The organism is Mesorhizobium sp. WSM3224, from assembly GCF_000427725.1.
In the GTDB taxonomy this organism is placed as follows: Bacteria; Pseudomonadota; Alphaproteobacteria; order Rhizobiales; family Rhizobiaceae; genus Mesorhizobium.
In genome coordinates this window covers 1-57671 of the sequence record NZ_ATYO01000030.1, presented here as the reverse complement: position 1 = coordinate 57671, position 57671 = coordinate 1, and the positions used below count along the sequence as shown (strand labels likewise).

Sequence of the window (57671 nt, the reverse complement as noted above, 5' to 3'; positions counted from 1 at the left end):
ACGCCATGCGGGCCGGCATCGCACTGATCCCCGAGGACCGCAGGGGCCATGCGATCGTCCCGATGATGGATGTCGAGCGCAATTTCGGCCTCGGCAATCATGACCGGTTTGCCTCGCTTGGCGTGATCAAGGGCGCGGAAAGGCAACGGGTCGCCAGGCGCTATGTCGATGAGCTGCACATCCGTCCCGCCTCGATCGGCACCGAGATGCGCAACCTTTCCGGCGGCAACCAGCAGAAGGTGGTGATCGCCCGCTGGCTGGCGACGGGCGCGCGCGTGTTCCTGTTCGACGAGCCGACACGCGGCATCGATGTCGGCGCCAAGGCGGAGATCTATGCGCTGCTGCGCCGCCTCGCCGCCGATGGAGCAGCGCTGCTGGTGGTGTCGTCGGAACTGCCGGAGCTCCTGCTGATCTGCCACCGCATCGGCATCGTCAGCGGCGGGCGCCTGCGCAACATCGTCGACAACGACGCGGGCCTGACCGAGGAGCGGCTAATCGCGCTTGCCGCCAGAGAGGACAATTCGTGACCGAACTCAGTTCCCTGCCGCGAACGGAAGCGGCCGACAGAAAGAGCCCCTCGCTTTCGCGGCGTGGCGATGTGCTGCGCAAGGCGAGCGTGGCGATCGGCTGCGTGATGCTCTTCCTGGTTTTCTCGGTGCTCAACAGCACCTTCTACCAGCCGTCGAACCTCATCGACATCATGCTGCAATCCTCGATCAACGCAGTGATTGCGGTCGGCATGACTCTGGTCATCATGACCAAGGGCATCGACCTGTCGGTGGGCTCGATCGTCGGCCTGTCCAGCATGGTGGCCGCCGACATGCTCTCGCACGGGCTGCTCGCCGGCATCGGCGCGGGATTGCTGGTCGGCCTCGTGTGCGGCTTCCTTAACGGCGTGCTCATCGCCAGGCTGAAGCTGCCAGACTTTATCGTCACGCTCGGCACGCTCAGCATCTTCCGGGGCGCTGCCCTGATCTACACCGACGGCCAGCCGATCTATGGCTTGTCTAAGGAGTTTCGCGCCCTCTTCGCCGGTCGCCTGCTCGATATTCCGACCCCCGTGCTGCTGGCGCTGGCGGTGGCAGCCCTGGCCTATCTCCTGGTCCGCTATACGGCGCTAGGCGAGCAGATCATCGCCATCGGCGGCAATGAGGAGGCGGCGAGGCTGTCGGGCATCAACATCGAGCGGGTGAAGGTCACCGTCTATACGATTTCGGGGGTGCTCTCCGGCCTTGCCGGCTTCGTGCTGATTGCACGCATCGGGGCGGCGGAGCCGATCGGCGGCAGCGGTTTCGAATTGCAGGCGATTGGCTCGGCGGTGATTGGCGGGGCGAGCCTGTTCGGTGGCGTCGGCAATCCGCTGGGCTCGCTTATCGGCGCGCTTACGCTGGGCGCCTTGCAGAACGGGCTGACACTGATGAACGTGCCGTCCTTCTGGCAATATGTGGCGTCGGGAGTGGTCGTTATCCTGGCGGTCTTTGCCGACCAGTGGACAAGAAAGCGCGGATGACGCCCGCCGACGAAAGCTGGGCGATCGTCGATACGCATCAGCATTTCCAGAGCCTTTCGGACGCCGCCTATCCGTGGCTCGATCCCGACCGGCCCGAGCCATTGGAGGGCGATCTCTCGCCCATCCGCCGCGACTATATGCCAGCCGACTACCGTCGCGACATGGCGGGGCTTGGCATCGTCAAGACGGTGCATGTCCAGAACGGTCGCAATCCGCACGATCCACTCGATGAGACACGCTGGTTGAGCGCATTGGCCAGGCAGGAAGGCATGCCGGACGCGATCGTCGCCTATGCCGATCTGGCGGCTCCCGATGTCGAGCGTCTTCTGGAAGCCCATGCCGGCTTCCCGCGCGTGCGCGGCATACGTCAGATCCTGAACTGGCACGATGACCCTCGCCTGCGCAGCGCGCCGGCGCCCGATCTGATGGAAAGCGCGCAATGGCGGCGAGGCTTTGCCCGCCTTACGCGGCTTGGGTTGAGCTTCGATCTGCAACTCTACTGGCCGCAGATGGACATGGCGCTGGCACTTGCGAGGGCGTTTCCCGACACGATGATCGTGCTTGAGCATTTCGGTATGGTGGCAGATCGCACCGCAGAGGCTCTTGCGTCGTGGCGAGCGGCGATCAGCCGCCTCGCGCAAGCGCCGAATGTCAGCGTCAAGCTATGCGGATTCGGGCTCGGCGCGCCGGCCTGGACGCCCGAGACGACGCTGCCGCTTCTCCACCACGCACTAAAGGCGTTTGGACCTAAGCGGACGATGGTCGGCACCAACACGCCGGTGGACCTGCTTTTCACCTCGCCGGCGACGATCATCGGCATCATCCACGCCGTCGCAATGGATTTGTCAGACGATGAGCGCGTCGCTGTGCTTCGCTCCAACGCAGAGAGATTCTATCGAATCTAGCGTTCCAATTTCGAGAGCGATGTAGGTGGCGTGGAGTCCGCAGTAGCTCGGCATCCGTTCTGCCGGAACGCCACTGACGTGCGAAGCCAATCCTGTTGTCCGCTCTAGTGTGATGATGAAGTCGACGCCTACGACCGCGATTGGGCGCAAAGCTGCCGTCCGCCAGAAATGGAGATCTGTGTCCAGTCAAAACCCGCCTATTCGCACGTCGTTACCGCCGATCACCGCACTCATCACTCGGAGATCTTTCAGAGTAAGAGCATCTGCACTACGTGTTGCTGGTGTTAACAAGCAGGAGAATTTAGCTCCCGGATGAGGATGAGCGTTTGCCCTTACGCTGCACCGCTTCCGGGAAACGATCAGATGTACGAATAACTAACAACCAGCTCTAGATAGGCCCACTTTTGCGGCGAAATTCGGGTTAACCCGCTGAAATCTAAGAATTTTGGTGGGCCCGGAGGATACATGGAAAGAACTAGAAATCAAACACTTAGATAGCAGTGGGACTATTGAACTCCCAAATCTTTTCTAATGTCTCTCGTTGTTGCTGTCCCACCTACTAATGCCATTTGGGCGCTGTTCGCCCAAAGGTCTTACCCGAGGACAATGTTGCGCAAAACTAACTACGGACGGGTCGGCCTCGAAGTCGCATTGGCAAAAAACGTGTTGCGCCTTCCAGAAGGGACGGAGCATCAAGATTGAAGGCGACACGCGACCCGGCACGGTCGCCGATCTGTTCGAGGCCTACGTCGCGTCGCTGAAGGCAGATGGAAACCGTCCTGGAAGGAGGCTGAAAAAGGGTTGAACAAGATCGCCGATTCGCTTGGTCGCAACCGCCCTGCCCGCGACATCGAGCCTGATGAGATCAGGGACATCATTCGCCCGATTTATCATCGAAGCAAACGCACACTTCGGCCCCGCCTCCAGGCGAAGTCTCGGCGGCCACGTGGCTTGAGATGGCGCTCACGATGGCGGCGTCCAGGCCTAGGATGCAGAAGAAGGGCCTGGAATGGCGGGAATCGGTGGTGTCGCGCAGGCGGCGGGCCGCTATTCGTCCGATAAGATCAAGCGAGGACATGGAGGACTCCAGCAGTAGCGGCTTCGGGGATGTGGAATGGATTAAATTCGAAGGCGCAGTCGTCCGATTTGCGGTCTAGGAAACAATCATCTCCGACACAAGCGCGCCTTGGCACCGTAACCACGCCACGCAGGCCAGGGCCAGCATCTGACGATGATTTTAAGGACTGCAGTCGCACATCGCGGTCTTGAATGTGCGCGCTGTGAACGACGAACTCCACCAACAAGCCGAGCGTGCCGACAACAATATGACGCTTGCGACCTTTGATCTTCTTGCCAATCCCCCGCTGTGAGTAGTTTTGACGAGCTGGCTATCGACTACGCCTGCCGTCGGCGAGGCTTCCTGTCCCTCCAGCTTCGCGTCTCCATAACGAGATGACGGTTGATCTGCTGCCACAAGGTAGTCGCCCGCCACTCGTAGAAGTAACACTGCACGGTTAAATAGGCGCGGAAACTCTTTCGGCAACATCCGCCATTGGCACCCAGTCGATCCGATATAAAGCAATGCGTTCAGTACCTAGCGCAATTCCGTCTTGCGCAGTCGGCCGACCCTGCGTGGCATGGGCATAAACGGAGCAATCAGCGACCATTCCCTGTCTGTCAGATCACTTGCATAACGCCCTGTCCGCCGGCCATATTGCCTCGGGTGAAATCAGTCCAGCCCATTGGGGTCTCCTATCGAATCTTAAGCAAATCCGAAGGAATCACAACTGACTGATTTCGCTCACTCTTTTTCGGTCAGGCTCTAACAGCCTTCAATTAGCATTTTTCCTCGCCCTTCGATTCCCTCTCGAGCGGCCTTGCATCGTGCGGAAGTACGCGAATGAGCTCATTCAACCGCTTAGCATTTATCGGCAATTCACTCCCTCGCCGCTGTGGGATCGCTACCTTTACAACCGACCTTCAGCAAGCGGTGGCGGCATCTCGCACAAGCCTTGAGACGTCGATTGTGGCCATGTCCGATCATGGCCACGACTATAACTTTCCCCCCGCCGTACAACTTCAGATTCATGACGAGAGGTTGGAAGATTATATCGACGGCGCCGATTTCCTAAACACAGGGCATTTCGACGCCGTCTGCCTCCAGCATGAATTCGGCATCTTCGGCGGTGAAGCCGGCAGCCATATTATGGCGCTGCTCTCGCGCCTGACGATGCCGACTATAACGACCCTGCATACGATCCCGGCGGAGCCGACTCCGGCGCAACGCAGTGTTTTAATCAGGATCATCGACGCATCCTCTAAAGTAGTTGTGATGGCCGAAAAGGGCCGCGAACTCCTCCGCACTGTCTACGGGGTCGCAGTTGAAAAGATCGAGGTCATTCCGCATGGAATTCCGGACTTCGCGTTTGTCGAACCGGACGAAGCCAAGACAATGCTTGGCTTTAAAGATAAGTCGGTCATTCTGACTTTTGGCCTACTCTCGCCCAATAAGGGCATCGAAACCATGATCGATGCCATGCCCTCAATAATGAAGAGCCGACCCGACGCCGTCTATGTTGTTCTCGGAGCAACGCATCCAAACCTTGTCCGTGAGCAGGGGGAAGCCTATCGCGAGAGCTTGGTTGATAAAGTTCGCAGTCTCGGGATTGATGAATACGTCATATTCTTGGACCAATTCGTCGACAAGTCTACTCTGCTTTCGTTCATCGCAATGTGCGATGTCTATGTCTCACCTTATCTCAATGAAGAGCAAATCACGTCCGGCACACTGGCCTACAGTTTCGGGCTTGGCAAAGCAGTTGTTTCCACACCCTATTGGCACGCTCAGGAACTGCTCGGCGACGGGCGTGGCATCCTGATCCCCTTCCGTGACACCCGGGCTATCGGAAGCGCGATCGGAGGGCTGCTTAACGATAATGGCCGCCGGCTAGCGATGCGGCAACGCGCCTATGCCACCAGTCGATCAATGACTTGGGAGCGCACCGGCGAACGGTATCTCGCAGTCTTCGAGGAGGCCGTGAATGCCAACGATGTTAAGGGAGCCCGTAAGCAGCGCGTAGAAATGGATCATCGCCTTTTTGCTCGAGATATCGCCGCATCGCCGCCGATGGAACTTGGTCATTTTTTGTCGATGTGCGACGACACCGGGCTCTTCCAGCACGCTACCCACTGCGTTCCGGATCGGAACCACGGATACTGCACCGATGACAATGCTAGGGCATTGCTACTGGCGTGCGCGCTAAACACGCCCGGGGAGCAGCGCCTGGCGGAAGTTCTGACGGCGCGCTTTTCGGCTTTCGTTCAGCACGCGTGGAATCCGACGACAAAACGCTTTCGGAACTTCATGAGTTTTGATCGTCGTTGGCTTGAGGATATCGGTTCTGAAGACAGCCACGCACGAACCCTGTGGGCCCTTGGTAGATTGGCGATCTGCGATGTCAATCCATCGCGCAGGCACTGGGCGACTTCCTTGTTCGACGAAGCTCTGGGAGCGGTGGAAGAATTTACTTCACCTCGAGCTTGGGCATTCACATTGCTCGGCCTCGACGATTACTGCGTTGTTGCGCGGCATGACATGCGGGCGCTCAATCTGCGAGAACTCCTTGCCAACCGACTGATCTCGCTGCTGTACGCGGTCGAGACAGCGGACTGGGTATGGTTTGAAGAGGGACTTTCGTACGACAATGCCCGTTTGTCGCAGGCCTTGATCGTCACGGGTAGCGCAATTCGAAAACCCCTTTACGCTGAGGCCGGACTGCGCTCCCTGCGCTGGCTCACGCAGTTGCAGACAAGTCCGACAGGCTTTTTCAGGCCTGTTGGGACCAAAGGTTTTGGAGAAAAGCGTAGGCCCCCTCATGCTTTCGACCAGCAACCGGTGGAAGCAACAGCTATGATTTCCGCCTGCTTGTCGGCTTGGCGCTCGACAAGTGAGGTGGTCTGGCAGGCCGATGCCACTCGAATCTTCGCATGGTTCTTGGGGAGTAATGATCTGTGCGTGCCGTTAGCCGACACGCGGGATGGGAGCTGTTGTGACGGTTTGCACGCCGATCGTGCTAATCAAAACAAGGGAGGTGAATCTGTTCTTTCTTATTTGAGCAGCCTAGCGGAGATTCGCCAACTTGCTCGGGAAAATAGCGACGCCATGAGGCAGCGGCCCATTCAGGCACTCGACGCCTGATTCCACCTTTTGCTTTTATGAATTCATCCGTTGGACTTTAAGTAATGAAGTTGGGTTAGTCCTATCGTGTCTCTGTACTCCCTGCAGGCTGACACTGTCGAAGCCGCTTCTCAAGGGGCACAATGTCTACTTGCGCCCAAAGCCGGCGAGAATAACCGTGCGCCCGTTCAAGCCGGAAACCGAGCCGCGTGACCTCAGCCCCATCGACAAAACGCGGGCTAATCAGAACTGACAGATGCCAGCTACAACGGAGCGTATGTGAACTCGGAACCGGATGTCGTCATCGTAGGAGCCGGCGCGGCGGGAATAAGTGCAGCAATGGCCCTTGCGGGCCATGGACTTGATATCGTCGTGATCGAGGCGCTGGACCGAACGGGCGGGAGAGGGTGGACGAGGAAGACCCGTGCCGGTCCTCTCGATCTCGGTTGTGGATGGCTCCATTCGGCAGACAGGAATCCATGGGTTGGCATCGCGGAGCGGTCCGGGTTCGAAGTCGTCAGAGGTCCGACAGCGTGGGGGAGCCAGTTCCAAGATCTCGGGTTCTCGCCAGAAGAGCAGCGCTCGGTCCGTGAGGAATCGTCCGCACTCTTCGAAAGGCTATCGCGTTGGCCACCGGCCAGCGACAGGGCCTCGGATGCTCTCGACCCACACGGCAGATGGACTGCTTGGCTTCAGGCGAAAAGCGGCTTCGGGAACGGCGACGAACTCGAGCGTATCTCCGCGAGGGACTATGTCGCCTATGAGAGTTCGTCAACGAACCACAACTGGCGGGTCTCGTCAGGCTATGGCACCCTGATATCCAGCAGCATGCCGCAAGGTGTGGACGTTCATCTCAACACCCCCCTCCAATCCCTGGGGCTGTCATGGCGCAGAATCGAAATAGGGACTCCGGTTGGTGTGCTTTACCCTCGCACCGTGATCATAACCGTGTCGACAGATGCCCTGTCGAGCGATGCAATTGCATGGCCCCAAGAATTCGACCCATGGCGGGAGGCCGCACACAAACTTCCGCTGGGCAACAACGAGAAGCTATTTCTGGAGATCGTCGGACGCAGCGACTTTCAGGCCGAAACCTACGTGGTTGGGAATCCCCGCGATCCGGCCACCGGCTCCTATTACATCCGCCCGCTGGACATGCCTGTGGTCGAATGCTTCCTGGGTGGCGCTGGAGCCAGACGGGCGGAGCAAGAGGGCGCGCAAGCAGCCTTCGATGCAGCATTAGCTCAGCTCCGTTCCCTCTTCGGCCATCGGGCATGCAAATGCCTTAAGCCGCTCGTGTCATCGGACTGGGCTGGCACTGCTCCGATCGGCGGTGGTTACAGTCACGCCCTTCCGACCCATGCTGAAGCGCGGGACAAGCTGGCATCGTCGCTCGATGCAAGGGTATTTTTCGCTGGAGAGGCTACACATGCCACAGACTTCTCTACCGCCCATGGTGCGTTCGAAAGCGGGCGACGGGCGGCCCTGGCAGTGATTGAAAGTCTGCGATGCCCCTGAACGACCGATCGTATCTCAAACCACAGTCCGCAATGTTGCGTATTCTTGCCGGGAAACTCCTCGCCCAAGGTTTTAACGGTTATCGCGATTCTGATGCGGCATCCAATTGCCTACTACTACGGCGGCGAAATGCTACACCTGCACCGTTTGGCGGCCGCTGCATCCGCACAACTAGCGTGCGCGGCCACTTTTCCCGCAATGGCACGTATCGCCGCCGAGATCCGCCCGGTTGATCGGCCTAGGATGGCCTGTCGTAGCGAGGGCTTTGCTTTATCATGATCAATCAGCGTCAACCCCGAGGATGCCGCGATCCAAATACTACGGGCAGTACGGGCTCAGCTGCGTTGGACCGGAGGGCGTTTGAAGCTTCGATTCTTTGCTTTACCGCCGCGAAGTCGCCAGGGAGACCGTAGACATCGCGCCTAAGCGGCGATTGGACTTGGTCGAGCGACGCGGCGTCGGCGATCCCTTTGGCGCGCGAGAGGGCGAAGGCTTGGACGTAAGCCGCGTCAAGTTGCATCTGAAATTCTGGATCGAGCGTTTCGCCGCCAAGGATCTTACTTGTGGCCATTTCGTCGAGGCAAGCGGCATGGCGCAGGACCGCGGCGTATTTTCGCCAATCAGCGGCCCACATGGCCAAGCAGTTTTCAATGTCGCGATAGATTTCAATTTCCAGGTCTCCATGAATCTGGCTGAATTTCAGTTGCGAGCGGCCCTGCAGGTAGGAGCGCCCACAAAAATCTTCGAAACTGATCGCGCGGATCATCGCGGTAGAGGCGGCGGGTTCATAAATGACGTGCAATCCATGCGGACGCAACCGCCAGCCGAGTTCGATATCCTCATGGCCGAATCGAAATATAGGGTTGAAGACTCCGTGCTCAAGAAGAAATTCGCGCTTGCAGGAGCTGCGTCCGCCCCAGAATTTCGCATAGGTGTAAATCCCGCCGGAATGGATCCCTTTGTAAGAGAAAAGCTGGCAGCCGGTTTCGGTAACATGGCGCATCAGCGGTGTGGCCGCATCGGCATGTAGGCACGTATAACCAAGCACAGCGGCGGCAGGCTCTGGATTGGCGAGATGCGTGGCGAGATGCGCGTTAAGCGCTTCGGGTTCGAGAACATCGTCATCATCAAGGAAGACGAGGAGCGGTGTGTCCGCAGCAAAAATTCCAAGGTTCTTCGCCGTTGCGAGGCCGCTGGCGCCTTGATGGAAAATGCGCAGCGGCAACCGATTGGTCCAGCCGGCCAAAATTTCCAGGGTGTCGTCGATCGAGCCATCGTCGATGGCGACGATTTCGAATGCCGATTGGTCTAACGTTTGGTTCTGTAGTCCTCCAAGCACTCGCGGCAGGAGATGCGCGCGGTTGTGGGTGGTCAACAGCGCAGAGACAGCGGGGCTCATGAAAAAGCCTCGAGAATCCGGAAGGCTTCGCCAGCCGTGAGCGAGGGTTCTCCGGCTATGACGCCATCCTGTTCTGCGCGGGCGGCCTCGTGATTGTAGCCAGTGATCGGTGCGCGAACGCGGTGGGCTACCGGAGCGGCGTCGATGATGCCCATTCGCAGGTCGGCGGCTTCTATGCGGGCCGGCCAAACGAAGTCGAGGCCCCATCCCGATTGGCATTCGGGTGGGAACGGCAGTAGCAGTTTCGCCGCGTCGGCCCGCATGCATACAACCGGGCAGATTTCGACGAAGCGGGTGCGCCGGGCCAGCAGGCCGGGAAATTGAACGCCCATGGGATGGACGATAAAACTATCGTGGGTGAGTGCCGGCTGAACCAAGGCGAGATCGGCGTGGTTGGCAACGGCGATCAAGGAATCGGCGAAGCCATAGGCCATCTCGACGCTATCGTCGCAGAGCATGACCCAATCGAATTTGTCAAAATCGCGCAGCATCTCATTGATAAGCATGCTTCTGGGCGCAAAATGGCTGACGACGGCGATAGTGTCGGCAACATCGGCCTTGCTTTCGTCTAGCGTAAGGGCGGTCCAACGCTGTTCGATGGCGACGGTTTCACTGCGCGATAGGACTTCGGCGATGTGGTGGGCGGTGTGCTTCTTGTCGGCGAGGTAGAGGCCCACGCAGAGAAGGCGCGGAAGCTTATACATGAAACAACTCCTCAGACCGAAAATTCCGTTTCGACGAATTCAAGGGCCTTGACCGCATTTTTAAGCAGATCTGGTCGTTCTTCAATAGGTCGACAACGCCGCCGGCGAAAGTGTCGATTCCTCGGCGATGAGCAGGCGCTGACCGTTCTACAGGTACTTGCCCTCGGTGCCGCTCCAGTTGGCTTTGATGCGACCCAATTCGGCGTCGGCATTGGCCAAACCTTCCGTTCGTTCCATGAGGTCTTGGCGTGTCCGCGCGAGCTCAGAGATCAGCTTCTCGCGCTCGACGGCGGCACTGGTTAATTGCTGCTGAGCTTCGGCCAAGGCCTCGCTTCTCCTGCGGAGCTCTTGCTGCGCGGTGGCCAGAGCTAAAGTCATTTGCTGCAGTTCTGTCTCAAAAACTTCAACTTTCTGGTCGAGGTGACGGCTCAAAGCGAGGGACTTCGGCTCGTCGCTCGCCGCACTGAGCGTCCCGGGCTTGAAACGAAACGATGTCGCGTTATTATTGATCGCAATGTGTTTTAGACTGTGCTCGTAAACTGAGTGGTTTTTTCCATAGGAATTGTCTCGTAGCGTGCAAGGCACGCCAAGCATCGCTGCTGCGACTCCAACGTGCAAGCGATCGGTTGTGATATGTTTGGCAAAGCTGATTGTCTTGAGAAAACACCACGCCGCGAGTCTTGCTTCATTCGGGCGGACGCCAAGTGCGAATAGATCTGACACATCTACGTCGGATTGCGGCGCGTCAGCGCAGGACTCAGAGTCGAGTCGCAACATATCTACGCTCGGCCAGCCTCGAATCATCCCCTCCGTCAAGCCGAGCGAATTCAGCTTTTCAGTGAGAACGTTCTGAGCTGCTATTCGTGTCTCTTCGTCGTCTAACAATGCCCTCACGTCGATGTGAAAGGCCATGTCGTGAGAAAGACGGACCTCAAGCGACGGATTAACTGCGCGAAGATGCCTGAAGCTGGCCAAATCGCGACAGAACACGGTGCAAGAGTCGTCGAGGCTGGCAATGACGTCTTCGTTTCCACGGATCGTGTGGGGCAGGAGAATGCACTTTGATGCCCGCCCTAGAAATTTTTTGAAGGCGGTTTTTACGTCAGTGTAAAGCGGAACGAAATTTCCGCCGCCACCAAGGAAGACGATCTGGTCCTTTACGTTGCTATCGAGGTCGATGATTTCGACCTCGAGGCCGCAGCGCTCAAAGGCCTGATACGTGCCGACCGCAATGAGGGAGTCGCCTGCATTGCCGGGGTTTGGGAAGAAGCAGATTTTCTTTCCGGAGTACTGACGTAGACAGCTTGCGATATCAAATCGGAAGAAGTCTAAGCTGTCCTGAGATAACATTCTACAATCCTCCATGCTAACATCGCGGCAAGCGCTTTTTTCTTTGCGACCACGAAATCGGCACTAAATTCAGACTCTTCTCCCGATCTTCTATAACGTCTCTTATTTTTTGTACAACGTATTGATCTACTTCGCGGGCAGTTGCATAGTCCAATATCGACAGAAGCTCTGAAAAATGATTATCATTATTCAAAATAAGATCATCAATCATCTGAAAGCAGAATTCACCGTCGAAGCATGGTGGGTTTGTTTCTCCAATTGCAGCAAAACTCAAGCGAGTTATTGCACATTTGTCACAGGTACCGCAATTCTTATCGTGTTCGCTTCCTTCCCAGCAAACTTTTAGGCTTTTTCTGGCGGCTGGATTCTTGTTAATAAGTTCTATTTTTTCCACACGAGAATACCCTGCGCCGTCGTGGACAATTTCTAATTCACCACCAGAAAGAAGATAATCAGTCGCGGGCGTTGACCCCCATTCAATTGCCGGATAACTATACGGATCTGAGCTTCCTATTATACCATAATCAAAATTTGCTGAATATTGGTGCAGAGCGCACGCAATTAAAGCGCCGTGACAATGCTCCCAGGCTTGGATAGAATTATTTGAATCTGCCATTTCGGGCTGTCTAACATTTGTCTTAAGTATACGTTGCTGTATACCCAAGGACTTCAATAAAGGATATACCCTGTTGTTAAGACGCAACATAGCGTCCTCTCTTTCGATAGGAACATCAAATCCATGAATCGTGACCACTGTTTTCAAATCAAAGAAAGAAGGTGATTTCGCTGCATGCCTTAAAACCAAAAATGTAGCGTCTGCTCCTCCAGAAAACGCAGCAATGGCGGTTTCCTTATTTTTAAGCGTGAAACACCATTCTTGGATAATACGATTCGGAACTATTTCTACAATTTTATAAAGATCTGGTCGCCAACACGTCCAAGCCTCCTGGAAAATTTGTATATTACGCATTGCTTTACCGCTGATTGCACCGTTTATAATAAATCGATCGGCTCTCGCCATTGCCGCAAAAATAAATCCGAACATAAATCCATCGAGGACAAGCGGTTCAGGAGGGTTTTCGTCAACTAAGTCGAAATATATGCCGGTTCTCAAATATACTTTCGGCAAATTGCACCCATGTAGTTTGATTAGGCGCCTTGTACCACTCGCAATTGCGTTTTGCTCGAAATCCAAAATTAAATCCATAGCTAGCGCGCCTCTATTCGACATATTCCAATCATAGTCATATTTCTGGTTGGCGCGCGAATAATCCACCAGTTTTTTAACGGGAACCGCAGTAGAATTCACGCAGCTATTTTTCACTTTCTTTGGGGGGGGGATGCCGCCGATGGCCATGTTAGGCCCTTCATTGTTATAGGTCCATAGCCATTGTGTGGTGGATTCCTGTGCCTCCTCTATGCTTTCAACGATGTATTGGTCGAGCCACTCATGCCGGACGCTGCGATTGTAGCAGTCGACAAGCGCATTCTGGCTGCCGCTTTGCCGGGGTGGATGTGGCTCAAGCCAATGCCCTGCTTTTCAGCCCATTCCGATAGAGATGAGAGAAGTCATCAAATCGATCGGTCGCAGAAAGGGATAGCAAGGCCGTGCTATTCGGAAAGCCGTGAGCCGGATCGGCTGCCGGTAAAAACCGCAAGTTCAACTCACGGGCACGCAACCGCCGATAGCGACCTTCACTGGTCGTAGCGATTTAGACGCGCGTTCGCCGCCTGTTCAATCCATCCGTTTTTAGGCGCCGTTGAGCTTTGCCCATGCCGACGCTTTTTCCCACAGTCGATCGTTGATGACGCGGCAGGAATTTGGTGAAGTACCGTCAAAACTGGCAAGACCACCGGCATTTCTGGATCGATTGGGTACTGGAGTTGGGCCGTGAACACGTGGGCGGAAGAAGAGAGAGGTCGAGAGGGTGAGGACGGTTTCTCGCGAGGAGCTTTACGAGCAGGTCTGGTCCAAGCCGATGACCAAGGTTGCTGCGGATTACGGCGTTACGGGCACGGCATTGAAGAAGACCTGCGATCGCCACCACATTCCAACACCAGAACGCGGATACTGGGCAAAACTGAATTACGGCAAGCGCGTCAACAAGCAAGCGCTGCCTCCATCGGCCGAACCAAACTTGGCGTTGGTGAGGATCGCGGGAAGTTCCGAGCAGCACCTGTCGCCGTCGGTCCGCGAAGCCACAGAAAAAGCCCGAGATAGGCTCAACAAGCACGCTGCGGCTGATCCGATGGTGGCCGCTACGCCGGAGTCTACGCCCAGCTTCGTTGAGCTCCCGTCTCTCGCGGTCACAAGGCGCGCGATCTCAAAGGCGCGTCCGGACGATCAGGGCTTCGCGATCGTTCGGTCCAGGGGCGTTGTCCCTCTCAAAATTGCAGTGGCCTCCATTGAAAGGGGAATTCGCATCCTAAGTCAGTTGTTCGCTCTTGCAGAAACTCAAGGCCATTTGCCCAAGGCAACCGAGACCGGGTTGGTGCTCGTTGTCGAGAATGAATCAGTTGCGTTCGGCCTGGAGGAGCAGCCCGAAAAGACCCTGCATCAACCGACGCCGGCAGAATTGAAACGGCGGGATGAAAGAACGCGTTGGGGCAACACCAACGACGCTTGGCCCAGGTACGACCAGTCTCCATCCGGCCGGCTCGCTATCGTCATTCACGCCAACCCGTATTCAGGCCTTCGCCGCAAATATTCCGACGGAAAGACGCAAACCTTGGAAAGCATGCTGCCGGACATATTGGCAGGCTTCGCTGGACACGCGGCGTTCATCAGCGAACGCAGGAGACAAGGCGAGGAACGAGAGCGTCGTCAACGAGACGCCGAAGCCCAGCGGCGACGCGAGGAAGCGTTCAATAGCCGCGAGAAGCGCCGTATGGAATTTGTGGATGCGATCCATGAACAACTGACCCATCGGGACAAGTTGAACGCGGTGCTGACCCATCTTGAGAATGCGACGCCTGAGGATGTCGGCAGAATCAGCGCGATGGCGACCTGGATCCGGCAGCGCCTGAAGCAGATCGATGCTCTGATCAGTCCCCATTTCCTCGATATTTCGGCAAGATCATCGAAAGTCGATTTCGATGAGCCAGACCCTGAAAAAGAGGCAGACAGCGGCAATGGCTACTTTGGTTATTCGCCTTCCGTCAGCCTTCAACTTTGGTCGATTGACAACGAAAAGAAGCTGGCCACCGCGTGCTCACCGCTGGAATGGGCGAGCGCTGCAGGGTCGATGGTCGAGAAGAATCCGGCGGATTAGAGGAAACTATTCCGCATGTGAGATGCGCGATCATCAAGATCACGCTGAAAAGCTATCGCCTTCTGGTCGTCTATTACGCCCCGCTGAGGGGTAGATCATGATCCCGGGAAGAATTTCTGCCTGACACGGCGATTGCGCCCCAGCGCCCGTTCGAGCTCCAGAACCGACAGGTGGTATTGGTCGACTCGGCGTTTCGAGCAGATCGCGTCGAGCTTGTCGTAGAGTGTGGCGTCCATTTGAGCTGAGGTGATCACGCCGAACCCTTGGGCGCCGTATTGCTCGAGCATGTCGCCGACGTCCGTCAGCCGTGTGGCTCCGAGGGACGAACCGTTGGTGACAAGCTTGCACTGGAAAATCCATTTCTTCGGCTCCACCCAAGGGCCTATTGTTGCCTCATGGATGATGATATCGCGGCCGCCATCCCTCGACCTCGATTTGCCGAGCTTCCGAATGGTATCGGAATTGAACTTCGGGTTGTCGAAGATCAGCTGATAGCAAAGCTCTTCGAAGGCTTCGTCGTCCAAGCTCGTCCACTCGCACTGAAAGAACGGCGCGGCGCCGGTCGCGGTGGACAGGTCTTCCGTCATTTGGGCCGAAGCCTCGCGGAGCGCCTTGGCCGTCTGCAGCTGCGCCGGCCTGATGTCGTAGAGGAAATGGAGGAAATAGCCATCATTGACGAACACAAGCGTACCAGTCTCGTGAAGGTAGCAGCCTTCCGCGAGCGTTGGCATGCCTTCTGCCGTGTCCCAAGTCGTGATGCCCATAGGAGCGGTTTTCTCTGCTTTCGGCGAACGGAGCGCGCTGAAGGGTTCGGATGACCGGCGTTCGCCATACTCGTCGTCTTGGGTCACGAGCCCCGCGCAGACCCGGGATTCGAAATACAGACCTGATGGGAAGCGGACCAGGAGACCCTTGTGATGAACGAACGACTCGCCGTTGATGTTGACGAAGTCGGCGGGCAGGAAGTCATTCAGACGGTACTTCTGATCCGTTCCCACGAAGAATCGGTCGGGGTCTATCGCCACCGGCACAAGCCACCCGGTCCGCGAAGCATAGCAGCTGCCCCCTAGTATCCCGCTGAAGCCGCTGCGATGGAACCCGAGGCGACGCTCTGGGAAGCGCTCCATCTGACTGCTCCATGCCTCCGGCGCTTCGGATCGCAACTCGCTGTTCGCGGCGTGAAGGTTGGCGAAATACCAGTCGATAATCTCCGGTGCTCGGGGAACCAGAGTCTCCAGCTTGTCCTCATACTCATAGACCTGTTCGCGAAGGTTCTGCAGTTCCTCCAGTTCTGCATCGTCTGTGAAATCCTCGAGTTCCCCGAGCAGAAGCGCGCAGTCGGCGATGGCGCCGAATAGTCCCGGCCTTGGTCCAGTGAGGACGGCCCTGATGCAGCGGTTGGCTCCGGGTGGGTTCTCGGTCCTGACACACTTCGCATGTGCAGCCATCCGTTCGATGGCCCACGACGCGTCAAGAAGATCTCCGCAGATGTCGCGATAGGACTGGGTTGACCCGAATGAAGGGAGCGGCACGTAAACGAAAATCCGATCGTAAGCATGTGGATCAAGCGTCGCCAGATTCATTTCGAACTCTTCGCCGAGATCGATCTCGAGCGTTCGGGCATTGCCCCCGGCATCGTCCTCCATCTTCTTCATCCCTTGTGCAAGGTACCAGCCGCACCGGCTTCCGCTTCTGGCTTGCATCCCGGTTCAACGACGATTGTAGGCTGTCAGTCGAAACACAGAGTCACTCGGATTGGCGAGCTGCCGACATGGTGCCATTTACAGCAGATACGTCCGGATTACGGGCCACAATTTAATTGTCAGACGATCTGATGCGCGCGCACGATGGTCCCACCAGCGCCCAGACGGCATCTACAACCTCCACCAGCGACAGGCCGTCGTGGTCGATTGATTGTGCGTAGGCATGCCATTGGCGCTGCTTGGTCGCATCGTCCAGCAATGTCGTTGAAAGACCAGGTGGCCGACCGTCAGGAATGTCAGTATGTCGCCGCTCGAAAGTCGCTCGGATAGCAGCATCCAGATCCGTATCTGCGAGAGGGACTGCCTTGGGGATCGCCCACAGATCGTAGTAATCTTTCATGCGACCGTTGGCGATGCCCAGCGCGACCATGGCCTGAAATTTCTCAGCGATAACTGTTGCCGGGGGATAGGTCCGTATCTGCGGCGTCTCCATGCCAAGCAACGATGGATAGGCGAGCGGTTGCGCCGCAGCCGCCAGAGCGTCGCCAAACCCTATGTCGATCGTAACTGGGATCCTGGACCGCTCCAAGAAGGCCGTCGTGCGTAGGCGCACCCCGCCATATTCCATCTCTTCGCGGATCGTAGTTGCAGTCAGGCCTTGGGTATCGAATACAAGCCCATCGTCGGTAGCGATTGCCATGATTTCGGTAAATGTAGCTCTGAGCTTTTCCGGGTTGGCGTCGCCATGCCCAAGAAAGTCAGCGTCTCGCGTCTCGCGATTGCCACCGTCGATCCATAGGGTAACGAGCATCCCTCCCTTCAGAATGAAACGATCGCGCTGGTCCGACACAGACAGGCGGTAGAGCAGCCGTTCCAGCGCGTAGCGCACCAGCACGACCTCATAGATCCGGCCTTCCTTGCGCGCGAGGTTCAGCAACCGCTGCTTGATCGAGGCAGCCTGATTTGTCGTACCTTTAGCCATTCGAGGTCAGAGCCTCGAGATAGGGGCGCATGATCTTCCAGGAGTCGCCTGCGATTGCCGCCTCCGCGATTGTACCAGGTGTGGCCTTGCGCTGGTCGAGGGCAGCTCGCAGCCCCTCCACTGCAACCGAGCGGTCGACCAGCTTGCGGTTGCGGAAGATATCGGCGAGCGTCTTCGGGACCGAGAAGATGGGAACGTCGACTCCCGATATCCGATGATGCTCGATTCCCTGGTCCATGTACTTGTCACGAAGTTCGACGATGCGGATCGGCGGGTATGAGGGCGCCGGCGCTCCCCAGTCCTTGGCACTGATAGCAACCCAGATCTTGCGAGGCATCTGGTCGGTCAGCCCGTGAAAGGCGAGCGCCGAAACCATGGCAATGACGCCTTTGGGGACCCTCTTTGCAGCTTCTGCGAGCGCCTGCTCGGTCTCGACTTCACTGTCGGCACGTTGATAGAGGCCGCGGGAGATGCGGATAAGTTGGCCATTGTTGACAGCGCGCGAGATCGTCTCGGGCGCAATCCCGGCCTTGCGGAGTTCGTATGCGCGCATGATTGGCTGGGTGTCCAGGAGGGCAGCCAGTCGTTGGCGTTGGGTTGTTTGAGTCCGTTCCATGACGTGACATATCCTGGGTCTCGTTTCGATCATACCCAGGATATGTCACATTGTCGCTCCGTGACAAATCCTGGGTCTCATTTAAATCATACCCAGGATTTGTCACAATCCCGATGTCTGGCCCTTGGCTTTCTCAACTCGCCACTCCAGTCACAATGACGCTCTCCTGGTCAGCGGAGAATCGACACATGGGCGTACAACATCGCTTTCGAAATCGCCGCTTTCCGACCATATCCAGGCCAGCACCCGTTCTACCGTCTCATTGAGATACGCTGCCCGAAGCCCACATTCCCAGACGATAGCAACGCGCCAGCCTTCCGCATGCAAGGCATCGACCACCTCGCAGTCTCGGGTCATGTTTCGATCGAACTTCGCAGCCCAGAATTCCGGCCTGGACGCTGGTGTGCTGCACCAGTGACAACCCGCATGACGATGCCAGAAGCATCCGTGAACGAGGATTACCGCCCGTCGCGAAGACAGAACCATATCCGGTCGGCCAGGCAAATGTGCCCCGTGCAATCGATATCGCAGGCCAGACCGATGAAGCGCCTTTCGCAATGCCATTTCCGGCCTCGTGTTCTTCCCTCGAATGCCGGACATCATCCGAGAACGGGTCGCCTGATCAACTACATCTGCCATCGATCCAAGCCTGTCATTTCTCTGCAGAGCTGATATTAATCGGACCTTTGCTCCCGGGGTCGAAAGAGCGTGATTCTTGCCAACATATGCAGTTGTTGACATATTTGCAGGTCCTGGAGGACTGGCCGAGGGATTTTCGAGCGTTTCCGGCGCCGATGGGAAATGCGCGTTCAAGATCGCTCTGTCGATCGAGAAGGACAAGGCGGCGCACTCGACCCTGCAGCTGCGAAGCTTCCTGCGCCAGTTTGGCAATTCCCTTCCTGAAAGTTACTACAATCTGATCAATGCGGGGGGCGAAGTACCCGACTGGTCCAAACGGCACCCAAAGGAATGGGCCGCGGCGGAAGAGGAGGCTTGGCAACTCGAGCTTGGCAAGGAGGATCCCGAGGAGCGACTGAACGCTCGACTCGACGCCATCCGGGCCGAAAGTGAGGGCAATGTCATCCTCATAGGCGGTCCGCCCTGCCAAGCATATTCACTCGTTGGCCGTGCCCGCAACCAGGGCAAGGAAGGGTATGTGGCCAGCGAGGATGAAAAGCACTTCCTGTACAGGGAATATATCCGCATCCTCGATCGACTCCGGCCCGCGGCCTTTGTCATGGAAAACGTCAAGGGCATGCTGTCTTCGTCGGTCGATGGCGAGAATCGGATTTTCGATCAGGTACTTCGTGACCTGCGTGGAGACCGGCCGCATGGAGAGCCATACCGGCTGATTGCACTGGATCCGCGTAGCCGAGGACAACTCGGCTTTGGCAGGTTTGAACCACGCGCCACTGATTTCATAGTTCGTGCCGAGGATTTCGGAATTCCTCAAGCACGCCATCGAGTGATCGTCGTCGGCCTAAGGTCCGACCTGGCTGCGGACTTGCCTGATTCCGCCCTCGCCGACCTGATGGTCCGCCATAGCCTGACTGCAACCGTCGGCAACGTACTGGATGGGATGCCGAAGCTGCGCAGCGGTCTCAGCCGTGGTGTCGACAGCCGGGAGGAGTGGAAACAGATGGTCAGCATCGCCATGGCCTTTGTCGCCGACGTGGACACCGGTCTCGCGGATGATCTGCAAGCAGCATTTGCGCAGGCGGCTCATCGGTATCATACGACCTTCGAGAGCCTGAACGACATACCTGGCCGTGAGGCGCGGGGCGTCGGCATCTCGCCAGCCTGTCCAGCCGACCTTCGTGACTGGCTGATCGATCCCAGGCTGGAGACACTGCCAAATCATGCGACTCGTAGCCATATGGCGAGCGATCTTGCCCGTTACTTCTTTGCAGCGGTCTTCGCCGAAGTCGTCGGCCGCTCGCCGAAGGCGTCGGATTTCCCGGAGGAGCTGGCACCGGAGCACGAGAACTGGAACTCCGGCAAGTTTGCCGATCGCTTCAGGGTGCAACTCTCCAAGGCTCCCTCAACGACCGTCACGAGTCATATCTCCAAGGATGGACACTACTTTATCCATCCTGACCCAATGCAATGTCGCAGCCTTTCGGTACGCGAGGCGGCGCGCCTTCAGACCTTCCCCGACAACTATCTCTTCCAGGGCAATCGTACCCAGCAATATACCCAGGTTGGCAATGCGGTGCCGCCTCTCCTCGCCCGCTGGATCGGTGAAGCTCTTTTCGTGATTCTGACTGCCGAGAGAAGCGATGCGACAGAAAACGAAATGAAGCTGTCGCATGTTGCCTGACCAGGCTGGTTGGAAAGACTCACGCTGATATTCGCGTACGGTTCTAGTGGCGAAGTCGTTCGCGATTTTTTCATTTCAGCTTGCAGCCGATGGCCTGCAGCGTACAAGGTCCATTCGGGGCGATGAGTCTATTCATAGCGGGGGGGCGATGTCGGTATCAGCGACACAAATGGATGCGTTTGTCAGGCAGCTGCGCGCGCGCCTGTCATCGGCTGACGGCCTGGATGATGCGGCTCGCCTCGTCCGGCAGGACCTCGAACCGTTCCTTGGTCGCTTCTCGGACGAGACCGAGCAGGATTTTGCCGCCGCCATCGAACAGGTTCGCGGATCCATTCGACCCGTCGAAATTCTCAGGGTGAATTCGATCTTCCGAATCCGCCAGGACTGGTATCACGGGCCGGCGGAAACTGATCGTCACTGGCCCGCGTTGCGCGCGTATCTCGTCGATTCCAAGGGCTGGTCCGCAGACACCGTCGATGACCGCATCGGCAAGGCCTCGAACGAGATCGTCTCGCTGCTTGAGAATCCCTCGAAGGAGAGCTTTGCATGTCGTGGTCTGGTCGTTGGACACGTTCAGTCCGGCAAGACCGCCAACATGACCGCCGTCATCGCAAAGGCGGTCGACGCCGGCTACAATCTGGTGATCATTCTGGCTGGCCTCACGAACAAGCTTCGCAAGCAGACCCAGGGGCGCATGCAGAAGGATCTGGTCGATCGGCTGAGAGACCAGTGGCAGCTCCAGACTCGCGAAGACGAGCAGGGCGATTTCAGGATGCCGCCCAATGGCGGCTTTCCGATGCCCGTGGATGGGGCGGCGCAGCTCGCAGTCGTGAAGAAGAATGTTGCTCCGCTCGGACAGCTGCTTCTCACACTCGAGCGCACCCTGCCCGCGATTCTGCGCCGTCTCAAGGTCCTTGTCATCGATGATGAATGCGACCAGGCGAGTGTGAACACGGCCTCCGGCGAATACGACATGACGCGCATAAACGAGAGGATCCGCCTCATCCTCAAGAAGATCCCGGCAAATTCCTACGTAGGATATACCGCCACGCCGTTCGCCAACGTGCTCATCAACCCCTTCCCCGCTGGGGGAAGGGAACTCGACGATCTCTACCCGAAGGACTTCATAACCGCCCTGCCGACGCCGGATGGCTATTTCGGGACCGAGCGTCTGTTCGGCCGCCCGCCCGTCGACGCGGATTCCCCGCAGCCGGAAGAAGAGGGGCTCGACATGATCCGGGAGATCCCGGAGGACGACATCGCGTTCCTTCAGCCGCCGAGCCGGGCGGAAAAGGATCATTTTCAGCCACGCATGACGGAATCGCTCGAAGATGCGGTCCTGTATTTCCTGGCTTCCTGCGCAGCGCGACGGTTCCGAGGCGATGCGGACAGCCACATGTCGATGCTGATCCACACGTCAGCTTATGTGATCATGCATGAGCGGCTGGCCACTCTGGTGAAGGCATGGCTCGAGGTTATCGCCGACCAGATCACGGACCCCGGATCTGCTCTTGGGACAAGGATGCTTGGTCTCTGGGAGGCCGAGCAGCAGCGCGTGCCCGATGACCTCTGCGCCCTGCCCTACGTCACCGGACATCAGCTGATGCCATTCATGCCGGCGGTCCTCGAGGCACTGGAAGTTCCTGTCGAGAATGGCACCAGCGAAGATCGGATCGACTACGATGGCCCTCCGCGCACGTACATCGTGGTCGGCGGCTCCATCCTCGCTCGTGGCCTGACGATCGAGGGCCTGTGCGTGAGCTACTTTCTGCGCACATCCAGCCAGTACGACACGCTGCTGCAGATGGGGCGGTGGTTCGGCTATCGGCCCGGATACGAGGACATGCCGCGCATCTGGATGACCGATTCGCTCAGCACGGCATTCCGTTCGCTCGCCCTCATCGAGGCCGAGATCAGGGGGGATGTGGCCGAGTATGCGGTTCGCAGGACCACTCCGATGGAATTCGCGGTCAGGGTGAGGTCGATACCGGGGATGGCGATCACAGCCGCCAGCAAGATGAGAGCGGCCGTCCTCACCGACGTGAGCTATGCCGGCAAGCACGTGCAGACGATCCGCTTCGATCATCGCAGGCCTGAGATCGTCCGGGGGAACTGGACCGCCGCCGCCCATCTGATGACACAGGCCACCGACCTCGGGTTACGCGACCTGGAATCGACGCGCATCCTGTTTCGCAGTGTGCCCGGCCGCCTGATAGTGCAGTTTCTCCGGGCGTACTCGGTGCAGGCGTCCCACAGGGAGCTCTCTGCCGAGTTCCTGCTGGGGTACATCGAGGCATCTGGCGACAGCGCGCGGACATGGAACGTCGGAGTCGTCGAACCGAGAAGCGGGGACCAGTCGGCGAAACCGATGGGCGAGCTGGGACCGGTACGGCTTTCAACAAGAACGCGACTGGAGCGGCCGGATGATTTCGCCGACATCAAGGCGCTGATGTCGCGAAGGGACGTCCTCTTCGACTGCGCCGATGGCGGAGACGCCGCGACAGAGACGGATTGGACCAGGCTGAAGGCCGTGCGCGCGGGTGTCGTCGGCAACGTGCCGCTTCTGCTGCTCTATCCGATCGACAGGAACTCGACGCCGAGAAAGGCGTCGGGCCAGCGCGTCGCCCTTGAAGCCGTAGGAGATCTGGTCGGCTTCGGGATTGTCTTCCCCGGGTCGGCAGACGGGTCAGGCGGATATTACAGCGTGAGACTGGAACCACCATCGGCCGACGATCTCGAAGACATCGAGGACGAGATCGCCGAACAGCTCGAGGCCGGCCGTGTCCACTGAGCCATCGCTCGAAGAGTGGTCCATGCTGCGCCGTGGTGGTCACGCATCGAGCGAGCTCGGGATTCCCAGCGTGGATACGGGAATCGAGACTGGCTTCGGAAGCATTCGCCTTGCGCTGGGCAATGCGGGCGAGCTGCGCGTGCTCCTCCCGATAAGACACAGCGAGAGAATCACCCAGGTCCCGAGCAGTCCATCGCTGGGGATCGGCATCGCGACCTACTCTCTGAATGGTGTCTCGGTACGCTATCTTGACATTATCTGCCTGGCAGCCGGGCTGGACGGGGTCTTTGCGGATGTCAGCGCAGAGATGATGAAGCGTATCAGGGCTGGTTCGTCTCCAGTCGACGCCTGCGCGTCGACGCTCGACGACTTCAGATCGCTGCTCGCCGATCCGGCTTCTGGAGTAACTACCCAGGAAGTGAGAGGTCTCGTCGGCGAGCTCCTGATGCTCCGGCGGATGCTTCGGCTTGATGCGCGCGCCTGGCAGCTCTGGCGCGGCCCCATGATGGAACGTCATGATTTTCGCGCCGGCAGCCTCGCGCTCGAGGTCAAGACCTCCGCGAGAGTGACTGGCCTTTCGGTCAGGATTTCCTCGGTCGATCAGCTGCTTGCTCCAACGGGAGGCGTGCTGCATCTCGTGCTCTATCAGCTCGAGCAGTCGACGGGCGGCGACCTTTCGGTGTCGACGCTGGCCGCAGAAGCCATGACAGCGGCATCGGACTCCCTCGGGGTCCGGAATCTTCTTGCGGTTGTCGGCTGCGCTGATCCGAACGCCCCGGTATGGAACATGGCGAACTTTCGTCTTGAGGGCGAGCACCACTATGTTGTCGGCGGCGACTTCCCCAGGATTACCCCGGAGAGCTTCGCGACCGGGGCCCTGCCAACGGGCATTTCCAGCCTTTCCTACTCAATCGACCTTGTCGCGGCCGAGTCCAGCCGTCTGGCTGCCGTTCGTGCCGACGCTCATGTCAGCGAGATGATCGCATGCCTCGACCACCCCTGACATTGCACTCCGAGGCCTACTCGGCTTCCGGCAACCTGGCCGCCGACGGCTATCTGAAGCTGCTCGGTGCGCCCTCGATCGATCTTGTCCAGACGGTGGTGAGGGAGGCCGTGCAGAACAGCTGCGATGCCGCCTTGTCCGACGGCGGAGCCGAGGTCCATTTTCGGTTGCGCACGCTTGATCCGCAAGAGGCCGCGGTTCTGCGTGTCGAGATACTGAGCCAGCGACCGCTCGACGGCAAGGCGGCGGGCAGCCTCGACGATTTCCTGCATTCCGAAAGCCTGCGCGTGCTCGAGATCTGTGACTTCGGCACAGCCGGTCTCGCCGGGCCGACCAGAGCTGACCTGGCGTCTGATGACGGGCCAACCGACTTTGTCGATTTCCTGAGGAACGTGGGTTCACGCCGCAACACCGTGCACGGCGGCGGCACATACGGCTATGGCAAGACCTCTCTCTATCTGGCGAGCCGCTGTTCGACGATCGTGATCGACAGTCAGACCTCCTTTGCAGGCGATCCGGTCCGCCGCCTCATCGCTGCCCAGCTTGGATCAGCATTTGACGCGGACGACATGAACGGAGTGCGACGAAGGTTCACCGGGAGGCACTGGTGGGGTGTTCCTGCCGACGGCGAGGAGTACGTCGACCCGATCGAAGGCCAGGAGGCTGCGGACCTTGCCGACGCGATCGGCTTTCCTGGGCGCGACGCTACCCGATCAGGCACCTCGATCATGATTCTTGACCCTGCGTTTGTCGGCACCGATGGCGAGCATGCGATGAGCCTCGTGCAGGAGGCACTGCTCTGGTTCTTCTGGCCCCGGCTCATCGCGGACACGCCCGAGACGCGGAAGATGCACTTCCGCGTTTTCATCGACGATACGGAATATCCGCTGCCGCGGCCTGAGGACTTTCCTCCGCTGGATCTCTACGCGCGTGCAATGAAGGCCTTGCGGACCGATCCGGCGAGTGCCGAGGAGATACGCTCCTTTCGGCCGAACAGGATGCTTGGTCGCCTGAGCATGGTTCGAGGGCTCCGGGCAGATCGAATCTCGCCAGCAGGTCGTGAGGGTAGCCTGTTCCCGGAGCGATCCGCCGCGATCGCCGTGATGCGGCCTGTGGAACTGGTGGTTCGCTACTACGAAGGTTCGCAGCTTCCCGATAATCGATTCGAGTGGGCTGGTGTCTTTGTCGCTTCAGATGATCAGATCGTCGAGGCTGCCTTCGCAGAAGCAGAGCCGCCCGCCCACGATGATTGGCAGTTCGAGGCGCTCGCCGACAAGGAGGCGCGCAGTATCGTGCGGATCGCCGTCCGCCGCATCAAGGTTGCCGCGGCAGAATATGCAAACCCGCCGGCGGCGCCGCCGATCGCCGGCGATACTGGGCCGTCGCTTGCGACGGTCGCCGGCCTGTTTGGAAGGGTACTCGAGGGTGAAGGCGAAGGCGCTGGTCCTCGAGCTCCCGGGGGCGGTGGTGGCGGTGCAGGCCGTGGTGGCAGCGGCGTCACTCGGCCCTTGTTCCTGAGACTGGAGGAAGGCCAGGACGGGCCTGTCGCGGTTTTCGAAATGATCGTGAGGGGCGACGGCGCGGCAAACTCGCTGCTTCTTGAACCTGCACTTGTGATGGACGGCGGCACCGCAGCCGAAGCGCCCTCGACCGTCAAACCTCATGTGCTCGACGCTCGCGATGAGCTCGGAGAATCGCTCGGCAGCGGGACGCGGATCGAGATCGGTGATCGAGTCGGCAGGTTCGAGGTGGCTGTTGCGATGCCATCCGATTGCGCCGTTACCCTCGGTGCGCGACTGTCCGCGGCAGCCGACGCATGAGCCGTATCGCCTTTCCATTCCTGACGCTGGGGACTGACGCCGTGCAGGCCGGCCCATGGGTACTCGTCGAGAACGATCGTGAAGTCCTCATAGAAGATCCCTGGATTGCGGACTGGGACAGCGGACGAGACGTGACCCTCAGGCGCCGGATTGCTGTCGATCTCGATATCGCCGCCTCACAGCTGCGGATCGACATCGCGCAGCTCGCCCTGGTGCTGTTGATGCGCGTCGGCACGGGCGCGGGCAACATGCCCCGAACGATCATTGCAGCCACGCGTCGCGAAATTCGCGCTGGAGAAATTCTTCTCGAGGAGCGGGTAGCGGGACACAGCCTTTCCCAGCGCCTTCTTGCCGAGACAATGATCCTCCTCGGCCACCCGGGTGCAGGCGCCCACACGCTGTCCCCGTCGCGACCCGCATCGAAGCTCTGGTCTGACCGGATCGATCTGCGTCTCGAGGGCGAGGAGCCCAGATTCCCGATGGAATCGCTGAGTTTCTCTCGCCGCTTCGCCGGAAGGCCGGAAGCCTATGCGCCATGGTACCTGCACTGGGCTCCAGGCAACCTCCACCGGGACTTCGGCGGAGCTGTTCGACTTTTCCTCAACAGCGATCGCCCCGACTTCACCGAGCGTCTTCTGGCCGGCGATCGCGCCACCCTCCAGGTGGTGCTTGCCGATGTCATGACGCAGATCATCGCGACATCGCTGCGACAGTCCGATTTCGAGCAAGCGGTCGCGGAGAGCGACTCCAACTCCATAGCAGGCAGAGTCGAGTTCTGGATCCGGCTGGCCTTTCCCGGCCAGGACATCCAGACGATTCGGAGCATGCTCGATCTAAGACCATCCTCGTTCCATGCAGCGATTCTCGCCGCTGCGGACGTCGCGACGGAGGAGGCTCGCGCATGAGCGTGGCACTACTGCCGAGACTCGACCGCATCGCAGTCGACGCTTGCCTTTCGTCTACAGCGGGTCTCATGGTGACCGTCGATGCTGGGCTGGACTCTGCCCATTTTCCTGTCGAGGCAACCTATGCTGCGAGCGGTGGAAGCCCGGTGCCCGACGAGTTCCTTCGGACACTCCGATCTGCTCTGCTCGAGATCGGGCATGCCTGCGGATTTCCGGACCGCGGCAGCGCCATCGAGCGAGCTCGGTTCGACGAACTTGCATCCATCCACCTTGCACAGGTGCCTGAGTTCGAAAGCGGCGAAGCACTGCGGGATGACGTGTGGGCGTTCCTCGCGACGGTAGTTCTGCCTGACGTTGTGGCATGGCGATTCGCCGGAAGGCCGGCCGAGCGATTTCAGGGAGGCATCCGCAATGCATTCCAGAGACTGTGGATGAGAGGGCGAATACTCGACAGAGGTCCTCGGGCCGGCCGCCGCTGGGAGCTGCTGGCAGAGCTCACGGAAGATGCTCTTGTCCAGATCACCGAGCGCCCATCCATCGGAAGTGACGCGCGACTTGCGCGCGGGTTCGCCGAGGCCTGGGTCAGGGCGGCAGGTCGGCTCGGCCGTCCGGCTATGGAAGATGTGACGCGGGAAGCTGTCATCCGGCTGAGACTGCGGAATCAGATCCAGGTCCTCTCGGAGATAGAGGATTCCGAACTGGGGACCGTCATGGATTCCTTCTTCACCGGAGACAGTACACCGCCGGCGCCTGCCAAGCCCGGTTGGGTAGGCCGCCTCCTCCGTCGGACCTGATCAGCAATTGGCAGCAGTTCTGTTCGCAGGAACGATGCGAATGCGCTTGCGGTTCTATCAGCCCCTGAAACTGTCTCAGGGGTCGGCAACGAGGGCATCTACCTGGCAAGGTGAAGCGAGCGAGCCTCGCCGCCATCCGACATGGGCGGGATCTCATCCGGCTGCGGAAGGAGTGCGTGCGGCCACTGTAACCGCCTTCCGGAGTTGTGCTTCGTCGAGGCTGGCAAAGCCGAACCGAAACACCTCGGGCGCGTTTGCCGCGTCCAGCGTCAACCGCATTCCCGGCGTGACGGCAGCGCCTGACCGAGCTGCAGCACTGGCCCAGGTCTCCGCACTTCGACTTCCACGCAATCGTAGCCACAGCGCCAAGCCTCCTGCTGGGAACGTGGCGTCTTCACCCAGAAGCCGGCGATTTCCTAGGCCAGGAAGTCGCGCCGCGCTGCATAGATGCGCCGCGCTTTGCGGGCGTGCCTGCGCAGTTCGCCGTCCCGATAGGCGCTGCCAGCGCTTGTTCGAGCGGCAGGTCGCCTTGGCGGTCGATCGCTTCGCGCCGGTCCGCCATGCGGGCATGGATTCCGGACGCGCGGCCACGTAGCCAACCCTTACCGCGGGCGCGAGCAATTTAGAGAGAGAACCGACATGGACAAAGGTCTGGTACGGATCCGTCCGCACGCCAAGCGGCAGCAATCGCACTGATATTGCTTCCGATATCAGCCGCCTAGGTTGAAGACAGAGCCTGCAAACCGGAATTCGAAATGAGAGGATCAGATGAGAAGCCGAGATTTCAGGTGGTTTCGGTCACTTTTTTCAGCATGCGTGGCTTGTCCGGATCTCGACCGAGAACGATCGAAATGCGTTCGGCGCTGCCATAGAACGACTGAATGAGGGAGATAGGATCAAGCGCCGGATGCAAGGTTTCCTTGAACACAGGCCGAAGCACCGCTGCTCCCGCGCGCTTCAACCGCTCCACATTTGCCACTGTCGTGGAAAGTGCAGCGTCCTTCGGAGCGAAAACCAAGATCGGAAATCGCTCCTCTACCAGTTCCATCGGTCCATGCATGACTTCGGCCGCCGAAAAGGCTTCGGCGTGCAGGCCACTAGTTTCCTTGAACTTCAACGCTGCTTCTTGCGCCATAGGCAGCGAGGGGCCGCGCCCGAGAACATAGAGTGAAGTCGCATCTGCAATGACGTCCTCAACTTCGGCCCAGCGATGTTCTTGCGCCTTTTGAAGGTCGGCGGGAAGGCGGTGGATGGCTGCGCTCAATTGCGCATGCCCCGCCAGCGCCGCGATAATCGCTGCCGCCAGACTAGCGGAGGCGATGTAGGTTTTGGTTGCAGCTACGCTCAATTCCGGTCCCGCATGGAGCGGCAGGCAGATGTCAGCCTCCTTGGCAAGCGGCGAATCTGAATCGTTGGTGATTGCGACGGTCGGCACCCCAGCGCGTCGCGCTTCCGCCTGAAAGGAGAGAATATCCGGGCTGCGCCCGGATTGAGATATGGTCAACAGAAGCGTGTCGCGCAGGAAGAGCCGCGCCGAGTAGATCGACACGACCGAAGCGCCGACCGAACAACACGGAATGCCAAGCTCGATTTCCGACAAATACTTGAAATAGGATGCCGCGTGGTCCGAGGAGCCGCGCGCGCACGTCACGAGATAAGATGGCCGGAGTTTGCGAACGAGCTTCGCAAGGTCCGCAATGGCGCTGGCATTTTCCAAAAGCATTCGCTCCACCACCGCCGGCGCTTGCGCCGTCTCCAGCGCCATGCACGTCGGCTGCGCAGGCACACTCATGTGCTGAGGCCGGTTATCATCGAGACGATTTCGTTGTTGTCGGTCTTCGCGGTTTCGCGGATGCCTATCTGTTTGCCACGCCGAAGAACGCAGATGCGGTCCGATAGGCGAAAGACCTGATCGAGGCTGTGGCTGATGAGCAGGATCGGCAGATTGCGCGCCTTCAGGGTCTCGATGATCTTTTCGACTTTGGCGGTTTCGGCGACGCCGAGTGCTGCTGTCGGCTCGTCCATCAGCACGAGCTTGGTGGCCCAATGAGTAGCGCGCGCGATGGCGACACCTTGCCGCTGGCCGCCGGACAGGTCGCGGATCGTCGCTTTCGCTGACGGGATACGGACGTCAAGTTGCTTCACCAGCGTCTCCGTCTCGGCCACCATGCGCTTGCGGTCGAGCCGCCGGAGCGGCCCTTTCACCAATTCCTTGCCGAGGAACATGTTCATGTAGACAGGCTGGTTGTCGGCGAGCGCCAGATCTTGGTAGACGACCTGTATGCCAAGCGCCTGGGAGTCGCTCGGGTCTGACATCGTCACCTCGGCTCCGTCGATCAACACGCGGCCCGCGGATGGCGGATGAAAGCCAGCGATGATCTTGACTAGCGTCGATTTGCCGGCGCCATTGTCCCCGACAAGGGCAACGACCTCGCCGGCGAAGATATCGAGGTCGAAGCGCTCGACCGCGACGATGGCGCCGAAAGCCTTGTGGATGCCCTGGAGCGACAGAACAGGCGTGACGTCGCCGGAAGCGACGGTAGGGATAGAAAGGGCCGGCATGGGGCGCTCCTTTACATTGGCCAGTCGGCCGGGCGGCCGAGCGCATCGTGGATGGTCTCGACAACCGGCTCACCTCTCGACAGACCGGCGACACCAGCGACATAGGCGCGCGTCACAAAGGCCTGCGGACGGAAGCCGAAGACGACGCTGTCACCTATGCGTGGCTTCACCCGACCAGAAGCGTCGATCATACCGTAGTAGTCGATCGAAGCGGGGACCGGTATGTCAACAGGCGCAAGTGCGGCATCCGATACTGTCGGCTCGCGCGAAACGATGGCCCTCACCTGGTAGTCGGGAAACACCGGATCGATATAGAGGCCGCCGCCGAAGCAAAAAGCCTCGCCGCCGATTAGGTGAGACACCTCGCTGAGATAAATCACTGCCGGCAGCTCCGGCAGGTCTTCCATTGCGTGCAGCGGCGTAGTGCCTGTCAAGCCATGGCCTGGTTCGATCTGGGTCGCGCCAGCCTCCGCCAGCATGGGCAGGATCTCCGCCGATGTGGTTCCTGGCGTGTTGATCTCAATGTCTTTTCGCCCCCCCTTGGCAAGCGCCTCAGCGGCGCGCTGCAGCGTCGAGAGGTTCGGCGTCGGTTTCACCTTGCGGCTTCTCGGATCGAAGAGCTGTGAGGGAAATGTGACGATCCCGCCGAAGCGGGCACCTGCGACGGAGTCGAACGCGTCGGCTACCGCAACGATATTATCAGCAGGGAAGCCGCCTTCGTGACCGCGATAGAAGGTATCGCCGTCGGCAACAATCCGAGCCAGGAGGGACTGTGTCCGCCCCAGCTTCGCGGAGGCGGCACCCGCCTCCATCGCCTTTTCCTGGCTGAAGACCGTCCAATTCTCCGGGTGCATTGATGCCGCGGCCTCCGCCTCGAACCGAGGCACTTGCACCAGATGGCCCAAATGACCGAGACCCATGCCAGCGCGTTGCGTGGCGCGCGCGCACTCCATGTCAACGGCAACCGACGTGGTGATGCCACCGCGCATGATCGCCTTACAGTACGACGCGTTGCGACCGATCTGCTTGGTCATCGCGTAAGCCTTCAGTCGGAACTTGGCTGCAACCTCGGCTATGTGCCGGGTGTTCGCCTCCACGGCATCGAGGTCGACAACATAAGTATTGGCCGGAAGCTTACCGATCTGGTGGAGAGCGATAGCTTGTTCAACGAGCGCCGGATTGCGGCGACGGATAAGATCGAGAAACATCGATTTTTCCTCCGTGTCAGCGGTTGGGTTCGCGGAGCGTCGTTGCCACCGCGATCAGGATGATCAGGCCACGGGCAATCATTTGATCGGACGGCTGATATCCCATGAGGATCAGGCCGTTGTTGAGTATTCCCATCAGCAGCGATCCGATCAGCGCGCCAATGATTGTGCCGGAGCCGCCGTTGAGACGCGTGCCGCCGACGATTACAGCCGCGATAACCGTGAGCAGATCTGCCTCGCCAAGGGTGTAGCGCGCGCCGTGCAGCCTGCCCGCGTAGAGCAGCCCGGCGAGGGCCGCGAGCATTCCGCTCAACACCAGCACACTGAAGCGTACTCGCAGCACCTTGATGCCGGTGGCGCGCGCGGCTCGGGCGTTGTCGCCAACCGCGTGGACATGAGCACCGTAGCGTGTTTCGCGATAGACGAAATAGCCGACCGCCACTGCAACCAACGTCCACAGGATGAGCGAAGGCAGGCCGAGCAGGGAACCCGAGCCAAAGAACGCGTTGAAGAAATCGTTTTGGATAGGAACCGATTGCAGGTCAGTCATTCGGCGCGCGACCCCGGCGAAAACGCCCATGGTCGCTAGAGTGACCAGAAAGGACGGTAGCCGCCCGTAGGCGACGAGTGCGCCATTCAGCACGCCAATGGCGGCACCCGCGCCAAGGCCGGCGACCACTGCCACCGGCCACGACCATTCACGCAGCACGACGGCGGCCAGAAGCGCAGAAACCGCGACAATGGAGCCGATCGATAGATCGATTTCACCGGCCGTCAGCACGTAAACCATGCCAATCGCCATGACAGTCACAGGCGCGGTCTGCTGGGCTATATTGAACAGGTTCGACGGCGTTGCGAAGCCATCGTTTCGCAAGAGGACAGCGAAAGTCACAAAGATCAACAAGAAGCCGACATAGATCACGTAGCGGCTTGGCGGAATGGTTTTGAAGACGGCTATCATACGAGCCTCGGAGCGTGTCACGGTTGATGTTAATTTGGATCGCAGGCGGCGCTTTGTGCCGCCTTCGCAGTGGCCGCCTGCGATCCGGCTCGTCTGAAACGGCGGCGGGAGAACCGCCGGCCCTGGCGAGCAAGAATCCCGGCGCGGCGTTAGTTCGCTATGAGCGATGCTGGTGGCTCTTTATGCAGCGACCGGCGATAGCCTTCCGGGATGTTGTCTTTGGTAACCGTGAGGTTGTCGACGGTTAGAAATGGGGGAACCTTCTGACCGAGCAGGGCGAGCGCGCCTGCGCGGGCCGCGGCGACACCGTTACCGTACGCCTCGTCGGCCACGATCGCCGCGACGTTGCCTCCGTTCTTCATATCGAGAGCCAGCGGTTCGGAGAGGTCCATCGTGACGATCTTGGTCTTCGAGTTGCCGGCGTTGCGCAACGCCGCCAGCACGCTCTCAGCCGGCGAGGCCCAAGTGACGTAAATACCCTCGACATCCGGGTTCTTCGCCACGATGGCGTTGGCGATGTCCTCGGCGCGCGTCGGATCGGCAAGACCCTGCTCGGCAACGATTGCGGCGCCCTTGCAGTTGTCGATGATCGTTTGCTTGAAGGCGCCATCGCGTTGATTGGTTACGAAGAAATTGGCGTCATGATAGACGTAGGCGATCTTGCCGTTGCCGCCGATGGCGGCACACATGGCGTCGCCTGCCCGCTTGCCCATCTTGCTGAGGTCGTCGGAAACGAGCGTGACATAGTCCACGCCATACACATAGCCTTTCGGCGGCTGGTCCACAAAGACCAGTTTCGTGCCGGCGTCGCGGGCGATATTGTAGACTTCCGCTGCGGTATCTGGATCGACTGCCTGTGAATAGATGATGCTCGGCTTCTTGGCCATCACCGTCTCTACATCGCTCTTCTGTTTGGCCGCATCGAAGGCAGCGTCGGTCTGGCCGACGACCTCGATGCCGAGCTTGGTGAATTCGTCGATGGCGCCCTGGCTTGCTGCCTTCGAATAATCGGAGGACTCGTGCCAGACGAGCGCGGCAGTGTAGTGCCCTGCCTTGATCTTTGCCGCCTGTTCCGGCGTCAGCGTCACGCTACTGGCGGGCGTGCCGTCCTCGCCATTCGGCCCTTTGGTGGCCTTGAGTTCAGCATGCAGCGGCGTGGCGAAGGCAAGGCCGGCGGCGAAACAAATCGCGGTTAACGTGATCGCTTGGTTTGACATGATGAGCATTCCCCTTGACTGGCGCCCTGATTGCGAAGGTCCCGGCTGGTCGGCGCTTGCCAGCCAGGTTTTAGTCATTTCAATGCGTCCTGGATCGATTGCGGCGCGGCGCGATGCAGCGATTCCTGCCAGCCAGCGATGACGTTGTCCTTCGTCACGGTCAGCGTTGGCGCGACAACAAAGGCTGGCGCTTGCTTGCCGAGGAGGCCGTACCCGGCCGCGGTCGCCATCGCACGACCCAGCTCGTAAGCTTTGTCAGCTGCAATAGCCGCGACGCTGCCGTCCTTGACCATATCCAAGCCGACCGGTTCCGAGAGATCGAGCGTCACGACCTTGGTCCTCGTGTTGCCAGCGGCGCGCAGTGCCGCAAGCACGCCTTCGGCAGGCTCGGCCCAGGTCACGTATATGCCGTCGAGGTCGGGGTTCTTCAGCAGGATCGCGTTGGCCAGATCCTCCGCCCTGGCCGGATCGGAAATACCTTGCGAAGCGACAATTTGAATGTCGGGATAGCTGGTCTCGATCGTCGCCTTGAACGCATTGTCGCGCTGATTGGTCACATAATATTGCGCGTCGTGGTAGATCCATGCGACCTTGCCTTTCTTGCCGATTGCCTCGGCAAGCGCGTCAGCGGCGCGTTTTCCCATTGCAAACAGATCGTCGGTGACTATTGCGACGTAGTCCCTGCCCTGTACGAAATCCTTGGGCTTGTTCGACAAAAGTACGATCTTGACTCCAGACTCGACCGCAGGCTTGAACGCCTCGGCCGCCGTGACTGGATCAAGAGGCAGCGTCAGAATTACATTCGGCTTCTTGGCGAGTATGGTCTCGACGTCGCTCTTCTGCTTTGCTGCGTCGAACCCGGCATCGGCCTCCGCGACCACTGTGATACCCAGCCTGGTGAACTCGTCGCTCGCTCCAGCGGTCACCGCATTCACGAAGTCCGATGACGTGTGCCAGAGCAGCGCGGCCGTGAATTTTCCACCTTTGAGCTTAGCGACTTCTTCGTCAGCAAGCTTAAGCTCGCTCGCAGGTGTCGCTTTCTCGCCATCCGGTCCGACGGTCTCTCCCGCGAAAGCGGACGTTCTCAACAAGGCCATTCCAACTACTGCTAGTGCCGGGATCAAAGTTTTCATAGACATTGCCGGTTTCTCCTTTTTTCGGCGATGAAGATGGTCGGCGCTTGATCTTTCAGTCGCTTACCGTTGGCTGACCCAGGGCGGAAAAGACCACCGGCCATAAGCTGTCGGCTTGCGGGACCGGTGATCCAAAAACGTGACAACGCAAATTCTTCGCAGCAGTCGATACGGCGCCAATCAGGCCAGCGCGACTGCCCAGCGCGCTCGCGGCAATTTGAACCGGCCTGGCGAACACTTTGCCGATCTCAAGCTGCACGCGTTCAACCAATTCGGGTCGGACACCAATGCTCCCGCCCAAGACAATGAGATCGAGATCGAGAATGGCCTGCAAGGCTGTGATCGCGAGTGCCACCGAACGCGCCGTTGCGTCCAAAACCTCTCCCGCGACTGAATCTCCCCCATTCAGCCGCTCGAAGACTTCACGCACAGAGTTCACGCTTGTGTCACCCTTCGACCTGTAGCGCCGGAGCATGGTTATCGAGCCAGCATCGTGCTCGAAAGCGCCGACGCGCAACGCTTCAGGCGACGAGGTGTCCGCTGCGATAGGCAAATAGGCGATCTCGCCAGCTCCGCCCGATGCACCGCGCACCAGTCGGCCATCCAAGACGAGGCCCAGCCCCGTGCCCGTGCCAAGTGCCACAAAAGCAACATCGGTACGGCCTTGTGCACAACCGTTGGCCACTTCGCCGAGCGCAGCAAGATTGACATCATTCTCAACTGCAATAGCGCCGCTGAAGCGATAGGACAGTTCCTTCCGCACGTCGAGACCATCCAGGCCGCGAATATTTGGCACAAGCGCGATACGGTGCGTTACAGGATCGATCGAACCTGGAAAGCCCGCGACTACACTGCGGATGCTGCCTGCCTCACAGCCGGCGGACTCCGTCATGACCTGCGCAAGCCTTCCGATCTGATCGAGAACGTGTGTGCTTCCGCGTGGGTCGGTTGGCTCAGTCCATTCAGCTACGAGCTTGCCCCTTGCATCAGCGAGCGCAGTGGCTACCTTCGTACCGCCTACGTCCACACCGAGTACATAGGCGGTATCGGTCGCAAGCCGAAGCTTGCGACCGGATCCGATCCTCTCGTCAAGAACGATCCAGCCTTCATGCTGCAGTTCCGCGACCGCCACGTCGATATTCCGCTCAGCCATGCCGGTGTGCGCGCCTAGTTCTGACACCGTCATTGGCGAAGCATCCAGCGCGTGGGCGACCAGCCGACGCGTTAATATTTGCAGTGAGGATCCATGATCAAGCGACATTAGAAAGCAACAGTTCGTTTAGTTGACGAATTAATTGGCGCGACAGGCGACGATACGAGAAGTCACTTCATGGCGTCGAGAACTGCCTGTGGCGGATCGCGATGCAGCGACTTGTTCCAACCCTCTTTGACGTTATCGTTGGTCACCGCGAGCGCGGGGACAACTACGTACGGCGGGACCTTTTTGCCCAGAAGACCCAGGGCACCGGCTCTGGCAGCTGCAACACCATAATTGTAGCCTTCATCGCCGATGATCGCTACCACGTTGCCGCCCTTGATCATATCGAGCGCGACCCCTTCAGACAGGTCAATGGTCACGAGCTTCGTGTGCGTGTTGCCGGCGTTGCGAAGCGATGCGAGCACGCTTTCCGCCGGCTGCGCCCAAGTCACATAGATTCCGTCGAGATTGGGATGTTTCAAGAGGAAGCCGTCCGCCACCTCCTCTGCACGCAGAGCGTCAACTATGCCTTGGGAAGCCACGATTTTGATATTCGGATATTTATGCTCAATCGTATATTTGAATGCCTGATCGCGCTGGTTCGGGACATAGAGCTTGGCATCATAATAGATGTAACCAATCTCACCTTTGCCGCCTATGGCCTTAGCAAGTTCATCCGCAGCCTTCTCTCCCATCTGGAACAGGTCGTCCGTCAGCAGCGCCACGTAGTCTTTCCCCTGAACGTAGCCGTCTGGCACCCCCGCGGCGAACACCAGCTTGACGCCTTTGTCGCGCGCCGGTGCGAAAGCAGCCGCTGAGGCCACGGGGTCGATCGGCACCGTCACGATCAGATCAGGGGACTTGGCCATCGCCGTCTCAACGTCATTGCGTTGCTTGGCAACGTCGAGGTTCGCATCAGTTGTTACCACAACCTTGATGCCAAGCCGCGCCAACTCGTCGTTTACACCCTGGTCGACAGCAGTCATCAGGTCCGACTGCACATGCCAAAGTACCGCCGCTTTATAGTTGCCCTGCTTCAGTGCGGCGACATCCTCATCGGTGAGAACGAGGGCGCTGAAGGGCGTGGCGGTCTCACCCTTTGGTCCGATAGTTTGCTGCGCCGTGGCTGCGGTGGAGAACGTCAGACCAGCAAGTACACCAATCAGAAGTCTCGATCGAAGTTGCATCATGATTCTTCTCTCCTCTCTCAATACTGACGGACTTCAAGCGCGAGAAGCGGCCCCCGCCAAATAGGCCGCGAAGGCGATCACACCATCGAGGTAGTCCTGCAAGTTCACGTTCTCATCTGGCGTGTGGCAGACCCGAACATCGCCAGGTGCCCAGTAAACTCCTGGAATACCAACGGCCGATAGGAATGGCAGTTCGGACCATCCCGGGATCGCTTCAATCTCGCCGCGGTCGGGTCGCACGGCTTTAACTGTCTCCATCAACTGGCGCACAGGTTCGATATTCGACGGGGATTCGAATGGGGTGCCGCCGATGGCGTGATCACGTCGGGTTGGATAAGAGAACGCGACCGTAACCTCCGGGTCTTGGATCGCACGGCTGACAGCGGCCTCTATGTCCGATTGGATCGCGTCGAGGCTGTCACCTGGGGGCACTTTGCAGATGTAGCTAAAGGTGCATTCGCCAGGTACCGCAATGGAACCGCCGCCATTGATTGATGTCACCAACACGAAGCCATGCCCGATCAGCGGATGAGCCGGCTTGATTTTGAACTGCTCTGAGTACTGCCAAATGGCGGACAGCATCGCATGGGTCGCCTTCAGCGCATCGACGCCAAGTTCGGGTACACCGAAATAGGCTGGTCGACCGACGACCTTCACGTCGGCAATAAAGAATCCCATGTGGGCCGGACAGATGTTGAGCATTGTGGGTTCAGCATAAATTGCAAAGTCCTGACGTTCGACCTCGCCATTGGCCAGTAACTCAGAAAAAGCCCTAACGCCGGCGCTGATGCCACTTCCCACCTCTCCGCTCTCCTCATCGCCGATGAAGGCGAAAGTAATGGTGGGATCAGGCAATATACCGGCCCGGTCGAGGGTGCGTACGGCCGAAAGTGCCGTACAGATGCCGGCCTTCATATCGCTCGTCCCTCGTCCCCATATCGCGCCATCAACAATGGCAGCGCCGAACGGATTCTCGCGCTCGGTACCGATCCACCGATCGCGCCAACTACGTACATGAACCGTATCAGTGTGCCCTATGACGAGCAGGCGCATGCCTCCTTCCCGGCCGCGTCTCGTGCCCCACACATTCGGTCTTCCGGGCTCGAAATCGCGCATCGTCACGCGCTCGGCGCCAATCGCCCTCATTTCATCTGCCAGTAGGGCCGCGTACGCAGCTTCGTCGCCTGTGATACTGGGGCAACCAACCGAGCGCTGAAGCAATGATATGGCTTCATCTCGATCAAACGAAGCTTTCAAACGCGCTACAAGTGACTGGTCGATCATACCGGTATCCTTTCTTTCCCACTCTTTGGCGCAGGCAGCGGCAAGGCACCAGGAAGCTCGGCCACGCCAAACAGATCCTCGTGCAAGCGGTTCAGCGCCACAGCCAGGGCTCCCACAACGCTGGCACGATTTCCCAATGCGCTGGGGAGGATTTCGACCACGCGGGGAGTGAGTCTCGACAATTCTGCCGAAACCTTTTCCGTGAAGTCCGCCCGGGCACCGATCGAGCCGCCAAGCACTACAAGCTTCGGATCGGCAGTGACCGCGACGATCGCCACCGCCTGCGCGATCAAACGCGCTGTATCGTCGATTGTCTGTGCAGCCAGCTTTTCGCCGTTGTTCATGCGATCGAAAATGGCGCGCACGCCGTCGACCTCTGCACCGCCGGCCTGCCTATAACGGCGCACAATGCCGGCCGCTCCCGCCTCATATTCAAGACAACCCTGCTCGCGCACGGACGATCGCCATGGGTCGCCGCCAATTGGGAAATAGCCGATCTCCCCTGCGGCCCCGTTGTCTCCCCGCACCAACTGCCCGTTGGCACAGAGGCCAAGCCCCAGACCTGTTCCCAACGCGACGAAGGCAACATTTGCTACGTTTTGTGCGCAGCCATGCCACATTTCTCCGAGCAGACCGAGATTGACGTCGTTGTCGACGGTGACCAGCCCGCCCAGTCTTTCTGAAAGAGTACTAATGACATCGACTTCACCTAAATGAGCAATATTTGGTGCCAGTTCGACTGCGCCACTCTTGGGGTTGACCACTCCCGGCGTACCGATTGTGGACGAACGAATGCGGCTGGGATGTATGCCTAAATCGCGGGCCAGGCGCAGCGTCAGCCGCGTAATCTGATCGAGCACTACTGTGCCGCCACGCTGGTCGGTCGGCTCGGTCACTTCGGCCAATACCTTGCCGGATATGTCGGCAATCACCGCAGATAGTTTCGTTCCACCGAGGTCGACGCCTAGGCAGTATCCCCCGTCCGGACTGAGTTCATAGAGCACGGCAGTGCGGCCGACATTGCCGCTGGTGCGGCCGACCGACCGCACTAATCCTTGCTGCTCAAACTTGTCGACAACCTCCGATGTCGTCTGCTTGGACAAGCCCGTGACCTTGGCAAGGTCGGCACGGGAAATCGGACCCTGCAACAATAGGGCCTCGAAAATCTTGCGTTGCGTAAGTTGCCGCGCGACACGTGGTGGCACAATCTGCTGGGCGATGGTCAAGGGTCACCAGATAATTCGTTCTACTGTCGAACTATCTCTGTGCGCCACTGCCGAGTCAAGGGGCATTTTTCCTGACTGGTATTTTCGCGGCTAATCGATTCCGGCGCAGCCGCGACCCGTCAACTCCTGTAGCATGGAGAATCCGGAAACAAGTATCTTGACATTCCGGCCAAGCTGCCTTCAAATTAGTTCGGGTTGTTGACGAATAATTGGAGAGTTTGATGTTTCTACAAAGCCTGCTCCGCACCAATCCAGATTTCGCCGACACCGCCATCGAGTTGCATCAGGCAGGTCGCATCCCATCCAATAGCTATGTGCTGGATCTCGACGCTATAGCGGCGAACGCCGAACATATCATTGCTGCAGCGCGCCGCTATCGCCTCTCGGTCTTTCCGATGACCAAACAGTTTGGCCGCAACCCGGAAGCGCTGAAGGTCATCTCGAAGGCCGGAATCGAACGCTATGTCGCCGTCGACATGGCCTGCGCGCGTGGTGTTACAAATGCCGGCTTCGAAATCGGTCATCTCGGTCACCTGGTGCAGATACCGCGACACGAGACTGAGGAGGCAATCGCCATGGCTCCAGCCTACTGGACGGTGTTCAGCCGTGAACAGGCCGAAGCGGTCAGCCGTCGCCTTCCTAGTGGCCGAAGGCAGAAGATATTGCTGCGTGTCTATGGCCGCGACGATGTTGTGGTGCCGACCCACGCCGGTGGGTTCGCGCTGGAAGCGCTCGACGCCGACATAGATCACGTCGCGGGCCTGCCGGGCCTTATCCTCGCCGGTGTCACCACGTACCCCTCCGCCGGGTTCGATCGTCTATCCCGGAAGGTGGTGCCAACGCCCAATGTCCGTTCCATGCAGTCGGCCGCCGAAAAGCTGCGGAAGCATGGCGTCAACGATGTACAGATCAATATGGCGAGCGAACTATCTGCCGCGACGATACCGCTGGCCGCCGAAGGCGGGGCAACCCAAATTGAGCCAGGTCACGCTTTCACTGGAACCAGCCCCTACCAGATCTTCGCTGATGTGCCGGAACGGCAGGCCATGCTTTATCTCAGCGAAGTTTCGCACACGAGTGGCGGTGGCGCGTTCTTTTTTGGCGGCGGCCTCTACGAATGCATCGGCGCGGTCGAACACACGCGCCAAGCACTGGTTGGACGGTGCGGCCCGCACGGACCTCGCTTCGACACCACCTTGCTGACCACGCCGCCAAACGGCGTTATCGACTTCTATGGGCGACTTGACTACCCGGCGGGTACGGACGTCAAAACCGGCGACACCGTAGTCGTTTGCACCAGACCGCAGGCCTTCTTTACCCGCGCTTTCATCGTACCAATCCGAGGCATTGCTTCCGGGTCGCCGGAAGTACTCGGCGTCTGGGATGTAAACGGCTTTTTGGCAGCAGGTGCTCCTGCGCATATGCAGAATTAACTGCCGTAGAACCTGCTCTCCGGAAACTGCCCGACATCCCGGCGGGGCGAGACGGTGGCCGATGTGACCTACAATCCGATGAGTGAAAATCACTGGAGTTTGCCGGAGAGAGAGCAACTGGAGGCGAGACCCCAGGCTAACGGTCGCCGCTCTCGTCTCGCAGGGGTGACAACTGATCGTGGTGAGAGAAAGTGCAATTTGGCGCAGGCGCCTTGATGATACGCTTGAATTTCTGTGTAGAATTCGGCGGAGTTCAACACAACAGGAAATCTGCCAGCATCTACTTTGTCACGCTGAACAATTTGGTGCCACGAACTTGCTGGCAGGACCAATTCCACCGCCTCGTGCCCTAAAGCGTGAGCAGACTTCGCATGTCGTACTCGACGCTTGGCCGGAAGAATGGTCAGAGCGCTATTTTTCAAAGGGCTATCTTTTTCGTGATCCAACAATTCAGCTGGTGTGTCGTGGCTGCGGCCCCTTCCGCTGGTCAGAAGTTGATGGCTTGTGCAAGGTGTCCCCTGCCGGCCGCCGCATCATGGACGAGGCAACCGAGTTCAAATTATGCGAAGGTTTCACAATTCCCTTCGCGACATTGGAAGGACAGGCGGTCGGCTTTTCGGTCGCCGGCGAAAAGGTGGATCCAGACCCTCACGACCGCCTCGCCTTTCAGTTCGTTGCCGCCTGCGCTTTCGGCTGCGCGGCAGTTCTTGCGGATGGCAGACGGAACTCGGAACCAGTGAGTTTGTCTCCACGACAAAAAGACGTCTTGCGCTGGGCCGCCGAAGGCTTCACCGTGGACGAAATTGCTGACCGGCTCGCCATTAGTCGCAACACGGCAGACACTCACCTGCGGGCGGCGCGCGAGAGGCTCGGGGTAGCAAGCACAGTGCATGCTGTCGCGGAAGCCTTTCGTTATGGTTTGATCGCCTAGCTCACGCAATCGCGTGATGCCGCCTTCCTCAGCGAAGGACCATTGGTTGACCTCTAAACTGGAGGACAACCGAGATGCTTCTTATGGTTACATCGCAGAATTCAGAAGAATATCAGGCGGAGCTGGATCAGGCGTTCCGCCTTCGCCACAAGGTCTTTGTCGAAGAAAAGGGCTGGACCGGCCTGCGGCGCGAAGATGGTCGCGAGATCGACCGTTTCGACGACGAGCACGCCGTCCACATGCTCTTTACGGCTGAGGAGCGCGTTGTCGGCTATCAGCGCATGTTGCCTTCGACCCGTCCCCACCTTTTGTCAGAGGTTCTGTCAGACCTTTGCGAAGGCGAACGACCGGTCGGAGAAAACATCTGGGAGTGGACGCGCTATTGCGTCGAGCCGCAATATCGCGAACGGGGACGGATGCTGAGCCCGGTGGCGAATGCGCTTTTGTCAGGCATCGTCGAGTGGGGCTTGGACAGAAGCATCGACACGATCATCATCGAGATGAACCCACTCTGGCTGCTTCGTCTGGTCCAATTGCATTTCAGGGTGACGCCGCTGGGGCTGCCGAAGATCATAGGCGGTGAAGAGACAGTGGCGGTGACGGCGAGCTTCGATGAACGCACACTCGCCAGATTGCATGAAACGCGGAAGGCGACCCCGCCGACTGGTGCGATTGATAATTGAGGCGCTCGCCCCCAAACCGGGGGGCTTTGACCAGGTACTTCAATGGGGCAGATAGGCGGGCGACTGGACAGTTCGCGTGATGGGCGGGGGCCACAATCACTTCCAGGCGGAGGAAGCGCCATGCGGCGACGCGTCCAACTCATCACGCTCGAATGCGCCCTCATCGTATTCGAGGAGGGCAGCTTCCTCGGCGCCTCCCGACGCATGGGCATCCACCATTCCGCACTGAGCCGGCGCATCCGTGGCCTTGAGTACGCGGTGGGAACAATTCTTTTTGAACGCCACGCAGGCGGAGTCCGACCGACCTTGGCCGGCGCACGACTCCTGCGCAATCTTCGCCGCGTTCTGACTGATCTCGACGGCACACTCGCCATGGAGGAAACGGACCGAAGAGAACAGGCCGGCATCCTGCCGGGCGGCTTTGAAACGGCGGTGCATGCTACCGAGCTTCTCGACGCGGTTGCCGATTTCATTCGCAGCAGGCCCGACGTCGCCCTGCGTTTCGTGGAAACGAAGCGCGCCACGACCCGCCTATCCTGATTTCGTGTCGCGTCGGGCCCGGCTGAACGCGCGGTCCGTCGCCATGAACCGCACCAGCATCGGTGCAATCAGCTTTACGGGATCGGCGACCGTCTGGCCCGTCTCGCTGCCCAGCACTTCGGCGTAGGCGACAAGATCGCGATGAACGGCGGCAGGCAACTCGACCGTAATCTTGACTGGCCGATCATCCGGAATTGCAGAGAGTTTCAGCTTGCTCATGACGGTTCCTTCGGCACGCCGTAAGGCGCCAGGACAAGGTCGCGATTGACGATGACACGGACCGGGAACCCTGGTCGGACGGTGAGTGTCGGCTGGACGTTGAGTTGATTTCGCACGATCTGCTGACCGATATTGGAGGCCGAATCCTGCGCGCTCTCGCGGATCGCTTTCGCGATATCGCTTTCGTCGTCGCTGGAGCCAAGCGACGTTCCAATACCAACCAGGGTCGAGAGCGCTGCGGCCCGGAACAACTGGCCCCAGTGATGATCGATCTCGTCCTCAAGTCCGGAGAACCCTTGGGTATCCGCGCCTTGCTGGCGCTCCAGCACGATCGAGGCGCCGTCCGGCATGATGAGCCGGTTCCAGACCAGGAGTACGCGAGACTGACCGAAGGCGACCTGGCTGTCATACTGACCAAACAGTTTTGCGCCCTGGGGTATCAGGAGATATACCCCTGACGGGCTGTCGTAGACGTTCTCCGTGACCTGAGCGGTAATCACGCCGGGCAGGTCGGAGCGGATGCCGGTAAGGAGGGCCGCGGGTATGACCGTGCCGGCCTGGACGACATAGGGCGAAGACTTCGCCTCGAGCCGATCGGGACTAACGGTGCGACGATCCGGCTTGGCGTTGACGAAGGCGAGTTTGCTGTCCTGCGTATCTTGAGTGGACACTGCATCAGGCACCGTCGGTTCGGCCGGCGGCGTCAATCCGGACCTGGTGTCCGCGATGGAGGTTCCAGCGCCGGTACCCTGCCGCAACGGAGCTGTGCGCGCGCTGGTTTCCGTGAAGAGCTTTGCGACGCGCGCGGCCTCGATCTCTGCGAGGCGGCGCTGTTCTTCCGGATCGACGCGAGGCGTTCTGATGTCAGGCGCAATGACGGGCCTGCCCTGCTCCTGCGCGCGCAGGATCGGTCGGCCGAGATCGCCAGGCAGCGCGGGCCCGAGCTTTGGAACTCCAGCATAGTCCTTCGGCAGCGTCTGCAGCCCGTCGGCGGTCGAGCGGTTTTCCGTGGTGAAGAGTTCGGATGTTGGTTCCATGCCGCGCCGCCTGCTGTCGAGGGCCCAGATCAATGTGCCAAGGATGGCAACACTGGCGACCCCGCCCAGACCGATCAGCACCTTGCGCGACAGTCGCGTCACCCTGGCAGGCTCGGGGCGCAGACGCAGTTCAGCGCGGATGTCCCGGTTCAAGCCATTCGTTGGGTCGCTCATCTGAACAATCCTGCGCTATGCCGGGGCCGGCTCCCATCGGAGCGCACGATGCGGACGCGCTTCTCGCTCGTCTTGTCGCCGAGGCGAAGTTCTGCAGCGGCAAACAGCCGGTCGACGACATAGTAGTTCTGCCGGGCGCGGTAGTTGACCAGCTCGGAGCCTCCTGACGGGCCGATGACGAAGAGCGGCGGCATCTCGCCCTGGCCAATGCCAGACGGAAACTCGATGTAGACCTTCGCGCCATCGTCGAAGGCGCGCAGCGGCCTCCAGGGTGCGGCGTCACCCTCGATGCGATAGCGGAAATTGAGTTTCTGGATGTCGACGCTGGCAGCGACTGGCTGTGCTGCGGACGCCTGTGCGTTCTGGCGCCGCAGCGCGATCAACTCATCCTGCGGATACTGCCATGATACCGAGGCCATATAGGTCTTTTCGGTCGATCGCAGCTCGAGATGATAGGTGCGACGGTCGCTGTTGATGACAAGGTTGGTCTGGAGGTCGGGGCGCGTCGGCTTGACGAGAATATGGACCTGTTGCCGTTCCCCTGCCCCACTCTGGGTATCGCCAATGATCCAGCGCACGGTGTCGCCGGCGGCAACGGGGCCGGAGCCGACCAGCTGCTCTCCCGGCTGCAGGGCGATGTCGGTGACCTGGCCGGGTGCGGCATAGATCTGATAGAGCGCGCCTTCGCTCCAGGGATAGAGCTGGATGGCGTTGATAAAGCCGTTGCGGACGGGCTGCATTCGTGCCGCCTCATTGGCCTGACTGATCCGCTGCTTGGGGTCTGTCGGCTCTGCCTTCGCCTTCCTGGTCTCGACTGGCTTCAACTGGCCGGGAAGCGGAAGTGGTTTCGGCAGTTCGACCACCTTCACCGGACTTGGTGGATCGAGCTTCTGCACGGCAGGTATTGCATCGTCATATTGGATCTGCGGCGGAATGTATTTTTTCGAGGCGCAGCCGGCGAGCGCTGTCGCCGACAGCAGTGCCGCGGCAAGCACCCGCGCGTTCATCATGTTGCGACCGGTATGTCCCGTCGTGTTGCGTGTTTGTGCCGCACACATCATGAAAGCTCCTTCGACCAGTTGATGGCATTGATGTAGACGCCGAGCGGATTGGCCTTCAGCCGGTCGGCGTCGTGCGGTTGTTGAATGACGATGGTGAGGATGGCAGTCCAACGCTCGGTGCTGGTCAGACTGCCGTTCCCGTAACGGCGTTCCGTCCATGCGACGCGAAACGAATCTGGCGAAGCACGGATGACGCTGGAGACATCAATGGCGATCTGGACTTTACCGACCTTGGCAAAGGGATCGTTGAGACGCGCATATTCGTTCAATGAGACGGCGCCACGGTCGGTCGTGTAATCGTAGGCGCGAAGCCAGTTTTGCCGAACAATAACAGGATCGTCCGCAATGCTTCTCACTTGCTCGATGAAGCGAGCGAGATGCCATGCGATCTGCGGATCGGTCGGCCGATAGTCGGCAACAGCCGGAGCGACCGCCTGGGCCTCGCCAAGTTTATCGACCTGAACGATCCAGGGAACCACAGTTCCGCGTGTGGATTGCCAGACCAGTGCTGTGGCGAAACCCGCCGCCAGGACGAGAGAGCCGAAGGCCATCAGCCGCCAGTTCTTCGCCTGCACGCGGGCCGAGCCGATGCGCTCGTCCCAGACCTGTGCTGCACGCTGGTAGGGCGTCTCGGGCTGCGGTGTCGTCCCGTATCGAACGGAAGGTCGTCTGAAGAGGTTCATCGGCGGTCATCCTGATTGAGAGAAACATTCATCGAGCCGCCGCCATGATCACCGGAGCGGACGGAGTGGGCTGCCATGCTGGCGCCATGACTCATCGTCTGGCCGCGCTTTATGCGGTTGGCCCATTCCGGCGGCGATCCCGCACTGGCTTCTCCGCCTGAACCAAGCCCTGAAGCAGCTCCCGACGGCTGCTCTCCACCGGTCGCACTCCATGCCGCCGAGCGGCCAGCCTGCTGGCTGGAAGACAGGGCTGACGCCGCGCGCGACATCGCCTGCTTCACGGGCTGGGCAGCGGCACCAGCACCGGCCCTGGCGACCCCAGCAAGGCCGGCGGCGATCGAGCCCGCGCCACTCTGTCCCGATGTTGCGGCGGCGAGGCCAAAAGCCGTCGAAGTACTGCCGGCAAGATGCGCGCCGCCACGGGCAGCGACAGCCGACATCCGCCCCCCAGCACTGACCGCAGCCGCTGCGCTGCCGAATCCGGCACGGGCACCCATTGCGCCGGCGACGCCAAGACCCGCGGCGGCGAGGCTCGTCCCCACAGCGGCACCCGCACCAAGCTGCGGGGCTCCGGAAACAAGGCCCGTTGCAATGCCGGGGCCGAAGATCGACAGCCCCATCAGCGACAGTGCGCCCAGCACCAGCGACAGCGCATCCGTGATTGTTGGCTGTTCGGCGCCGAAGCCGCGAGTGAACTCGCCGAAGAGACCCGAGCCGATGCCGACGATGACAGCGAGGACGAGGATCTTCACGCCGGACGCGACGATGTTGCCGAGCACTTTCTCGGCGAGGAAGGCTGTCCGGCTGAACAGCGCAAACGGGATCAGCACGAAGCCTGCCAGTGTCGTCAGCTTGAACTCGATGAGCGTGACGAAGATCTGGACGGCCAGAATGAAGAACGCGATCAGCACGATCGCCCAGGCGGTCATCAGCACTGCGATCTCGACAAAATTCTCGAAGAACGAGACGTAGCCCATCAGCTGGCTGGCGGCGTCGAGGATCGGATTGCCGGCGTCGATACCGACCTGCGCGACACGGCCCGGCTGAAGGAGGGCGGAGCCCGAAAGTGCCGATCCTCCCGCCTTCAGACCAAGTCCCGAGAAACTCTCGAAGACGATGCCGGCGAGACGATTGAAGTTGCCGATGATGAAGGCGAAGAAGCCGATATAGAGCGTCTTCTTCACCAGCCGGTGCAACATGTCCTCGTCAGCGCCCCATGCCCAGAAAAGGCCGGCAAGGGTGATGTCGATGACGATCAGCGTGGAGGTGAGAAAAGCCACTTCGCCGCCGAGCAGGCCGAATCCGGAATCGATGTAGCGGGTAAAGGTTTCGAGGAAGCGGTCGATTACGCTCGTGTCGTTCATGGCCCCACCGTGTTCGAACGGGGGTCTTTGGTATCGGCCCGGGTCGAAGGGCTCAGCGGCAGCAGGCGGCTCTGATCCTTCTCGATTGGTGGAGCGGCGTATGGTGCCACGCGTCGGGACGGTCGCAGGAAACGCCGGCGGTTCTCGGCCCAGGCCTTCCTGCAGGCCTCGTCTGCAATTGCCGCCATGCCAACTGCCCGGCATCGCTCGAGTTCAACGCTGGCCGGCTCGCCGCCCGGATACGCAGAACGCGGGGAGGACGCGTCCTGCGAGCCGTTGCCGCGCAACGCCATGAAGGCGGCGGTCATGGCGGCGCCAAGGGCAATAACGGCTACTATCCGGGCGGCGATCTTAAGATCCATGACGCGCCTCAGTCGTGGAACATTTTGACGGATGACGCGGTGTATCTGCTGCCCGTCATGAAGCGGCTGAACTGTTCTCGCGCTTGCTCCTGTGCAGCGGCCGTCCTCGCCTGCTCCAGCGCAGCAGCCCTGCCCTGCGCCGCCAGCATTGCGGTGAGGTCGGCGACCTGTCTGGCCTGCACGGCGAGAAGCTGGTTGCCGGCTTGCGTTGCCTGCAGCACGCCGACCGCCGACTGGCTGGCGCCGACGAGCGCGCTGGTCTGCTGCTGCGTCCCGTCGATATTGTCCACGGCAACGGCACCGGCCTTCAATGAATGCTCGAAAGCCGACACCGATGTCCGCCAGCGCTCACGGGCACCGTCGACAAGCTGCTGGCTCGAAAGGTCAGTGCCAAAATTCTCGTAAGCGGACGTAAACTGACTGTCGATGTCCTGGACGTTGTAGGCGAGCTTGTTGGCTTCGCCGAGCAGGCTCTTCATCTGGGAGAAATTGCCCTCGATCCGATCAAGCATCGAGATTGGCAGCGAAGTGAGGCTCTTCGCCTGGTTGATCAGCATCTGCGCCTCGTTCTGAAGCGAGGTGACCTGGTTCTGAATTTGCTCAAGGGCCCGCGAGGCCGAAAGCAGGTTTTCGGCGTAGTTCCTGGGATCGAACACGATGAATGCGAATGTCGGTGCCGATGACAGTGCAACAGCGGCAACAAATGCGCCGGCGGCGGCCATGCGCCGAAAGCGGCGACGTGCAGGAACAGACATCATGAGGAAACCTCCCTTGCGGATTGGTCGATGACATTGGTGAGATCAGGGATGAGGTCGGCCGCCCACGAGAGGCCGCGATCGGCAAGCCAGCCCCTGAGGAACTGATCTGTGCCTCCCTCGGCAATGATCCGGTCGATCACCGCCTGGTCCGACTTCGAGGATGCAGCGCAGAGCGCCAGTGCAATCGGACCGAGGCTCAGCTCGAACAGCCTGTTGCCGCGTCGGGACTGGCAGTAGTAGTCGCGCTTCGGCGTCGCGCGTGCGACGATCTCGATCTGGCGATCGTTGAGACCGAAGCGCCGATAGATCGGGGTGATATGCGGCTCGATGGCGCGCTCGTTCGGCAGGAACAGCCGCGTCGGGCAGCTTTCGACGATGGCTGGCGCGATCCTGCTGCCGTCAATGTCGGAGAGTGATTGCGTGGCAAAGATGACGGAAGCATTCTTCTTCCTCAGCGTCTTCAACCATTCACGCAACTGATCGGCGAACCCGCCATCGTCGAGCGCCAGCCAGCCCTCGTCGATGATCAGCAGTGTCGGCCGGCCATCCATTCTCTGTTCGATGCGATGGAAGAGATAGGCAAGCACGGCCGGAGCCGCACCGGTGCCGATCAGCCCTTCGGTCTCGAACGCCTGTACGGATCTGTCACCAAGACGTTCATGTTCGGCATCGAGCAGCCGGCCATAGGGACCGCCGATGCAATAGGGCCGCAACGCCTGCTTCAGCAACGTGGACTGGAGGAGCACCGTGAGGCCAGTGAGCGTCCGCTCCTGAACCGGTGCGCTGGCCAGTGATGTCAGTGCTGACCAGAGATGTTCCTTCACGTCCGGTGTGATCGGGACGCCTTCGCGCAGAAGAATGTCGACGAGCCAGTCGGCTGCCCAGGCACGCTCCGGAACGTGGTGAATACGGCCAAGCGGCTGAAGCGAAACGGCATCGATGTCGTCCGACAGATCCGCCAGGGTCAAAAGAGCAAGAGGATCTTCCGCTCCCCGGCCACTCGACGCGCTGCTGCCGAGATTGTGCCAGTCGCCGCCCATGGCGAGCATTGCCGCGCGGATCGAGCCACCGAAGTCGAAGGCAAAGATCTGGTTGTTCCTATAGCGCCTGAACTGCAGCGCCATCATCGCCAGCAGGACCGACTTGCCAGCTCCGGTCGGACCCACGACAAGCGTGTGACCGACATCGCCGACATGGAGGCTGAAGCGGAAGGGCGTCGCGCCCTCTGTCCTGGCGAAGAACAGCGGTGGCGCACGAAAATGGTCATCCTCGACGGGTCCCGCCCAGACTGCCGAGAGCGGGATCATGTGAGCGAGATTCAAGGTAGATAGCGGCGGCTGGCGGACGTTGGCATAGACGTGACCGGGAATGCTGCCGAGCCAGGCTTCGATGGCGTTGACCCTCTCGGCGATGCACGTGAAATCCCTTCCCTGGATCACTTTCTCGACCAGCCGGAGTTTCTCGTCTGCGATCGACGGATCGGCATCCCACACCGTCAGTGTGGCCGTGACGTAAGCCTGGCCGATCTGGTCGGAGCCGAGGTCCTGCAGGGCCGCGTCCGCATCAGCTGCCTTGTTGGCCGCGTCTGTGTCGACGAGCACGGATGCCTCATTGGTCATCACCTCCTTGAGGATCGCGGCGACGGACTTCCGCTTTGCAAACCACTGCCGGCGGATCTTCGTCAGCAGCCTGGTCGCATCGGTCTTGTCGAGCAGGATCGCCCGCGTCGACCAGCGATAGGGGAAGGCAAGCGCATTGAGATCGTCGAGGATCCCCGGAAAGGTGGTGGTGGGGAACCCGATGATGGTCAGCGTGCGCAGATGGATGTCGCCCAGTCGCGGCTCCAGTCCTCCGGCAAGCGGCTGGTCGACCAGAAGTGCGTCGAGATGCATCGGTGTTTCCGGAACACGGACACGATGACGCCTGGTCGAGACCGTCGAGTGCAGGTAGGTCAGTGTCTCGCCGTCATCGAGCCAGGCAGCTTCCGGAACGAAGCCTTCGACCAGATCCAGCACGCGGTCGGTACGGTCGACGAAGCTCTTCAGCAGTTCACGGGGATCGACACCGCTCCTTTCCCGGCCTTCGTAAAGCCAGTTCTCCATCCGCGAGACGTCTTCTGCCGGGGGCAGCCAGACGAGGGTGAGAAAATAGCTGCTCTCGAACAGCTCTCCGTTTGGTTGTCCACTCCACAGCAACGATCCCCGGCCGTTCCCACTTTCGAACTGCTCGCGCCGTTCGATGTCGAGAAGCGCCGATGCGGAATCCGGGAACCGGCTGTCGGGATAGGTCGCAGCGGGGTTGCGCTGCGCTTCGACCAAGATCGCCCACCCCGAGCCGAGACGGCGGAGAGCGCCATTCAGCCGGGCGGTTGTGCCGACGAGTTCAGCCGGCGTGGCAGAATCGAGATCGGGACCGCGGAAACGGGCGGTTCTCTGGAAGCTGCCATCCTTGTTGAGCACCACGCCCGGTGCAACCAGTGCCGCCCAGGGCAGATAGTCGGCGAGGCTGGACGGGCGTCTGCGGTATTCGGCGAGGTTCATCATTTCTCAGCAGCCGAAATGGGAGGGATAGCGAAGGTGCCGGCGAACGACGTCGACGAACTGCGCGTCGCGCCTGGCCGCCCAGACGGCGGCGAAATGTCCGATCGCCCAGATGACGAGACCAGCAATCCAGAGACGCAGGCCAAGCCCGACCGCACCGGCGAGCGTGCCGTTGGCGATGGCGACCGCACGCGGCGCGCCGCCGAGCAGGATCGGTTCGGTCAGCGCACGATGCACGGGTGCGAAAAAGCCGCGGACTTCCTCGTCCATCAGATCAGCGCTCCGCCGCCGAAAGAGAAGAACGACAGGAAGAAAGAACTCGCCGCGAAAGCGATCGACAGGCCGAACACGATCTGGATCAGGCGCCTGAAGCCCCCTGACGTGTCGCCGAAGGCGAGCGACAGGCCGGTGACAATGATGATGATCACCGCCACGATCTTGGCGACCGGTCCCTCGACAGATTCGAGAATCTGCTGAAGGGGTTCCTCCCATGGCATGGACGAGCCTGCGGCGCGGGCAGGCACAATCATCATGGCCACGACAGCAGCAGTTACTGCGGCACGCCTGACCAGCACACCGGGCAGAGGGATAGACGATGAAGTGAAGCGGATCGGATTCATTCTTGGGGCTCCATGGAGGACTGGGGATCTGTGGCTCGTGCAGTCTCGAGTCTGGCTTCGAGCGTGCGATAGTCACCGGTGGCGGGATCAAGACCCTCGACCCACGCGATCTCGACGAGACGGCGCGCAGCACCCCGGCCAGCGAGGACAGCAATGAGGTCGATGGTCTCGGCAATGAGCGCGCGCGGGACCGTGACCACGGCCTCCTGCACAAGCTGTTCGAGCCGCAGCAGTGCGCCAGTAGCAGAACCAGCGTGAATGGTGCCGATGCCACCTGGATGGCCGGTGCCCCAGGCCTTCAGCAGATCGAGAGCTTCCGCGCCGCGAACCTCACCGATCGGGATACGGTCGGGCCGAAGCCGCAGCGAGGACTTGACCAGGTCGGACAGCGAGGCAACACCATCCCTGGTGCGCAGCGCCACCAGGTTGGGCGCGGCACATTGCAGTTCGCGCGTATCCTCGATCAGCACGACGCGGTCGGTGGTTCTGGCAACCTCGGCCAGCAGCGCATTGACCAGCGTCGTCTTGCCGGTCGACGTACCACCAGCGACCAGAACATTTTTCCTTTTTTCGACGGCAAGCCGCAGCACGTCGGCCTGGCCCCCGGTCATGATCCCCGCAGTGACGTAGTCCCCGAGGGCAAATACTGCGACTGCCGGCTTCCTGATGGCGAAGGTCGGTGCCATGACGATAGGGGGCAGCAGGCCCTCGAAACGTTCGCCTGTCCCCGGCAGTTCGGCCGACACGCGCGGTGCACCCGCATGCACTTCCGCTCCGACATGGTGGGCCACCACGCGGATGATGCGCTCGCCGTCGGCCGGGACCAGCAGTTCATCGGAAGCACAGAGCCCTTCTCCCAGCCGGTCGACCCAGAGGCGTCCATCCGGGTTCAGCATCACCTCGACGATCTCAGGATCCTCGAGGAAGCGGGCGATGGCCGGTCCAAGCGCCGTGCGCAGCATGCGCGCGCCGCGCGACATCGCTTCCCTGCCAGAATGATGATTGCCTGCCACGATGGTCCCCGTTCGCTGCGGCGAGCCTGTTCGTGCCGCGGTCGGGGATGATTAGAAGAGGCATGAATACCGGCCTTGCAACAGGCAAAACCGGTGAGCGCAACGCGGCGTGCAGAGACTTGCTGAATGCGGTGCGGCGATCTCGCCCGCCTGGCGCTGCCAACTACCGCGACGGTGAATCATCCGCGCCGGCTGGTGGCGCCGGCGGGACGTCATCAGCGATTTCCTGTCTGAGCTTTGGTCCCTTGCTCAGCCTGCGGCCAAGCGCGTCAACGAACGCGTCATACCGCTGCAGACCTTTCGCGCGCGCTTCGGCCTGCGCGGATTCCGGCAATGCCGGGGTCGAGTTGAGCCAGAAGCGGACGAACAGCGCCAGTGTCTCGACCGCGATGCCGACATCGCGCTCGACACGCTGCACGCGCCGGTCGATCTGATCGAGGCGCCGCGTGATCGCTGCCTCCTTCCGCTCCTCGGCGTCCGGCGACAGGAACGAGGCGATCGCGGCCTCGGCTATCAGCGACAAGGATACGTCGCGCCTCGCCGAATAATCAGCAAGCGCATTCATGACGTCAGGATCAAGGTAGGCGGAGAGCCGTTTCTTCTTCGCGTTCTTCACCGGTCAGAGCTCGATGCCGTCATTCGGATCAAGGCTCGCCTGCCGTGCAGTGCGACGCATGGCCTGATCCACTGCGCGCCGCCGCACGGCGTCGTCATCAGCTTCATCGCTGTCGAGGTCGAACTCCTCGTTGCGCATCACTACTCGTTCCGATGTGATATCCTCGTGTTCTGGAACCTCAGGTTCGCGTCGGATGCCGCCATTTGCTGGATTCTCGTCATGCGCGTCCATCGCAGATTTCGCTTGCGGTAGCCCGCCTTCTGACGCCGAGAGGTTCGTTGCGCCTGTCCAATCGTCGGGGCGCGATGGCCTTGAAACCGTTTCGCGCTTAGGAGGAGGCAGGACGCGCTCGGCAAGGCGTGCGTCAGCAAAATAGCGCGCCTTCTTCGCCCTGATCGGGAACAGGCCGGACACCATGACGATGGCATCGGTCGGCGGAAGCTGCATGATCTCGCCGGGCGTCATCAGCGCACGCGCTGTTTCCTGCCGCGAGACCATCAGATGCCCGAGCCAGGGCGACAGTCTGTGACCGGCATAGTTTTTCATGGCCCGCATCTCGGTTCCCGTTCCCAGCGAGTCCGAGACGCGTTTGGCCGTGCGCTCGTCATTGGTGGCAAAGCTCACCCGCACATGGCAGTTGTCAAGGATGGAGTTGTTCGGACCGTACGCCTTTTCGATCTGGTTGAGCGACTGTGCAATCAGGAAGGACTTGATGCCGTAACCCGCCATGAAAGCGAGGGCCGACTCGAAGAAATCGAGCCGGCCGAGCGCAGGAAACTCGTCGAGCATCATAAGCAGACGATGCCGCCGATGCTTCGCATGAAGCTCTTCCGTCAGCCTTCGCCCGATCTGGTTCAGCACGAGCCGGATGAGCGGCTTGGTACGGCTGATGTCGGAGGGTGGCACGACAAGATACAGTGTCGCTGGCCGCTCGTCCTCCACCAGATCAGCGATACGCCAGTCGCAGCGGGACGTCACCTTCGCCACCACCGGATCGCGATAGAGGCCCAGAAAACTCATGGCCGTCGAAAGCACGCCTGACCGCTCGTTCTCCGATTTGTTGAGCAGTTCGCGCGCAGCCGACGCCACCACCGGATGCGGCCCGCAATCGCCCAGGTGCCGCGTCAGCATCATGGTGCGCAGCGTCGTCTCGATCGGCCTTTGGGGATCGGAAAGGAAGTTCGCAACTCCGGCAAGCGTCTTGTCCGTTTCGGAATAGAGAACATGCAGGATCGCGCCGACCAGCAGCGCATGGCTGGTCTTCTCCCAATGGTTCCTGCGTTCCAGCGAGCCTTCGGGATCGACCAGGACGTCGGCAACGTTCTGCACGTCGCGGACCTCCCATTGGCCGCGTCTCACTTCCAACAAAGGGTTGTAGGCGGCAGAGGACGCATTGGTTGGATCGAAGAGCAGAATACGGCCAAAGCACGCCCGCCATCCGGCCGTCAATTCCCAGTTCTCGCCTTTGATGTCGTGAACGATCGCCGAGCCGGGCCAGGTAAGCAGCGACGGAATGACAAGGCCGACGCCCTTGCCGCTTCGCGTCGGCGCGAAACACAGCACATGTTCCGGGCCGTCATGGCGCAGATATTCCCGTTCGAGCCTGCCGAGTACCACGCCGTCCGGGCCAATCAGGCCTCCCGCAGCAATTTCGTCGTGCGTCGCCCAGCGTGCCGAGCCGTACGTGGCCGCGTTCTTCGCCTCACGTGCCCGCCATACCGACATGCCGATGGCAACAGCGATCGCCACGAAGCTGCCGCTTGCCGCGATGAGCGCACCCTCCAGAAAAACCTCTGGGGCATACGCATCGTAGAAGAACCACCACCAGAAAAAAGCCGGCGGCGGGTAAAGGGAATGGCCGGCAAGCTCAAGCCATGGATCTCCGAGTTGCGATTGGAAGCCAAGCCGCCATGCCGTCCACTGCGTCGCACCCCAAGTGGTGACGAGCACGATCAGAAGCACGGCAGCGAGCTGCCCCCACAATATCCTGGTCGCCGGCACGTCTCATCTCTTGGCAGAGGATTGGGGCGCCCAAAGAATACCGAATTTCCAAATATGCAAGCACCCAAGACAATCTTCCGGAGCCGCGGCGTAGCCCGACCTAAACTGACTTGCGGGTTGCAGTCACTCCCCGGTGATCGAGAAGCGGCTGAGCAGACACGGCTATGCCGCCGTATCGGAGTTCGCTATGATGGGAGTTCCGGAATGACCGCAATGGGGCCGAAAACGGTCAGGCAGCTTCCGGCGCCTCGACTGTGGAAGCGGACGCTCACGTATGTACAATCGAATGGTGAGGCCACGCGTCCATCGCTTTCCGGACGCGGCACGAGTAGCGAGTGTCGCCTTAGTAATCCAAAGGAGGCAAAGGAGGCCTCCAGTTGACTCAGCACCGTCACTTACTTTCAAACAATGGTGACGAACCAGCGCTTTTACCGCATGTTACCTCGCCTCACCGCTTGTCACAAAGGGAAGAAGCACCCGAGAGACGAGCACTGACAGAGGTCATGATCGACTCTGTCTATGAACATTATTAATTGCTAAAATTTGTCGGTGACGTATTGGATTCTGCTTACGATTAAGATATCGCTAATATGAGGAAAAAGGTTGGGGACGCTACCCAAATAGGGGCAGCTCCGAAGAGGTCAAATTTGGGCGGGATTCGCCGTCCAAAGCCGGTTTTTATTGCTCAGAGGTGAGTGACCTCTGCGCGTAAGAACTCCGAGCTACCCCCAATCGCCGGGTAACCCCATGAATAACATCAGGGGTATGTCCTATGGCCAACAAGTTGCCCAAAGCTACGCCGCGCAGCTTCAGCGGCTCTGAAGATCATCTCATAACTGTGGCCTTAAGCGGCACGGATCAGGATGGGACGGTCACGGGGTATATCCTGGCCTCGCTACCTTCCAACGGCAGCCTCTACCTCGACGCTGCTCATACGCAGCCTGCCCTCACAAACACTCTCTACTCGACCAATACCTTTTACTTCCTTCCTGCCGCCGATTTTAGCGGTACCGCCTCCTTCAATTTCAATGTCCGCGACAATCAGGGTGGCGTTTCGTCGAGCACCGGATCCATCACGATCAACGTTGCTGCGGTGAATGATGCTCCGGTCGTGGATCTGAACGGGGCGGCCAGCGGCACATCCGCAAGCTTGAACTATTCGCCCGGTAGCTCCGGAGCAAGAATTGCCCCGTCTGCAACCGTTGCCGACATCGACTCGTCGAAATTCGGCGGCGGATCATTGCGCGTTTCGATTACTCAGAACAAGGCGACATCGGACCAACTCACCATTGCCACCGACGCGTCCGTGACGATGTCGAACGGCTCTGTGTTAGTAGGGGGCACCAAGGTTGGAACTCTCTCGGGTGGCAGCAATGGCACCGACCTGGTCATAAGCCTGGCCAATACCGCAACGCCCAGTTTGGTGGCGGTAGTTCTTGAGCACATTTCCTATTCGAATTCGTCGGTCACCCCGCCTTCGTCACCGCGCACGGTGACTTTCACCTTGGTGGATGGTGGCGGAACGGCCAATGGCGGCACCGATACAGGCCTGGCAATAGCCACAATTAACATAATCAATCATGCGCCGACCGGTTCGGTGTCGATCGCCGGCACGGCGACCGAGGACCAGGTGCTGAGCGCCTCGAACACGCTGGCCGACGCCGATGGGCTGGGCACCATCAGCTACCAGTGGCAGCGCAACACCGGCTCCGGCTTCGTCAGCATTGGCGGCGCCACCAATACCACCTACTCACTTGGCGATGCTGATGTCGGCGCGACGGTGCGCGTGGTGGCGAGCTATACGGACGGACACGGCACGCCAGAGTCCGTGGCAAGTGCTGCGACTGCTTCGATCGCCAACGTCAACGACGCCCCGACCGGTTCGGTG

Annotated in this window: 48 protein-coding genes and 4 pseudogenes (1 of these 52 running past the window's edge); 19 read left to right on the top strand and 33 right to left on the bottom strand. The window is 59.9% G+C overall.

Annotation, left to right across the window (positions count from 1 at the left end; genetic code table 11):
- From YU3_RS0129170 to YU3_RS41890, 4 genes and pseudogenes are all read left to right on the top strand, one after another.
- On the top strand, positions 1–527 hold the 3' end of the coding sequence (locus YU3_RS0129170; RefSeq protein ID WP_051334131.1) for a sugar ABC transporter ATP-binding protein. 952 nt of this gene lie to the left of the window's left edge; 527 of the gene's 1479 nt are visible here — the last part of the coding sequence; the start codon falls outside the window, past its left edge; the stop codon is at positions 525–527.
- Entirely contained in the window at positions 524–1510 is a 987-nt protein-coding gene (locus YU3_RS0129165; RefSeq protein WP_156913631.1) for an ABC transporter permease, read from the top strand. The genes YU3_RS0129170 and YU3_RS0129165 overlap by 4 nt, the downstream gene beginning before the upstream one ends.
- Entirely contained in the window at positions 1507–2415 is a 909-nt protein-coding gene (locus YU3_RS0129160; protein ID WP_027169534.1) for an amidohydrolase family protein, read from the top strand. Before YU3_RS0129165 ends, YU3_RS0129160 begins: the two co-directional genes overlap by 4 nt.
- A gap of 676 nt (positions 2416–3091) precedes the next feature.
- Positions 3092–3345: pseudogene (locus YU3_RS41890) on the top strand (site-specific integrase); the annotation flags it as partial.
- Here YU3_RS41890 and YU3_RS41385 read toward each other — a convergent pair.
- A complete protein-coding gene (locus YU3_RS41385) occupies positions 3290–3493 on the bottom strand; it encodes a hypothetical protein (protein WP_198021736.1) in 204 nt (67 codons plus the stop codon). The pseudogene YU3_RS41890 and the gene YU3_RS41385 sit on opposite strands and share 56 nt — an antisense overlap.
- Before the next feature lie 178 nt (positions 3494–3671).
- A pseudogene (locus YU3_RS39825) lies at positions 3672–4158 on the bottom strand (IS5 family transposase); the annotation flags it as partial.
- 157 nt (positions 4159–4315) lie between these two features.
- Between YU3_RS39825 and YU3_RS0129145 the strand changes: the two are divergent.
- The 3 genes and pseudogenes from YU3_RS0129145 (at position 4316) to YU3_RS0129140 (ending at position 8110) form a co-directional block, all read left to right on the top strand.
- Positions 4316–6613, top strand: a complete 2298-nt coding sequence (locus YU3_RS0129145; RefSeq protein WP_027169532.1) for a glycosyltransferase family 4 protein — start codon at positions 4316–4318, stop codon at positions 6611–6613.
- A 94-nt stretch (positions 6614–6707) separates the two neighbouring features.
- A pseudogene (locus tag YU3_RS41885) lies at positions 6708–6836 on the top strand (glycosidase); the annotation flags it as partial.
- A gap of 35 nt (positions 6837–6871) precedes the next feature.
- Positions 6872–8110: an FAD-dependent oxidoreductase gene (locus tag YU3_RS0129140; RefSeq protein ID WP_027169531.1), complete on the top strand. Its 1239-nt coding sequence runs from the start codon at positions 6872–6874 to the stop codon at positions 8108–8110.
- Between the two features lie 289 nt (positions 8111–8399).
- Here the strand turns inward: YU3_RS0129140 and YU3_RS37710 are convergent, their stop codons facing one another.
- The 4 genes and pseudogenes from YU3_RS37710 to YU3_RS39820 all read right to left on the bottom strand — a co-directional run.
- On the bottom strand, positions 8400–9509 hold the full coding sequence (locus YU3_RS37710; protein WP_084508397.1) for a glycosyltransferase family A protein: 1110 nt from the start codon (positions 9507–9509) through the stop codon (positions 8400–8402).
- Positions 9506–10213 carry a hypothetical protein gene (locus YU3_RS0129130; protein ID WP_036259821.1) on the bottom strand — a complete coding sequence of 236 codons (708 nt, stop codon included), beginning with the start codon at positions 10211–10213 and terminating at the stop codon, positions 9506–9508. Before YU3_RS0129130 ends, YU3_RS37710 begins: the two co-directional genes overlap by 4 nt.
- A 147-nt stretch (positions 10214–10360) precedes the next feature.
- Complete coding sequence (locus tag YU3_RS0129125; protein ID WP_027169529.1) at positions 10361–11563, bottom strand: polysaccharide pyruvyl transferase family protein; 1203 nt, start codon at positions 11561–11563, stop codon at positions 10361–10363.
- A gap of 1318 nt (positions 11564–12881) precedes the next feature.
- Positions 12882–13120, bottom strand: a pseudogene (locus tag YU3_RS39820) (transposase); the annotation flags it as partial.
- A 422-nt stretch (positions 13121–13542) separates the two neighbouring features.
- Between YU3_RS39820 and YU3_RS0129120 the strand changes: the two are divergent.
- Positions 13543–14835 carry a hypothetical protein gene (locus tag YU3_RS0129120; RefSeq protein ID WP_036259820.1) on the top strand — a complete coding sequence of 431 codons (1293 nt, stop codon included), beginning with the start codon at positions 13543–13545 and terminating at the stop codon, positions 14833–14835.
- Positions 14836–14930: 95 nt separating this feature from the next.
- On the opposite strand, the gene YU3_RS0129115 is transcribed toward YU3_RS0129120, so the two are convergent.
- The 4 genes from YU3_RS0129115 to vsr all read right to left on the bottom strand — a co-directional run bounded on the left by YU3_RS0129115 (position 14931) and on the right by vsr (position 18775).
- Entirely contained in the window at positions 14931–16481 is a 1551-nt protein-coding gene (locus tag YU3_RS0129115; RefSeq protein WP_198021735.1) for a restriction endonuclease, read from the bottom strand.
- Between the two features lie 169 nt (positions 16482–16650).
- Positions 16651–17520: a nucleotidyl transferase AbiEii/AbiGii toxin family protein gene (locus YU3_RS0129110; protein WP_027169526.1), complete on the bottom strand. Its 870-nt coding sequence runs from the start codon at positions 17518–17520 to the stop codon at positions 16651–16653.
- Positions 17513–18136 (bottom strand): AbiEi antitoxin N-terminal domain-containing protein, encoded by a 624-nt coding sequence (locus YU3_RS0129105; RefSeq protein WP_027169525.1) that lies wholly within the window; start codon positions 18134–18136, stop codon positions 17513–17515. Before YU3_RS0129105 ends, YU3_RS0129110 begins: the two co-directional genes overlap by 8 nt.
- Before the next feature lie 150 nt (positions 18137–18286).
- Positions 18287–18775, bottom strand: a complete 489-nt coding sequence (vsr, locus tag YU3_RS39815) for a DNA mismatch endonuclease Vsr (RefSeq protein WP_084508393.1) — start codon at positions 18773–18775, stop codon at positions 18287–18289.
- 76 nt (positions 18776–18851) lie between these two features.
- On the opposite strand from vsr, the gene dcm reads away from it, so the two are divergent.
- From dcm to YU3_RS37700, 6 genes are all read left to right on the top strand, one after another.
- Positions 18852–20456 (top strand): DNA (cytosine-5-)-methyltransferase, encoded by a 1605-nt coding sequence (gene dcm, locus YU3_RS0129100; RefSeq protein WP_027169524.1) that lies wholly within the window; start codon positions 18852–18854, stop codon positions 20454–20456.
- A 169-nt stretch (positions 20457–20625) separates the two neighbouring features.
- Positions 20626–23247, top strand: a complete 2622-nt coding sequence (locus YU3_RS0129095) for a Z1 domain-containing protein (protein ID WP_198021734.1) — start codon at positions 20626–20628, stop codon at positions 23245–23247.
- 22 nt (positions 23248–23269) lie between these two features.
- The gene (locus tag YU3_RS37705; protein WP_051334128.1) at positions 23270–24250 is read left to right on the top strand and encodes a PD-(D/E)XK motif protein; all 981 of its coding nucleotides are present in this window, start codon (positions 23270–23272) and stop codon (positions 24248–24250) included.
- Positions 24232–26070 (top strand): hypothetical protein, encoded by a 1839-nt coding sequence (locus YU3_RS0129085; RefSeq protein WP_027169521.1) that lies wholly within the window; start codon positions 24232–24234, stop codon positions 26068–26070. Before YU3_RS37705 ends, YU3_RS0129085 begins: the two co-directional genes overlap by 19 nt.
- Positions 26067–26975 carry a hypothetical protein gene (locus tag YU3_RS0129080; protein ID WP_027169520.1) on the top strand — a complete coding sequence of 303 codons (909 nt, stop codon included), beginning with the start codon at positions 26067–26069 and terminating at the stop codon, positions 26973–26975. Before YU3_RS0129085 ends, YU3_RS0129080 begins: the two co-directional genes overlap by 4 nt.
- The gene (locus tag YU3_RS37700; RefSeq protein ID WP_156913630.1) at positions 26972–27769 is read left to right on the top strand and encodes a hypothetical protein; all 798 of its coding nucleotides are present in this window, start codon (positions 26972–26974) and stop codon (positions 27767–27769) included. Before YU3_RS0129080 ends, YU3_RS37700 begins: the two co-directional genes overlap by 4 nt.
- Before the next feature lie 784 nt (positions 27770–28553).
- Here YU3_RS37700 and YU3_RS0129065 read toward each other — a convergent pair.
- The 10 genes from YU3_RS0129065 to YU3_RS37690 form a co-directional block, all read right to left on the bottom strand.
- Positions 28554–29534: an SIS domain-containing protein gene (locus YU3_RS0129065; protein ID WP_245273694.1), complete on the bottom strand. Its 981-nt coding sequence runs from the start codon at positions 29532–29534 to the stop codon at positions 28554–28556.
- Positions 29535–29557: 23 nt separating this feature from the next.
- Positions 29558–30331, bottom strand: coding sequence for an ATP-binding cassette domain-containing protein (locus YU3_RS0129060; protein ID WP_051334125.1), 774 nt, complete (start codon positions 30329–30331; stop codon positions 29558–29560).
- An 11-nt stretch (positions 30332–30342) separates the two neighbouring features.
- Positions 30343–31539 (bottom strand): alanine racemase, encoded by a 1197-nt coding sequence (locus tag YU3_RS0129055; RefSeq protein WP_027169517.1) that lies wholly within the window; start codon positions 31537–31539, stop codon positions 30343–30345.
- 16 nt (positions 31540–31555) lie between these two features.
- A complete protein-coding gene (locus YU3_RS0129050) occupies positions 31556–32500 on the bottom strand; it encodes an ABC transporter permease (protein WP_036259812.1) in 945 nt (314 codons plus the stop codon).
- A 149-nt stretch (positions 32501–32649) separates the two neighbouring features.
- A complete protein-coding gene (locus tag YU3_RS0129045) occupies positions 32650–33717 on the bottom strand; it encodes a substrate-binding domain-containing protein (RefSeq protein WP_156913629.1) in 1068 nt (355 codons plus the stop codon).
- Between the two features lie 74 nt (positions 33718–33791).
- Positions 33792–34850 carry a substrate-binding domain-containing protein gene (locus YU3_RS0129040; RefSeq protein WP_051334124.1) on the bottom strand — a complete coding sequence of 353 codons (1059 nt, stop codon included), beginning with the start codon at positions 34848–34850 and terminating at the stop codon, positions 33792–33794.
- A gap of 55 nt (positions 34851–34905) precedes the next feature.
- Positions 34906–36036, bottom strand: a complete 1131-nt coding sequence (locus YU3_RS39810; protein ID WP_198021733.1) for an ROK family protein — start codon at positions 36034–36036, stop codon at positions 34906–34908.
- A 137-nt stretch (positions 36037–36173) separates the two neighbouring features.
- Entirely contained in the window at positions 36174–37238 is a 1065-nt protein-coding gene (locus tag YU3_RS0129030; protein ID WP_245273692.1) for a substrate-binding domain-containing protein, read from the bottom strand.
- A 33-nt stretch (positions 37239–37271) separates the two neighbouring features.
- Positions 37272–38522, bottom strand: coding sequence for a M20/M25/M40 family metallo-hydrolase (locus YU3_RS0129025; RefSeq protein ID WP_027169512.1), 1251 nt, complete (start codon positions 38520–38522; stop codon positions 37272–37274).
- Positions 38519–39748, bottom strand: a complete 1230-nt coding sequence (locus YU3_RS37690) for an ROK family transcriptional regulator (protein WP_051334121.1) — start codon at positions 39746–39748, stop codon at positions 38519–38521. Before YU3_RS37690 ends, YU3_RS0129025 begins: the two co-directional genes overlap by 4 nt.
- A gap of 221 nt (positions 39749–39969) precedes the next feature.
- On the opposite strand from YU3_RS37690, the gene YU3_RS0129015 reads away from it, so the two are divergent.
- The 4 genes from YU3_RS0129015 (at position 39970) to YU3_RS37685 (ending at position 43335) form a co-directional block, all read left to right on the top strand.
- Entirely contained in the window at positions 39970–41181 is a 1212-nt protein-coding gene (locus YU3_RS0129015; protein ID WP_027169511.1) for an alanine racemase, read from the top strand.
- 178 nt (positions 41182–41359) lie between these two features.
- Complete coding sequence (locus YU3_RS41380; protein WP_084508389.1) at positions 41360–42112, top strand: LuxR family transcriptional regulator; 753 nt, start codon at positions 41360–41362, stop codon at positions 42110–42112.
- A 74-nt stretch (positions 42113–42186) separates the two neighbouring features.
- Positions 42187–42795: an acyl-homoserine-lactone synthase gene (locus tag YU3_RS0129005; protein ID WP_027169509.1), complete on the top strand. Its 609-nt coding sequence runs from the start codon at positions 42187–42189 to the stop codon at positions 42793–42795.
- A gap of 120 nt (positions 42796–42915) precedes the next feature.
- Entirely contained in the window at positions 42916–43335 is a 420-nt protein-coding gene (locus YU3_RS37685; RefSeq protein WP_027169508.1) for a LysR family transcriptional regulator, read from the top strand.
- Here the strand turns inward: YU3_RS37685 and YU3_RS0128995 are convergent.
- From YU3_RS0128995 to YU3_RS0128935, 13 genes are all read right to left on the bottom strand, one after another.
- A complete protein-coding gene (locus YU3_RS0128995; protein ID WP_027169507.1) occupies positions 43327–43554 on the bottom strand; it encodes a DUF2274 domain-containing protein in 228 nt (75 codons plus the stop codon). The genes YU3_RS37685 and YU3_RS0128995 overlap by 9 nt on opposite strands.
- Positions 43551–44765: a TrbI/VirB10 family protein gene (locus YU3_RS0128990; RefSeq protein WP_027169506.1), complete on the bottom strand. Its 1215-nt coding sequence runs from the start codon at positions 44763–44765 to the stop codon at positions 43551–43553. Before YU3_RS0128990 ends, YU3_RS0128995 begins: the two co-directional genes overlap by 4 nt.
- Positions 44762–45775, bottom strand: coding sequence for a P-type conjugative transfer protein TrbG (trbG, locus tag YU3_RS0128985; RefSeq protein ID WP_198021739.1), 1014 nt, complete (start codon positions 45773–45775; stop codon positions 44762–44764). The genes YU3_RS0128990 and trbG overlap by 4 nt, the downstream gene beginning before the upstream one ends.
- Positions 45776–45822: 47 nt before the next feature.
- A complete protein-coding gene (gene trbF / locus YU3_RS0128980; protein WP_027169504.1) occupies positions 45823–46509 on the bottom strand; it encodes a conjugal transfer protein TrbF in 687 nt (228 codons plus the stop codon).
- Positions 46506–47873, bottom strand: a complete 1368-nt coding sequence (gene trbL / locus YU3_RS0128975; RefSeq protein ID WP_027169503.1) for a P-type conjugative transfer protein TrbL — start codon at positions 47871–47873, stop codon at positions 46506–46508. Before trbL ends, trbF begins: the two co-directional genes overlap by 4 nt.
- A complete protein-coding gene (gene trbK-alt, locus YU3_RS37680; RefSeq protein WP_084508383.1) occupies positions 47870–48235 on the bottom strand; it encodes a putative entry exclusion protein TrbK-alt in 366 nt (121 codons plus the stop codon). The genes trbL and trbK-alt overlap by 4 nt, the downstream gene beginning before the upstream one ends.
- A gap of 8 nt (positions 48236–48243) precedes the next feature.
- The gene (gene trbJ, locus YU3_RS0128965; RefSeq protein ID WP_027169502.1) at positions 48244–48993 is read right to left on the bottom strand and encodes a P-type conjugative transfer protein TrbJ; all 750 of its coding nucleotides are present in this window, start codon (positions 48991–48993) and stop codon (positions 48244–48246) included.
- Positions 48990–51536 (bottom strand): conjugal transfer protein TrbE, encoded by a 2547-nt coding sequence (gene trbE / locus YU3_RS0128960; RefSeq protein ID WP_027169501.1) that lies wholly within the window; start codon positions 51534–51536, stop codon positions 48990–48992. The genes trbJ and trbE overlap by 4 nt, the downstream gene beginning before the upstream one ends.
- Before the next feature lie 3 nt (positions 51537–51539).
- Positions 51540–51803 carry a VirB3 family type IV secretion system protein gene (locus YU3_RS0128955; RefSeq protein ID WP_027169500.1) on the bottom strand — a complete coding sequence of 88 codons (264 nt, stop codon included), beginning with the start codon at positions 51801–51803 and terminating at the stop codon, positions 51540–51542.
- Positions 51803–52066 carry a TrbC/VirB2 family protein gene (locus tag YU3_RS0128950; protein ID WP_245273697.1) on the bottom strand — a complete coding sequence of 88 codons (264 nt, stop codon included), beginning with the start codon at positions 52064–52066 and terminating at the stop codon, positions 51803–51805. The genes YU3_RS0128955 and YU3_RS0128950 overlap by 1 nt, the downstream gene beginning before the upstream one ends.
- A gap of 83 nt (positions 52067–52149) precedes the next feature.
- Positions 52150–53115 carry a P-type conjugative transfer ATPase TrbB gene (gene trbB, locus YU3_RS37675; protein ID WP_198021738.1) on the bottom strand — a complete coding sequence of 322 codons (966 nt, stop codon included), beginning with the start codon at positions 53113–53115 and terminating at the stop codon, positions 52150–52152.
- A 214-nt stretch (positions 53116–53329) separates the two neighbouring features.
- Positions 53330–53731 carry a hypothetical protein gene (locus tag YU3_RS0128940; RefSeq protein WP_051334135.1) on the bottom strand — a complete coding sequence of 134 codons (402 nt, stop codon included), beginning with the start codon at positions 53729–53731 and terminating at the stop codon, positions 53330–53332.
- Positions 53732–53785: 54 nt separating this feature from the next.
- Entirely contained in the window at positions 53786–55783 is a 1998-nt protein-coding gene (locus tag YU3_RS0128935) for a conjugal transfer protein TraG (RefSeq protein ID WP_027169497.1), read from the bottom strand.
- A 772-nt stretch (positions 55784–56555) separates the two neighbouring features.
- Between YU3_RS0128935 and YU3_RS37670 the strand changes: the two genes are divergently transcribed.
- Positions 56556–57671, top strand: a 1116-nt coding sequence (locus YU3_RS37670) for an Ig-like domain-containing protein (RefSeq protein ID WP_036259807.1), incomplete at its 3' end; no start/stop codon positions are given.

Excerpts from the sequence above, each read along its gene's own strand:
- YU3_RS37685 (WP_027169508.1), top strand. The coding sequence starts at position 42,916 with ATGCGGCGACGCGTCCAACTCATCACGCTCGAATGCGCCCTCATCGTA.
- trbG (WP_198021739.1), bottom strand. The coding sequence starts at position 45,775 with ATGATGAACGCGCGGGTGCTTGCCGCGGCACTGCTGTCGGCGACAGCG.
- YU3_RS0128995 (WP_027169507.1), bottom strand. The coding sequence starts at position 43,554 with ATGAGCAAGCTGAAACTCTCTGCAATTCCGGATGATCGGCCAGTCAAG.
- YU3_RS0129160 (WP_027169534.1), top strand. The coding sequence starts at position 1,507 with ATGACGCCCGCCGACGAAAGCTGGGCGATCGTCGATACGCATCAGCAT.
- trbF (WP_027169504.1), bottom strand. The coding sequence starts at position 46,509 with ATGAACCTCTTCAGACGACCTTCCGTTCGATACGGGACGACACCGCAG.
- YU3_RS0129095 (WP_198021734.1), top strand. The coding sequence starts at position 20,626 with ATGGATGCGTTTGTCAGGCAGCTGCGCGCGCGCCTGTCATCGGCTGAC.
- YU3_RS0129055 (WP_027169517.1), bottom strand. The coding sequence starts at position 31,539 with ATGTTTCTCGATCTTATCCGTCGCCGCAATCCGGCGCTCGTTGAACAA.
- YU3_RS0129005 (WP_027169509.1), top strand. The coding sequence starts at position 42,187 with ATGCTTCTTATGGTTACATCGCAGAATTCAGAAGAATATCAGGCGGAG.
- YU3_RS0129060 (WP_051334125.1), bottom strand. The coding sequence starts at position 30,331 with ATGCCGGCCCTTTCTATCCCTACCGTCGCTTCCGGCGACGTCACGCCT.
- YU3_RS0129125 (WP_027169529.1), bottom strand. The coding sequence starts at position 11,563 with ATGTTATCTCAGGACAGCTTAGACTTCTTCCGATTTGATATCGCAAGC.
- YU3_RS0129115 (WP_198021735.1), bottom strand. The coding sequence starts at position 16,481 with ATGGAGGACGATGCCGGGGGCAATGCCCGAACGCTCGAGATCGATCTC.
- trbJ (WP_027169502.1), bottom strand. The coding sequence starts at position 48,993 with ATGATGTCTGTTCCTGCACGTCGCCGCTTTCGGCGCATGGCCGCCGCC.
- YU3_RS0129045 (WP_156913629.1), bottom strand. The coding sequence starts at position 33,717 with ATGTCAAACCAAGCGATCACGTTAACCGCGATTTGTTTCGCCGCCGGC.
- YU3_RS0128955 (WP_027169500.1), bottom strand. The coding sequence starts at position 51,803 with ATGGACGAGGAAGTCCGCGGCTTTTTCGCACCCGTGCATCGTGCGCTG.
- YU3_RS37710 (WP_084508397.1), bottom strand. The coding sequence starts at position 9,509 with ATGAGCCCCGCTGTCTCTGCGCTGTTGACCACCCACAACCGCGCGCAT.
- YU3_RS0129040 (WP_051334124.1), bottom strand. The coding sequence starts at position 34,850 with ATGAAAACTTTGATCCCGGCACTAGCAGTAGTTGGAATGGCCTTGTTG.
- YU3_RS0129110 (WP_027169526.1), bottom strand. The coding sequence starts at position 17,520 with ATGGCTAAAGGTACGACAAATCAGGCTGCCTCGATCAAGCAGCGGTTG.
- YU3_RS0128990 (WP_027169506.1), bottom strand. The coding sequence starts at position 44,765 with ATGAGCGACCCAACGAATGGCTTGAACCGGGACATCCGCGCTGAACTG.
- YU3_RS37700 (WP_156913630.1), top strand. The coding sequence starts at position 26,972 with ATGAGCGTGGCACTACTGCCGAGACTCGACCGCATCGCAGTCGACGCT.
- YU3_RS0128950 (WP_245273697.1), bottom strand. The coding sequence starts at position 52,066 with ATGATGATTGTGCCTGCCCGCGCCGCAGGCTCGTCCATGCCATGGGAG.
- YU3_RS0129025 (WP_027169512.1), bottom strand. The coding sequence starts at position 38,522 with ATGATCGACCAGTCACTTGTAGCGCGTTTGAAAGCTTCGTTTGATCGA.
- YU3_RS0129130 (WP_036259821.1), bottom strand. The coding sequence starts at position 10,213 with ATGTATAAGCTTCCGCGCCTTCTCTGCGTGGGCCTCTACCTCGCCGAC.
- YU3_RS0129120 (WP_036259820.1), top strand. The coding sequence starts at position 13,543 with ATGACCAAGGTTGCTGCGGATTACGGCGTTACGGGCACGGCATTGAAG.
- YU3_RS37705 (WP_051334128.1), top strand. The coding sequence starts at position 23,270 with ATGCTGCGCCGTGGTGGTCACGCATCGAGCGAGCTCGGGATTCCCAGC.
- vsr (WP_084508393.1), bottom strand. The coding sequence starts at position 18,775 with ATGGCAGATGTAGTTGATCAGGCGACCCGTTCTCGGATGATGTCCGGC.
- trbE (WP_027169501.1), bottom strand. The coding sequence starts at position 51,536 with ATGATGAACCTCGCCGAATACCGCAGACGCCCGTCCAGCCTCGCCGAC.
- YU3_RS0128940 (WP_051334135.1), bottom strand. The coding sequence starts at position 53,731 with ATGAATGCGCTTGCTGATTATTCGGCGAGGCGCGACGTATCCTTGTCG.
- YU3_RS0129080 (WP_027169520.1), top strand. The coding sequence starts at position 26,067 with ATGAGCCGTATCGCCTTTCCATTCCTGACGCTGGGGACTGACGCCGTG.
- trbB (WP_198021738.1), bottom strand. The coding sequence starts at position 53,115 with ATGCTGCGCACGGCGCTTGGACCGGCCATCGCCCGCTTCCTCGAGGAT.
- trbL (WP_027169503.1), bottom strand. The coding sequence starts at position 47,873 with ATGAACGACACGAGCGTAATCGACCGCTTCCTCGAAACCTTTACCCGC.
- YU3_RS0129030 (WP_245273692.1), bottom strand. The coding sequence starts at position 37,238 with ATGATGCAACTTCGATCGAGACTTCTGATTGGTGTACTTGCTGGTCTG.
- YU3_RS39810 (WP_198021733.1), bottom strand. The coding sequence starts at position 36,036 with ATGACGGTGTCAGAACTAGGCGCGCACACCGGCATGGCTGAGCGGAAT.
- YU3_RS41385 (WP_198021736.1), bottom strand. The coding sequence starts at position 3,493 with ATGTCCTCGCTTGATCTTATCGGACGAATAGCGGCCCGCCGCCTGCGC.
- YU3_RS0129105 (WP_027169525.1), bottom strand. The coding sequence starts at position 18,136 with ATGGAACGGACTCAAACAACCCAACGCCAACGACTGGCTGCCCTCCTG.
- trbK-alt (WP_084508383.1), bottom strand. The coding sequence starts at position 48,235 with ATGGATCTTAAGATCGCCGCCCGGATAGTAGCCGTTATTGCCCTTGGC.
- YU3_RS0129050 (WP_036259812.1), bottom strand. The coding sequence starts at position 32,500 with ATGATAGCCGTCTTCAAAACCATTCCGCCAAGCCGCTACGTGATCTAT.
- YU3_RS0129145 (WP_027169532.1), top strand. The coding sequence starts at position 4,316 with ATGAGCTCATTCAACCGCTTAGCATTTATCGGCAATTCACTCCCTCGC.
- YU3_RS0129015 (WP_027169511.1), top strand. The coding sequence starts at position 39,970 with ATGTTTCTACAAAGCCTGCTCCGCACCAATCCAGATTTCGCCGACACC.
- YU3_RS0129065 (WP_245273694.1), bottom strand. The coding sequence starts at position 29,534 with ATGGCGCTGGAGACGGCGCAAGCGCCGGCGGTGGTGGAGCGAATGCTT.
- YU3_RS0129085 (WP_027169521.1), top strand. The coding sequence starts at position 24,232 with ATGCCTCGACCACCCCTGACATTGCACTCCGAGGCCTACTCGGCTTCC.